A 55,579-nucleotide genomic window follows, 5' to 3' on the forward strand; every position below is an offset into this window, starting at 1 on the left:
AGACGCGCCAGGCACTCGGCGGCCCCACCCTCGCGACCACCCGAGAGGAGTCCCTCGATGGATGATGACCTGCGATCGCTGCGCGAGTGGCGCGCCGAGATCCCCGAGCCGGGCCAGGAATGGGTCATCCCGCAGCGCCGGCGGATGCTGACGCGGATCCGGGGGCGCGGGCGGACACTGGGGCGCCGCCTGCTCCTGGTCGGAGCGCTGGGCGCCGCCGCCGCACTCGCCGTGACCACCCTGCGGCCCGAACCGCCCGCCCCGAACCCGGCGAACACGCCGCCGCTCGTCCAGCTCGACGCCGGCGTGGTCCTGGCCCATGCCGCCGAAGTGGCGGGCAGGCGCAAAAGCGCCCAGGTGCCCCTGCCGACGCAGTGGCACTACACCAAGACCCTGGACAAACAACCGAACTCGGACGCGGCCATAACCCATGAGGTATGGATGCGCTACGACGGCAAACAGAGCGCCCACCTGGGTAGCGCCCGCCTCGGTCAGAAGGAGGGAGAGCTGGTCATCAGAGACGTTCGCCTAGATCCGGGTGATGACGACCTGTCATCGCAGCAGTACGACGTCAAGCTCCGCGCGCTGCCGACCGACCCGAGGAAACTGCTGGCCAAGGTCACCGCCGATCGTCACTGGATCGAGGGGGCACATGAGGAGGGCGTCCCCAAGAGCGCTGAGCCCGACGACGCCCGCGCCTACCGGGTGATCATGCTCTACCTGAGCCGGTACGGCTCGATGCCACCACGCCTGGAGGCGGCCATGTACCGCGCGCTGGCGCTCATTCCCGGCGTCCGGATCGAGCAGGGCGTGAGCGACGCCGCAGGCCGCAGCGGCCTGGGCATCTGGCGAGAAGAAGCCTTTGACGTGCCCTACCGCCGCTACTACATCCTCGAAACGGGCACCTACCGCTACCTGGGCAGCCGGATGCTCTGGCTGAGCGACGAGTCCTGGGACGGGCGCGTCGTCGTCCCCAAGGGCGCGGTGTGGAGCAGGGCCCTGCTGTCATCGGTGATCGTCGACCGCCCCGGCCGGCGGAGCTGACGCTCACCGCACCGACGGGAAACCGGCGAAACCAGGGTTGAGCAGGTAATAGGGGTTCCGGTGGGAATCACCGAGGATCCAACCGCGGGGCGTCCTCCTGCCGGAACCGCTACCGGCAAGCCCTGGGATCGTCGCAACACATTCCGTGTTGCGACGATCCCTGGAAACCGCCCGGGGACCTTAGGCGGTTTAGTTGTATATTTCGGTTTTCTACCCGGTCAACGCGATCGACACATGCAGGAGCTGGGTCTCCAGGGCGTGGCGGAAGTCGTCGGGCAGCGTACCCTCCCGGTTGCGTTCGGCGATCTTTCCTCGGATCGGGGTGAGGTCGCGGGAGTCCCAGACGCTGTTGGCAAACACCTGCCGCAGGTCCAGGGCCACGTCGGACCGGATCCTGCCCTCGTCCTCCCCTTTCGCGAGTACGGCGTTGAAGCGCCGCACACTCTGGTTGAGATTCGGGTCGTACGAACGGATCGCCTCCACCCCGGGCGCCGGTTCCGCCGCGTGCTTACCCTGCTTGCGGGTGACGGTGACGGTGACGGAAGGGGAAGGTTCGGGGTGGGCGGTGGTGGGATCGAGGACCGTGGGCGGCACCGTCCCGCGACCCTGCGGACCGGCCATCTGACCGCCGGAAGAGCCGGGGAAACCGGGGAAGCCGGGGGAGCCGGAGAGCTGGTTCCACACCAGCAGCCCCGCGAACAGCGCCACCACCGTCGCGACCACCGTCCAGCGCACCAGCTCGTTCCCGCCGATCGAGCGGGCCGGGACCGTGGCCGAGGCCGGAGCCACGGTCGGAGCCGGGGGATTGAGGGCCGCCGCCAGGCCGTCGGCCACCTCCTGCGCCTTGGGCCTGGCCTCGGGCCGGTGCGACAGGCACACCTGGCAGAGCGCGCTGATCCGCGCGGGCATCCCCGGCACCTCCGCCACCGGCGGTGGTCCCTCCCTGCGGACGTTCTCGATCTCCTCCCAGGTCCGTTCCGGGTACGGGTGGTCACCGGTGAGCATCTCGAACAGCAGCACGCCCAGCGCGTAGACATCGTTCGCCGGGTCCGCGACCGCGCCGGTCAGCCGCTCCGGAGCCACGTAGGGAGGGGTCCCGTAGTCGGAGGCCCTGTCGTCGTCGTCCTCCCCGATGAAGGCCGCAATGCCGAAGTCGAGCAGCTTGGCGCCGGCCGAGGTCAGCAGCACGTTCTCGGCGGTGACGTCCCGGTGCACGATGCCCCGCTCGTGGGCGGCGGCCAGCACGGTGGCCAGCCTGGCGGCGATCGTCGCCGCCTCCGCCCACGGCAGCGGGCCCTCGGTGATCCGGTCCGCCAGCGGGCGCCCCTCCAGCAGACGCATCACCACGTACGCGGCGAGGCGACCATGGGAGGTCACGCTCTCCCCGTAGTCGTAGACCTCGATCGCGTCGGGGTGGATGAGGCGCGCGGTGGCACGCGCCTCCCTGCGGATCAGCTCGCGCTCCCCCCGGTCGACGCCCAGCTCGCCGTCCAGCATCTTGACGGCGACCATCCGCTGGAGCGACTGGTCGAAGGCGCGCCAGATGACGCTCATGCCACCCCACGCGATCCGCTCCAGCAACAGGTACCTGCGGGTGAGCACGTCCCCCGCGCGAAGCCCGACGTGGTCAGGCGGACTCACGGACCACCAGCTCAGTGGGGAGTACGGGATTGTCGCGGGGAGCACCGGCCGAGCTCATGGAGAGCAGCAGCAGCCGGGTGGCGAGCGCGGCGAACTCCTCCACCGGCTGGCGGACGGTGGTGAGCGTGGGTGAGGTCCGCCGGGAGGCGGGGGCGTCGTCGAACCCGATGACGGCCACGTCCTCCGGCACCCGGCGGCCGGCCCGGCGCAGGGTCTGCAGCGCGGCGGCGGCCATCACGTCGGAGGCGGCGAAGACCGCGTCGACGTGTGGCATCCTGCGCAGCAGCCACTGCATGCCGTGCACGCCCGACGCGTGGCTGAAGTCGCCGTACGCGACCGGCACGCCCGTCATCCCGGCCAGGGCGAGGGTCTGCAGGAACCCGTCGAGCCGGTCGCGAGCGGCCGGAAGGGCGGGTGGGCCCGCGATGACGCCGATGGACCTCCGGCCGCCGAGCAGCAGGTGTTCCGCCGCCTGCCGACCGCCGTCGCGGTTGTCCATGTCGACGTGGGGGAGGTCGATGCCGTCCGGGGGACGGCCCGCACTCCGTACGGGAATGCCCGAGGCGGCCAGGGTCACCACGAGCGGATGCCGGTCGCGCGCCGCGATCAGCAGGACGCCGTCGACGCCTCCGGCGACGAGCGGTGGCGTGGCGATGGTGGAGGTGGCCGCCGTGGCGGTCATCACGGCGAGGGGGACGCCGTGCCCGGTGAGGACCTCCTCCGCAGCCGTGATCATCCGCGCGTAGAACGGCTCGGTGAACAGCCGGTGCGCGGGTTCGCAGACCACGATGGCCACGACCTGGTCGGATCGGCGGCCGGAGCCGCCACGGGGAGCGCGATGCCTTACGTAACCGAGACGCGATATTGCGTCATGCACCTGCCTACGAGTCGATGTGCTGACTCTGACTGAACCGGTGAGTACCCGGGACGCGGTGGCAGGGGATACCCCTGCCTCTGCTGCGACCTGGGCAAGTGTGGGTAGATCGGCCATAACTTCCTCCACACCAAGATGCCGCACAGGTGGGAGCGCTCCCACTGAACCTAGCATTGTTTCGGGAGTGTCAAAAGATGTTTCCGAAAAATCACCATATGTATGTCAAATTTCCCTGACAACCCAGTCAGGGGCAAGTATCGACATGATTACGGAGTCATACCATTCCCCGTTTACCCGCAGGGCGTCACGGCGGACGCCCTCCTGGACGAAGCCGACCTTGCGGTAGACGTGCGCGGCCCGCTCGTTGAAGGTGTAGACCTCCAGGCCCACCCGGTGCAGCGGCGTGGTGCGGAAGACGTGGTCGAGGGTGAGCCGGATCGCCTCGGTGCCGTAGCCCCTGCCGTACGCCCGGGGGCCGATCAGCGCGATGCGCAGGTTGCAGGAGAGGTTGTCGGCGTCGAGATCGTTGAGCACGATCTCGCCCACGTAGGCGTCGTCATCGGCGGTGCAGATCGCCAGGTCCAGCCGGTCGCAGAGGTCACCCCGCGAGCCGTACCAGACCTTGAGCGCCTCGTAGTCGGGCTTGCCGCGCGAGCCGGTCAGCCGGACCGTCTCGGGGTCGTTGACCAGTTCCCAGAGGCCGTCCACGTGCTCGGGGCCGACCGGCCGGAGCGTCACGTGCTCTCCGGAGAGCGTGGGCTTGCGCGCGAACATCATCCGGCGTGTCTACCGGCCGGAACCCCGCCAGGCAAGCCGATCGCTTCGGGGCCGCGCGAACCCCGCCCCGGAGGACGGGTCACCAGGGTCCGTACGGTCCCCGGTCGCCCGAGCGGATCGCCGCCCGCCGGGCCGCCCTCGCCGGTCACCGGGGTCCGTACGGTCCCCGGTCGCGGTCGGTGTCACCGCCTTCGGTGACGTGACCAAGGCGTCACCAGGGTCCGTACGGCCCCTGGTTGCCGCCGCCCTTGCCGATCTCCCGAACGGCGGGACGCACGTCGGCGAGGTAGATGCCCGAGGCGATGACGGACGCGATCGTGAAGATGCTCAGCACGCTGAGATACTGCACCGCGGCGGCGAAGCCGAACAGCGCCGCCAGCCCGAGGATGACCAGCCACAGATTCTTGGTCTGCTTGCCGGTGACCGCGAACGCCCGCGCCGGGGTCTTCACCGCGTGGACGAGCGCCCAGCCCGACAGCGCGAACACTCCGACGGCCAGGATCCAGAAGACCAGGTCCAGGGCACCGTGGATTTCGATCATCGTCTCTCCAGAACGTTCGCCTCGCCGGTCTCCCTCAGCCTAATGCCGAAAGCCCCGTTCGCGTCGTCCTCGGCCCGTACCGGCCGGGGTTGGCGACTCGTCCTCGCGCCCGAACGGTGGTCTTCTCCCGCGGCCGGTCGGCGATGTGGATCCGATCGTCCTCGCGCGGGCACCTGGACGGACCGGAAGGCGGCAGCACCGCGTTGATCGGTGGTGCCGCCTTCTGCCTGCGGTCGGCGCCGCGGCCGTTACGCCGTCGCCGGCCGGTTCGCGTGAGGTCCGCCGGATCCGGTTTCCGCGAGGGGCCGCTCAGCTCTTGGACGTGGTGGACCTGCCGGACGTGGTGGACCTGCCGGACGTGCCGGTCTTCGCGGTGCGGGTGCCCTTCCTGGGCGTCCGGGCGGCGGCGATCGCGGGCTCGGCGGCCTCGGAGACCTCCTCCAGCTCCAGGGCGATCTCGCCGCTGGTCTTGGAGACGACCTTGCGGCCGCGGTTGGCGAACTCCTCGTACAGGTCGTTGGCCCGGCCCGCGATCTGGTCGGCGTAGTCGCGCGCCTTCACGGGGAAGTCCTTGGCGTAGCCCTCGGCCTTCCCGGCGAGCTGCCTGGCCCTCCCCGGGAGGTCCTTCGCGGCCTCGCGGATCTCCTCGCGGCGGCCCTGCAGCTTGTGGAGCTGCTCGGGAAGCTCGAGGAGCTTCTCGACGGCGAAGTCGCCGGCTCCGGCGACGGCGTAGAACGGCTTGGACTCGGCCAGCCTCTTGACTTCGGCGGTGATGGGCATGGGTTAACCTTCCTTGGTTTCCTTGGTGATGTGGCCGTTGCTCTGGGGGGCCGCGTAGGGCTTCAACGCGGTGAGGTATTCCCCGGGGAGCGGCACCTCGCCGTCAGGCGAGGGACCCGCTTCACCCCGCCGGGGCTCCGGTGCGAGAGGCGCTTTCTGGGAGGTCTGCGCTTCGTCGTCCGGGGCCTCGGCCTGATGGTTCTCCTTGCGGAACGACTCGTAGATGTCGATCAGCACCTGGCGCTGGCGCTCGGTGATGAGGTGGTCGGCCCTGATCGCGGTCAGCACGTCGCTGTCCGGGTCGCGCTCCTCGATCAGGCCCGCCTGGACGTACAGCGCCTGCGACGAGATGTGCAGGCCCTTGGCGATCTGGTTCAGGATCTCGGCGCTGGGCTTGCGCAGCCCGCGCTCGATCTGGCTCAGGTAGGGGTTGGAGACCCCCGCCGCCGCGGCGAGCTGTCGCAGGGAGATCTTCGCGTGCGTGCGTTGCTCGCGGATGTACTCACCGATCGAGCCGACCTTGGGTAGTGCCATGTTTCGAGTCTGCCGGACCGTGCTTGCAATTGCAAACGGGTTGGCTAACACTTGCAAGCACTTTGGGGTGAGTTTGGCTAAAGCTGGACGAAACCGGCTAGACCTCCAGGGCGAGACCCGGATTCGGTATGTGGACGGACCGCATCTTCAAAACAAATCAACGCGGGACCGTCCTCAGTACGGGACCAGCCAGAGCAGCGGCGCCGACGACGTCAGGACGACGGAGAAGGTGACGATGGCGTAGCGGACCCCGCGCGGCAGGACCGGGACCGGGTTCACCAGGCGCTCGACCCTGGCCATCACGGCGGCGGCGGAGTTCGCGGCGCCCAGCGCGCCGTGCGGGGCCGGAACGGCGCCCGCCGTGCCGAAACGCAGCAGGGCGGTCGCCAGGCGGCGCGCGGAGCAGCCGCGGCGGGCGACGTCGTCGGCGGCCATCTCCACGAGCAGCCCGACCTCGCCCTGCGCGTCCCTGACCACGCGAGACCAGGGCAGCGCCCTGCGCAGCGCGGCGAAGGGCAGCAGCACCAGGTCGTGCCGCTCGCGCACGTGGGCGGCCTCGTGGGCGAGCACCGCGCTCAGCTCGTCGGCGGAGAGCAGCTTCAGCGCCCCCTCGCTGACCACCACCTGGGAGCGCAGGCCGGGCACGCAGTAGGCGGTGGCGCCCGGGTGGTCGAGCACCCGCACGCCGGGGACCACCGGGTCCTCCCTGGCGACCAGGGCGAGCAGGGTGCGGTGGCGGTGGCGGGCGCGGAACGTCTGCGCGCCCGCGGCGAGGAGCACCAGGATCAGCACGGCCAGCGCGGTCAGCCCCGCGACGAGCGCGATGAGCCTCGGCATGTCGTACGGCGTGGGGAGCCCCCGCCCGACGCCGAACGCGGAGATCGCGAACTCGTGCAGGCCGTGCAGCACGCCCTTGCCGTAGGGCTCCAGCGCGTAACCCAGCAGGGCGCCGGTCCCGGCCAGGCCCCAGGTGACCCCGAGCGCCTGCCACAGGACGATGGCCACGTGCGGGGCGCGGTAGGTCCATCGCGCCCGGGTGAACCGCCAGGCGCCGACCGCGCAGACCAGGGCGAGCGTCGCCAGGGCTGCCGCGGTCATCTACTCGTCCTCCAGCTCCCCCTCAAGGTCCGTCAGGGCCCTGCGCAGGATGTCGGCTTCGGTGCCGGTGACGGCTTGGGCGAACCGGGTGAGGGCCGCCGACCGGTCACCGGTCAAATCCAGCGCTTCCAGCATAAGCTCCGCGATGTAGGCGTCGCGGCTCTCCGCCGGTGCGTACCGCCACGCGCGCCCGTCGCGGGTGCGGAGCAGGAAGCCCTTGCGGGTGAGCCGGTCGAGCACGGTCATCACGGTGGTGGGCGCGAGGTCGCGGTCGGAGATCAGACGCCCGACCTCCCGCGCCGTCACAGAGGATGGCTGTGCCCAGATGATGTCCATGATGCTGCGTTCAAGCTCGCCGAGACCCTTCACGCATCCAAGCCTAACTCCCGCACCACGAGGGGTAGTACTACGGGTTGTCGAGTGACGTGTGTCACAGGTTTTTGACCATGTAGATCTCGTCCCGGTCGTCGCCGGGGGCGAGGCGGATCGCCCGCGGGATCCGGCCGACCTCTATGTACCCCAGACGGCTGTAGAAGCCCTCGGTCCCGGTGCCGCCGCGGACCGTCAGGTGCAGCGCCTCCACGCCCAGGGCGCTGGCGGCGTCGGCGGCGGCGCGCATGAGCCGCGTCCCGTAGCCCCTGCCCTGGTGCTTGGGGTCGACCATCACGCGCCACACCCAGCGCCAGTGGGCCCGCAGCCACGACTTGCCGTCGCCCAGGATCAGCCAGCAGGCCACCCGGTCCTCCGCGTCGAACCCGACGAGCAGGTGGTCGGGGCCGCCGAGGGTGGCGTCACAGGCGGCGAAGGCGGCGGTCGCCGTCTCGATGATGTCGTCGGAGGTGACCGGGGGGACGAAGCCGACAGACCCTCCGGAGTTCACCACTTCGGTCCAGCACTCGATGAGCTCGCCGGTGAGCTCGGAGGTGAGTTCGGGATCCACCACGAACCGCAGTTCTGACATACATGGACTTTACCAAATATATACGGCTAACTTAGGGTTGCCTTACCAGGGCTGGAAGGTCACTCCGGGGCGACCGCGGCCCAGGGAAGGGTGATCTCGCCCAGCCGCCAGCGCGACCGGCCGCCCAGCGGGGGGTGCTCGGCCAGCGGCCAGGTCCCGGCGAGCGTCTCGGCGGCGGCGATCCAGCGCTGCCGGGAGCCGTACGGGCTCAGCGGGGCGTTGACCGCCCAGGCGCGGTCGAAGTCGCGCAGGAAGGCGTGGATGGGCTCGCCGGGGACGTTGCGGTGGATGAGCGTCTTGGGCAGCCGGTCGGCCAGGTCCGAGGGGCGTTCGAAGGAGTCGAAGCGGGCCGAGAGGGTGAGCGTCCGGGGCCCCGAGCGGTCGAGCCCGGCCCAGACCGCGCGGTGACCCACCTCCGAACAGGTGCCCTCGACGATCATCCCGCCCGGCGCGAGCCGTTCGGAGAGCATCGCCCAGTATCCCCACGCCTGCGCCTCCCCGTACTGCCGCAGCACGTTGAACGCCCTGACCAGCAGGGGTGGCCGCGCCACCGGCAGCTCGAAACCGCCCAGGGTGAAGGACAGGCCCGGCCGCTCGTACGGTTTGGCCGCCGCCACCCTGGCCGGGTCGATCTCGACGCCGACGACCTCGACCGAGGGGCAGATCGCGCGCAGGCGGAGGAACATCTCCAGGGTCGTGGTGTGCGAGGCCCCGTACCCGAGGTCGACCACCAGCGGACGGGCGGCGGAGCGCAGCGAGCGGCCGTGCGCGGCGACCACCCAGCGGTCGGCCCGGCGCAGGCGGTTGTGCCCCGTGGTCCCCCTGGTGACCTCTCCTATCGGCTTCCCCGTCGGTTTCCGCACGATCAGACGCGGTGGACCTTGTGCTGGGCGGCCTGGGCCCGGGGGCGGATGACGAGGCGGTCGATGTTCACGTGGGCCGGGCGGGTCACGCACCAGGCGATGGCGTCGGCCACGTCGTCGGCGGAGAGCGGGTCGGGCACGCCCTCGTAGACCCGTCCCGCCGCGGCGGAGTCACCGCGGAAGCGGTTCAGCGAGAACTCCTCGGTGTGGACCATCCCGGGGGCGACCTCGACGATCCTGACCGGCTCGCCGACCAGCTCCAGCCTGAGCACCTCGGTCATCGAGGTCTGCGCGTGCTTGGCCGCGTTGTAGCCGCCGCCGCCCTCGTACGAGACGAGCCCGGCCACCGAGGTGAGCATCAGCAGCACGCCGTCGCCCGACTCGACCAGTTTGGGCAGCAGCGCCTGGGTGACGCGGAGCGTGCCGAGCACGTTGACGTCGTACATCCGCTGCCAGTCGGCCACCTTCCCGCTCGCCACGGGTTCCAGGCCGATCGCGCCACCGGCGTTGTTGACCAGCACGTCGCAGCGGTCGAGCGAGGCGGCCAGCTCGTCCACCGACTCCTGCGACGTCACGTCCAGGGTGACCGGGCGGATGCCGGGCACCTCGGCGGCCAGCGCGTCGAGCCGCTCCCTGCGCCGCGCACCGGCCACCACGTCGAAGCCCTCGGCGGCGAGCCTGCGGGCCGTCGCCTCGCCGATCCCGCTACTGGCCCCTGTCACCACAGCTGTCCTCTTCATGACCCCCCATCCTGCCAGGAGCCGCCGGGATCGCCTTGCATGGACTCAATGTGGCTATCTGACGGGAATGTTGCGGATTGCCCGATGGTTGAGGCCTCTCGGAGGTGGTGTCGGTGAGGCGACGGCGGGTCAACCGGGTCGCGACGATCAGCATGCACACGTCCCCCCTGGACCAGCCGGGGACCGGGGACGCGGGCGGGATGAACGTCTATATCGTCGAGGTGGCGAAACGCCTGGCCGAACTCGGGGTGGAGGTGGAGATCTTCACCCGGCAGACATCCCGGGATCTGCCACCGGTCGCCGAAATCGTCCCGGGCGTCTCGGTTCGCCACATCACCGCCGGGCCGTACGAGGAGCTCGACAAGGGCGACCTGCCCAGCCAGCTCTGCGCCTTCCTGTCGGGCGTGCTGCGCACCGAGGCCATGTACGAGCCGGGCCGCTACGACGTCATCCACTCCCACTACTGGCTCTCCGGCCAGGTGGGCTGGCTGGCCAAGGAGCGCTGGGGCCTGCCGCTGGTGCACACCATGCACACCATGGCCAAGGTCAAGAACCTCCTGCTCGCCGAGGACGACAGGCCCGAGCCGGCCGCCCGCGTGCTGGGTGAGCAGCAGGTGGTGGACGTCGCCGACCGCCTGGTGGCCAACACCCCGACCGAGGCGAGGGAGCTCGTCGAGCTGTACGGGGCCGCCCCGGCCCGCGTCGAGGTCGTCAACCCCGGCGTGAGTCTCAGGGTCTTCCAGCCCGCCTCCCAGGGCGCGGCCCGCCGCAGGCTCGGGCTGCCGCAGGACGCCCACGTGCTGCTGTTCGTGGGCCGGGTGCAGCCGCTGAAGGCCCCGGACGTGCTGCTGCGCGCCGCGGCCAGGATGCTCATCGACGACCCCTCGCTCAGGTCGAGGCTGGTCGTCGCCTGCGTCGGCGGCCCCAGCGGCAACGGCCTGGCCAGGCCCTCCTACCTCACCGACGTGGCCGCCTCGCTGGGGATCTCCGACGTGGTCAGGATCGTTCCCCCCGCGCCCCAGCACGAGCTGGCCGACTGGTACCGCGCGTCCGACGTGACCGTCGTCCCCTCGCACAGCGAGTCGTTCGGCCTGGTGGCCCTGGAGTCCCAGGCCTGCGGCACCCCGGTCGCCGCCGCGTCCGTGGGCGGGCTGCGCACAGCCGTGCGCGACGGCGTCTCCGGGGTGCTCGTCGAGGGGCACGACGCCCACGACTGGGCGCGAGTGCTCCGCCGGTTCGTCTACGAGCCCGCCTGGCGGGAGTCGCTGTCGTCGGGAGCGGTGGCCCACGCGGCGGCCTTCGGCTGGTCGGCCACCGCGGCCCGGCTGGCGGACGTCTACGTCGGGGCGATGGCGAACCTGCACCGGCTCCCGATCGCGGTCAACTCGTGAGGCCCGCTCGCGGCGGGCCCCGCCGGCTTCGGGGCCGCTCGCGGGGTGGGCGGGGCCGGTCGGTGGAGTCCGCCCGTGGGGCGCTCGTGAAGCGGGGGCGGTCTGTTCGTGAGGCCCGCTCGTAGGCTGGGCCCATGCGCGAAGTGATCGAGGCGGCGCTGAAGAGCGCGGACGCCTCCTACGAGCAGCCCCGGCCGGGGGCCTTCCTGGTGCGGCTCCCCGGCCAGCACAAGCTCGCCACCATGACCTGGCTGATCGTCGGCGACCAGGCCCTGCACGTGGAGGCGTTCTTCTGCCGACAGCCCGACGAGAACCACGCCGAGTTCTACCGCTGGCTCCTCACCAAGAACGGCTCCATGTACGGGGTGCACTTCGCCCTCGACCCGATCGGCGACGTCTACCTCGTGGGCCGCGTCCCGCTGGGCGCGGTCACCAACGAGGAGATCGACCGCCTCCTCGGGTGCGTGCTCACCTACTCGGACGAGGGCTTCGACCGCGCCCTGGAGCTGGGCTTCGCCTCCTCGATCCGGCGCGAGTGGGAGTGGCGCGCCAAGCGCGGCGAGTCACTCGCCAACCTCCAGGCCTTCGCCCGCTTCGCCGACCCCGAGCGCTGAGGGCGCCGTGCCGGGCACCGGGCGGTCTCAAGGTGGGCAAGCGTAGGAGACGCCAAGCAAGCGCCCACTAAGCTTGTCGGCATGTCGACTTTGGTGCTGCTTCGGCACGGTGAGAGTGAGTGGAACGCGAAGGGTCTGTTCACCGGATGGGTGGACGCGGGGCTCTCGGCCAAGGGCGAGGAGGAGGCACGACGCGGCGGGAGGCTGCTGCTCGACGCGGGGGTGCGCCCCGACGTGGTGCACACCTCCCTGCTGACCAGGGCGATCCAGACGGCCAACCTCGCGCTGGGCGCGGCGGACCTGCTCTGGCTCCCGGTCTCCCGGTCCTGGCGGCTGAACGAGCGTCACTACGGCGCCCTGCAGGGCAAGGACAAGGCGCAGACGCGGACCGAGTTCGGCGACGAGCAGTTCATGCTCTGGCGCCGCTCCTACGACGTCCCGCCGCCCCCGATCGCCGACGACGACGAGTTCTCCCAGGCCGGCGACGCCCGCTACGCGCTCCTGCCGGGTGAGCTGATGCCGAGGACCGAGTGCCTCAAGGACGTCGTCGAGCGCATGCTGCCGTACTGGTACGACCAGATCGTGCCCGACCTCGCGGCGGGGAGGAGCGTGCTGGTCGTCGCGCACGGCAACTCGCTCCGGGCGCTGGTCAAGCACCTGGACGGGATCGGCGACGACGAGATCGCCGGGCTCAACATCCCCACCGGCATCCCGCTCCGGTACGAGCTGGACGCCGACTTCCACCCGGTCACCAAGGGGGGCCGGTATCTCGACCCCGCCGCCGCCGAGGTCGCCATCGAGGCCGTGGCCAACCAGGGCAGTTGACGTGCTCCTCGGCATGAATGCCGAGGATTCAGCCCGTGTCACTCGCGCGACACCTCTGTGGCTTCCTGCTTCATCGACCTGAGCCATCGAGATGGTCTTATCGGGTCTCCACAGGCTTTCGAGTCCTCACGAACTCCGTTCCCGCACGCCCGGCGGTACCTGACCCGAGCAAGGCACCAGGCACCAATCCGCCGTGGCGGCGAATCGGCGCCTGTCCCGCCATGCGAGAGGATTCGCTTCACCTCCGGCGTGAACATCGGAGCACTGCGGACGAATCCGGTAGCCCGGACATCTCAGAACGTATGAGAAAAGAGGGAGGGCCCGCCGGATGCGGCGGGCCTTCCCTCTTTCCGTGGAGATGTTCGTGGAGATGTTCGTGAGGATCTTCGTGAGGGTCAGAGCGAGGAGGCGTCCTGGGGCCGGGAGCCCGTCACCAGGTAGACCACGTCGTGCGCGACGCGCACGGCGTGGTCGGCGTAGCGCTCGTAGTAGCGGCCGATCAGCGTCACGTCGATGGCCGGCTCGACGCCGTACTTCCAGTCGGGGACCATCAGGATCTTGAACAGCTTCCGGTGCAGCTTGTCCATGGCGTCGTCGTCGGACTCCAGCTCCAGGGCCGACTCCACGTCGCGCGAGGCGATGCAGCTGCCGGTCTTGGTGATGAGGCGCTCGGCGATCTGGCCCATCTCCAGGATGGTGGAGCGGACCTCCGGCGGGATCGCGGAGTCGGGGTGGCGCAGCCTGGCGATCTTGGCCACGTGCTCGGCGAGGTCGCCCATGCGCTCCAGGTCGGTGCCCATCCGCAGCGCCGCGATGATCATTCGGAGGTCCACGGCCACGGGCTGCTGCCTGGCCATCAGGTCGAAGATCGTGGCCTCGATCTCCGCGAAGATCCGGTTGACCTCCTCGTCCTGGGAGATGACGCTCTCGGCGAGGTGGAGGTCGGCGTCAAGGAGGGCGGTGGTGGCCCGCGATATCGCCGACCTCACGAGTCGGGTCATCTCGACCAGCCGCTCGGTGAGGGCGTCGAGTTCTTCGTGATAGGCGTCGCGCATGAGACTCACCGTAGGGCGGTAACGGTGAACGAACCTCGACCGTAAAGTGAACTTTATGGGAAAGGCCTTGGTCATGCGCCCTTGGCCGTCCCCAACGTGAAAACCCCCACCTACCATCGAGGACGTGAAGCCTACGGGAGGACCACGTGAGTGAGCTGATGGCGAGCCTGGCCGCACTGGCCGGTTTCGTCGTGGGAGCGCTGGCCGTGATGGTCGTCCGCCAGAACCAGGGACAGCGGAGAGCGATGACACCGGTGGACGGCGTCGAGCCAGGCGCACTGCCGCAGGGGGTCGCGTCGGTGCTGGCCGTGCTGCCGTCCTCGGCGGTCGTGCTCGACAAGGAGGATCGCGTGCTGCGGGCCAGCTCGGCGGCACGCGCCTTCGGCCTGGTCAAGGGAGATCACCTGATGGCGGCCGAGTTGCTCGCGCTGGCCAGGAAGGTGCGCAGGGACGGCGAGATCCGCGAGAGCGAGATCGAGGTGGCCGGCCACAAGTTCGGCCAGGAGTCGACCAACTTCGCGGTGCGGGTCGCCCCGCTCGGCTCCTACGGCCAGGTGCTCGTCCTCGCCGAGGACCAGACCGAGCACCGCCGCGTCGAGGCGGTGCGCCGTGACTTCGTGGCCAACGTGAGCCACGAGCTCAAGACGCCGGTGGGCGCGCTGTCGCTGCTGGCCGAGACCATCCAGGACGCCGCCGACGACCCCGAGGCGGTCACCCGCTTCGCCGGGCGCATGCAGCACGAGGCGGCCCGGCTCACCTATCTCGTCCAGGACCTCATCACCCTCTCCCGCATCCAGGGCGCCGAGCCCATTCCCACCCCGGGCCCGGTCCTGATCGACGAGGCGGTTCACGAGGCCATCGACCGCTGCAACACCACCGCGGCGGCCAAGGACATCACCCTCGTCGCCGGCGGGGTCGAGGGCCTGCGGATATGGGGCGACGACGAGCTCCTCGTCACCGCCCTGCGCAACCTCATCGACAACGCGGTCGCCTACAGCCCCGAGCACACCCGGGTCGTGGTCAGCGCACGCGCGGCGGGTCCCAACACCGAATCCGTCGAGATCAGCGTGAGCGACCAGGGGATCGGCATCCCCGAGAGCGCACAGGAGCGGATCTTCGAGCGGTTCTTCCGCGTCGACGCCGCCCGCTCGCGGGCGACCGGTGGCACGGGCCTCGGCCTGGCCATCGTCAAGCACGTGGCCGCCTCCCACAACGGGGCGGTCACGGTGTGGAGCAAGGAAGGTTCCGGTTCCACATTCACCCTCCGCCTGCCCGCCTTCGGCGGCATGGCGGTCACGGAACCAGTCACAACCACGATCCCCCTGGAGGCCGCGCAGTGACTCGCGTGCTCGTTGTCGAGGACGAGGAATCGTTCTCCGACGCTCTGTCATACATGCTGCGCAAGGAAGGCTTCGAGGTGGCCGTGGCCGCCACCGGGCCGGAGGCGCTGGAAACGTTCGACCGCAACGGCGCCGACCTGGTGTTGCTCGACCTGATGCTTCCCGGCCTGCCGGGTACCGAGGTCTGCCGCTCACTCCGCCAGCGCTCCAACGTGCCCGTCATCATGCTCACCGCCAAGGACAGCGAGATCGACAAGGTCGTCGGGCTCGAGCTCGGCGCCGACGACTACGTCACCAAGCCCTTCTCCTCCAGGGAGCTGGTGGCCCGCATCCGCGCGGTGCTGCGCCGCCAGGGCGACGTGGAGGAGCTGGAGTCGGCGGTGCTGGCCGCCGGTCCCGTCCGGATGGACGTCGACCGCCACATCGTCGCCGTACGCGGTGAGGCGGTGCAGCTGCCCCTGAAGGAGTTCGAGCTGCTGGAGGTGCTGCTGCGCAACGCCGGGCGGGTGCTCACCCGGGGCCAGCTGATCGACCGGGTCTGGGGCGCCGACTACGTGGGCGACACCAAGACCCTGGACGTGCACGTCAAGCGGCTGCGGGCCAAGGTCGAGTCCGACCCGTCCAACCCGCGCTGCATCCTCACGGTCCGGGGCCTGGGCTACAAGTTCGACCCCGCGGAGATCTGAGCCTCCCCGTCCGTCTCCAGGCGATCGCCCGCTCCCAGGGGCGACGTCCACTTCGACGACGCCCGCCTCCAGGTGATCACTCACCTCCGGGGCGACGTTCCCTCTCCGACGACGCCCGCCTCCGGGGATCGCCCGCCTTCGGGGATCGCTCGCCTTCGGACGATCCGAGGGGCCGTACGGCGTGCCCGCGCCGTACGGCCCCTCGGCGTGTCCGGAGGCCGTCACCGGGTCCGGGGCGGTGGCCTCAGTGGCCGGCGGAGTGCTCGTCCCCGGTGGTGGCCGAGGGGGTGGGCGACGGCGTGGGGGCCGCGGAGGCGCCGGGAGCCTGCGGATAGGCGGTGAACTCGCGGCTGCGGGTGATCACCGGGATCGTGAGCTGCACGATCCCGGCGTTGGCGAACTGCAGCTGCACCTTGACGCCCTCGCCGCCCCTGAGCGGCTTCTTCAGCCCCTCGATCAGGACGGTGGGGGTCGGCTTGCCGACGCTCACCCGCTGGTTCTGGGGGAGCGTCACGGGCGCGCTCACCTTCGCCGTACCGAGGGCGGGGTCGACGCCGAGACCGACGAGCTGGTCGGAGCCCGCGTTGGTGTTGATCAGCGACAGGTAGAGCGGGGTGGTCGCCCCCGTCGGCAGCGTGGCGCCGGAGTCGGGACCCAGGAAGAAGGCCTGGGAGATGTCGATGCCCTTCGCCTTGACCGTGAGGGCCTCGGTCGGCGAGTAGGGCTTGTTGGTGATCGCGTCGGATCCGGCACCGCAGCCGGCCAGGGCCGGAGCGGCTGCGAGGAACGCCGCGGCGACGATCGCCCGGTGGCGGATGTTGCGGGTCACGGTGCGAGTTCTCCTTGTCACGCGTGAGATAGGGCAAGGGCAACCCTATCGGCGACGTTTACCGGGTTTCCCGCCGACCCGCCCCGTCCTTTCCCGCCGACCCGCCTCATCATCCGAAGGCGAGGAACGCAGGTCATAAGTGCTTTTTGCCCCTCTGATTCACACACTTGGGCACTTGTCAAGCCATAAGATGCGGCTTTGACCTGCAGTTATGGTGATTTCACTGTTCCGGGAGGCTGTGGATACGTGGTACTCTTGAGTACAGCGGAAGGGGTACTTGTCACATGACTTTCCAGGTCGGCGACACTGTCGTCTACCCCCACCACGGGGCTGCTCGGATCGAGGCGATCACGACCCGAACCATCAAGGGTGAGGAAAGGACCTACCTGGTTCTTAAGGTCGACAAGGGCGACCTTACCGTCCAGGTGCCGGCAGACAACGCAGAACTCGTGGGTGTTCGCGATGTCGTCGGACAAGAGGGCCTTGAGCGCGTTTTCGACGTGCTTCGAATGCCTCACACCGAAGAGCCCACGAACTGGTCCCGACGCTACAAGGCGAACCTTGAGAAGCTGGCGTCCGGCGACGTCAACAAGGTTGCCGAGGTCGTTCGCGACCTGTGGCGGCGAGACAGGGAGCGCGGACTCTCCGCAGGAGAGAAGCGAATGCTGGCGAAGGCCAGGCAGATCCTCGTCAGCGAGCTCGCGCTCGCGGAGAAGACCAACGAGGACAAGGCCGAGGCCCTGCTGGACGAGGTTCTCAACTCCTGAACAAGACATTTCCACGGGTGGGCGTCGGAGTCGACGTCCACCCGTTCGCTTCTGGTCGCGAGCTTCACCTCGCGGGCCTGCACTGGCCAGGCGAGACCGGTCTGGCCGGTCACTCCGACGGTGACGCCGCGGCCCACGCCGCCTGTGACGCGCTGCTGTCCGCGGCGGGTCTCGGTGACCTCGGCGGCCTGTTCGGCACGGCCGACCCCCGGTGGGCCGGCGCCTCGGGTGCCGCCCTGCTGGAGGAGACCGCCCGCAAGGTGCGCGCCGCGGGCTTCGAGATCGGCAACGTGGCCGTCCAGGTGATCGGTAACCACCCCAAGCTCGCCCCCCGGCGCGTCGAGGCCGAGAAGGTTCTCAGTGCCGCCGTGGGCGCTCCCGTGAGCGTCAGCGCCACCACGACCGACGGGCTGGGCCTCACCGGCCGCGGCGAAGGTGTCGCCGCCGTCGCGACCGCGATCGTGGTGAACCTGTAGAGGGTGTCGGACGTCTTCTATACGGAACGTGGAAAACGTTCCGGCGGGCGGCGCGGAATGCTCGTCGATCCCTATCGAGGCGGTGGCCCGTTTCCTGGCGCGGTACGGGCCACCCCTTTTTAGCGTGATCAGTGAATGCGCTGGGTAACCCCTTGGTGACCGTGTCTCGTAACAGGGGGAGCCGGACATGATCGTCTCGATTGTCTCCGCAATCATCATCGGCGCCATCATCGGTGCCCTGGCGCGTCTCATCCTTCCGGGGCGCCAGAACATCAGCATCGGCCTGACGCTCATTGTCGGCATCGTCGCCGCGCTCATCGGCACCGCCATCGCCGGAGCGCTCGGTCTGACCCACCCGCGAGGGGTCAACTGGTGGGAGCACATCATCCAGCTGGCGCTCGCGGTGCTGGGGGTGCTCCTCGTCGTCCAGATGCAGGCGAGAAAGACGCACTGACGGATTTTTTACCGCCCGTAGGAATATCCGTGACCTAGGGGGTAGCCACCTCCTTGTGAGAGTGAAGGTCTCACGCTCACTGGGAGGTTGAAATGACTATCGCGTCCATTCTTGGGGCAATCGTCATCGGCGCGGTCATCGGCGCCCTCGGCCGTCTCCTGCTTCCCGGTAAGCAGGCGATCGGACTGATCCTGACCGTCGTCGTCGGCATCGTCGCCGCGCTTATCGGTACCGCCATCGCGCAGGTCCTCGGCGTCGCCACCACGGACGGCATCGACTGGATCGAGCTCGTCATGCAGGTGGGCCTGGCCATCGTCGGTGTCGGCCTGGTCGCCGGTCTCAAGCGTTCCAGGGTCTAGCGAGCACCCGGGTGAACCACCCCGGTGACCTCGTCGAAGGCTCGACTGGACCCCCTCCGGTCCGGAGGTGCTCGCGGTGACGCGCACGATGTCACCGTGCTCCAGGAGAAGACCCGCTCGGTTCCATCTGGCATGCCGAGCGGGTCTCGGCCGTTCCGGGCCGGTTCGGCAGCGCGCCGAACCGGCTTCCGGCCACTCCTGTACCCGGGCCCGGAGGTGAGCAAATCGCCGGTCCGCAGCGGGGCGCCGCTCACACATGTGTGAGCGAATAGCTGCGGGCCGGTCCAACACCGGGTGGCGAACGGCGGTTCCGGCGAAAGACCGTCGTTCGGTCCCGCCCGGGTTCCACCAGAAAGGTGAGGTTCAGGCCCCGTCGCCCGGAGACCGGAGAGGGCAGCCGGGCGGCGGGACCTGAACACGGCGGTAGCACCCGGACCGATTCCGGCGCCGCGAGCGGAGCCACCCCGAAGAAGTGGCGCACCGCCCGGTTTCGGGCCTCCGCTCGCTCGTTTCTCTCACCCGTCAGGTTCCTGGCTTTCGCTCGCTCGCTTCTTTCACCCGTCAGGTTCCCGGCTTTCGCTCGCCTTCGCCCCTCACACGCCCGGTTCCCGGCTCAGGCTCACCACCGTCTCTCACTCGCCCGGCGGTACGGGCGTGCTGCGCATCCGCCCGGAGGGCGGTGCCGCGGTGCCGTCCTCGTCGTCGTACGACCGCGCCGTGGCCTCCTCCCCGGTCTCCGCGGCCTCGGCGCCGTGCGCGGGGTCGGGGGACCCTCCGGCCTTCCTGCCCGCTGTACGCGTCCCTCGTGCCGCCACAGGCGCCTCCACGGCCGTTTCCGCGGTTGTCTCCGGGTTCGTCCCCTTGGTCGTCCTCGCGGCCCTCTCCGTGGATTTCCTCGCGGTCCTCTCCTTGGCGGTCCCGGGCGGGGCACTCGCCGGGCGGTCCTTCACGGCGAGGATCGGCTGGGTGTCGGCGTCGCGCTCGCTCACCTCGTCCACGTCGCCTCCACCCGCCGCCGCGCTCCCGGCCTCCCTCGTGTTCCTGGCCTTCGCGGTGCTCCTGGCCGTGCCGCGCCGGGCCGTGGTGCGCGGGCCCTCCCCGGTCGTACCGGACTCATCCGCCTTGCCCGTCTCGGCCGTCCGCTCCCGCGGAAGGCCGGCGTCGCTGTCCCAGGTCTCCACCCGCTCGCTGACCCTGCCCCCGCCGTCCCCGCCGCTCCCGCTCTCCGGATCGGGCTCCTCACGCGGTGCCCGTACGGCGGGACGGGGCGGGTGGACGAGCAGATCGCCCTGGCGGGGTCTGACCAGGTCGCCCCAGCGCATCGGCTTGCCGGGCCGGGGAGTGGCCGGTCCCCGCGGGGGCGGCGGCGGGTCCTGCGGGATGTCGGTGACCTCCGGCGTCTCCGGTGCCGCGGTGGGACCGATCACCGGCTCGCCCACCGGGAGGTCGTGGTGCGGGACGGCCTCCAGGGGAGGCGCGGCATGCGGGTCGAGCATGATCTCGGCCGCCGGGTGGTGCACCAGCTGCCCCGGGTGGCCCGAGTGGTCTCCGTGACCGGGACGGGCGGGTTCGGGGTGGGCCGGCGGGGCCTGTCCCTGCCACCGCTCTCCGGGGTCGGGCGCGCCGGGACGCTCCGTGGCCGCCAGGCTCGCCTCGGGGAACGGCACGATGTCGCGCTCGGACGACGGGCCGGACAGGGCCGCGTCGGTCGCGGACCTCCGGGCGGCGGCGTGTTTGATCAACAGGAGCCAGAGCCACAGGGCCAGGACCAGCATCACCCAGGGGGCGACGGCGACCACGACGGCCGCGCGTCCCTCGTCCACCGTCATCCGCATGGCGGTGGACACCTCGGCGGTGGCCGCGCCGGCGAACAGCAGCGTCAGGACCACGCCCGCCTGCAGCCGTACCGGCCACCATCCGCCCCGCAGCAGCAGGACGCCGATCATCGCGATGACGAGCAGGGCGTCGAAGGCGGCGGGGTAGAGGTACGCGAGGCCGGCGGGCGCCCTGCCCGCGATGGCGAGGGCGCGCAGGTCCTCGAAGGAGAGCACGCAGGCCGCGGCGGTGAGGGCGGCCACGCCGACTCCGGTGACGGCGATCCCGGCGCGGCGCAGGGCGACGGCCACCCGGCTCGGCTCGGTGGCGGCGATGGTCAGGGGCGGGGGCGGGGACGGGCGGGAGATCGAGCCTGCCGCCCCGGGGGATTTGACGTCCATGGCCCTTTGAGCCTACAGAATCGGCATCTAGCATGATCGGGGAAGTTTTCCGAGAGCGACAGAGATCGATCGAGGCGAAGAGATGGCAAAACTGTCCGATCCCGTACGCGAGATGTTCGACGCCGCGAACTTCGCCACCGTGACGAGTCTCAACGACGACGGGAGCCCGCAGGCGAGCGTCGTCTGGGCGAAGACGGACGGGGACGACATCGTGTTCTCGACCGTCAAGGGCAGGCGCAAGAGTGTCAACTTCGCGCGAGACCCGCGTACGACCATCGTGGTGTTCGACCCCGCCGACCCGTACCGCTACGCCGAGGTGCGGGGGACGGTCACCCTGACCGACGATCCCGACGGGGCGCTCATTCAGGAGATGTCGTACAAATACCGAGGGGAGGGCTGGGTCGAGGAGAATCCCCAGGTGGAGAGGATGATCGTCAGGATCGCCCCCGGCCGCGTGGTCTATCACGGCGTCGTTTCGTCGGACTAGTTGGGCGACATTCGCCGCTAATGGTCATAAAACACTCTGCTGAGTGTCTTCAACGTCCCGCAACTCGGTTTGTGAGGCGAGGTGAGGCATTAGCCTTGCCTTCGTGAGCCTGCAGCTATACGACACCAGCGTACGCACCGTCCGCGAATTCGTCCCGGTCGAACCCGGCCGGGCCTCGATCTACCTGTGTGGTGCCACCGTGCAGGCTCCCCCGCACATCGGGCACATCCGCTCGGGCGTCAACTTCGACGTGCTCCGCCGCTGGATGATCAGGTCTGGCTACGAGGTGACCTTCTGCCGCAACGTCACCGACATCGACGACAAGATCATTAGGGTCGCCGCAGCCGAGAGTGTGCCGTGGTTCGCCGTCGCCGAGCGCAACCAGAGGGCCTTCACCTGGGCCTACGAGGTGCTGGGCTGCCTGCCCCCGACCGTCGAGCCCCGGGCCACCGGCCACGTGCCCGAGATGATCGAGCTGATGGACCGGCTGATCGCCGCCGGTCACGCCTACGCCTCCGGCGGCGACGTCTACTTCGACGTCATGTCCTACGCCGACCGGTACGGCTCGCTGTCCAACCAGAAGCTCCAGAACATGCGGGCCGCGGGCGACACCGAGACCGACTCCTGCAAGCGCGACCCGCGCGACTTCGCGCTCTGGAAGGGTGAGAAGCCCGGCGAGCCGACCTGGCCGACCCCGTGGGGCCGGGGCCGCCCCGGCTGGCACCTGGAGTGCTCCGCCATGGCGACCAAGTATCTCGGGGCCACCTTCGACATCCACGGCGGCGGCGTCGACCTGATCTTCCCGCACCACGAGAACGAGCTGACCCAGTCCCAGGCGGCGGGCGACGGCTTCGCCCGCTACTGGATGCACAACGGCATGCTCAAGATCGGCGCGGAGAAGATGAGCAAGTCGCTCGGCAACTCCCTGCTGGTCCCCGAGGTGACCAAGAAGGTCCGCCCGGTCGAGCTCCGCTACTACCTGGCGGCCCCGCACTACCGCTCCGCGATCGAATACTCGGAGGAGGCGCTGTTCGAGGCCGCCGTGGCCTATCAGCGCATCGAGGGCTTCGTCACCCGTGCGGCCGAGGTCATCCACGACGTCGACGCGCACGCGCCGCTTCCCCAGGCGTTCTCCGACGCCCTCGACGACGACCTGGGCACCCCCCAGGCGCTCGCCGTGGTGCACGAGGTGGTCCGCGAGGGCAACGTCGCGCTGGCCCAGGGCAACAAGGAGCAGGTCGCCAGGCTGCTCGCCGAGACGCAGAACATGCTCGACGTCCTCGGCCTCGACCCGCGCTCGGAGCAGTGGCGCTCCTCCGGCGGCGAGACCGGCATGCGGGCGACCGTCGACGCGCTGGTCGCCGTCGCGCTGGAGCAGCGGCAGGCGGCGCGGGCGCGCAAGGACTTCTCGGCGGCCGACGGCATCCGTGACCAGCTTTCCCACGCGGGCATCCACGTCGAGGACACCCCCCAGGGACCACGCTGGGAACTCTCGCGGTGAAACCAGGCCGTACTCTATAAACCATGGCTGGTGGGGGTAAGGGGTCCGGGCGACCCGCGAAGAAGAAGAGTCCGACCAAGGGCACGGGCGGCAACGTCCGTCGTGGCCTGGAGGGCAGGGGGGCCACCCCGCCGGCGCATCTGCGGCACTGGCACAAGGACAAGTCGCGCACCGAGCGGATCGACCGCGAGGAGAAGACCGGCAGGTCTCCCTCCCCGCGCACCCCGGTCCGCACCCGGCGGAGCGACGACGCGCCCGAGCACATCGGCGGGCGCAACCCCGTCGTCGAGGCGCTGCGGGCCGGGGTTCCGGCCAGCACGCTCTATGTGGCCCTGCGCATCGACAACGACGACCGGGTCAAGGAGTCGGTCCGCATGGCCGCCGACCGCGGCATCGCGATGCTGGAGGTCGGCAGGGACAAGCTTGACCGCCTCACCGAGGGCGGGATCCACCAGGGCATCGCCCTGCAGATCCCGGCGTACGACTACGCCCACCCCGAGGACCTGGTCCGCATCGCCCAGGAGGCTGCGGAGGTCCCGCTGATCGTCGCTCTCGACAGCGTCACCGATCCCCGCAACCTGGGTGCCATCGCCCGCTCGGCCACCGCCTTCGGCGCCCACGGCCTGGTCATCCCCTCCCGCCGCTCGGCGGGGGTCACGGGCGGGGCTTGGAAGACCTCGGCGGGCACGCTGGCCACCCTGCCGGTCGCCCGCGCCGCCAACCTCACCGCCACCCTGCGGGAGTACCGCGAGGCGGGCCTGTTCGTGATCGGCCTGGACGGTGAGGGCACGGTCGACATCGGAGAGGCGAACCTCCTCGACGGCCCGCTGGTCGTCATCGTGGGTTCCGAGGGCAAGGGCCTGTCCCGCCTGGTCCGCGAGTCGTGTGACCTGGTCGTCCGCATCCCGATGCACGCCGCGGCCGAGTCCCTCAACGCCGGGGTCGCCGCGGGCATCGCCCTCTACGAGGTCGCCCGCCACCGCCGTTCCTAACAGTTCGCAATCGGCGGGGCATACCTCGGTGACGTACAGGGAGTAAGCCGACTACACTCGTCTGGCGACCGTGCCGACGTAGCTCAATCGGCAGAGCAACAGTCTTGTAAACTGTAGGTCAGGGGTTCGATTCCCCTCGTCGGCTCGCATGTGAAAGGCCAGGTCAACCGATATCGGTTGACCTGGCCTTTCGTCGTTCAGGGGAACTTTATGATCTTCCGTGCCCGTTGCGTGCCCGATGGCTTCTCGCGCCCGCCTGCCCGTGCCCGCTTGAACGCCTGCCCGAGTGCCTTGGTGATGACCTTGTCCCGGTCCTGGCTGGCGTGCTGGTAGAGATGACTTCCGACTTGCAAAGCGAGCACTCTCTTGCAGGTGAGGAGTGTGGCGGTGCGAGACCTCCGGTGCCCTCCGCAACCAGTCACCGCACCACCACACTCGTCTATCGAGCCCGCCCGGCCAGCAACGCCGACCAGACGGCCCGAGCTTCGGTGATCCTCCACGGACGGGTGTCATCGATCTGGTGATCACCATCGCGTCGAACGGTTCGCCTGATGAACCCCTGCCCAGCGCCGACGCGGAGTTCGTAGATCGTGGCTCGACACCCACACGTCCAAGACTCTGGTTGCGCCCGCCCCAAAACCCCGTTTGGCTTCCGCTACTCAAGGCGCACATGATCACGTTGAGCCAGAAGCACATGCGGACTGATTCCGAGGCACTCGTCAGACAGGGTCAGCATGATGAGCCCCCGCCCTCGTGGTGGGCAGCGGATGAGTTTTTTGTAGGTCGGCGTAGCGGAGCGCCACCCGCCGCGCGACGCGTTCGAGTTCCTCCGCCGCATGCCAGGCATACACCGCCCGTCCGCGCCTGGCATCCCAGCCTCCCGTACGCCACCAGAAGGTCAGGCCATCGGACCAGACGGTCAATCCCGTCCAGATCGACACCACGGCCAGCCCGTAACCATCGTTGACATCGGCGTCAATGCCGCAGTGCTTCAACTCCGCTTTCAAGGACTCCGCTGCCCTCGCCGGGGAACAGATGTCGCCGAGGATCAGCCGTCCCGCAGGTAGTGAGGGGCTCATGCGCCGGCCCGCATCAGCGACGCCGGATTGACCTTCTGTCCCTGACACAGTGAACAGTCATCCCGGACGCGGATGAAAGCCAGCGCCGCCCCTGGTAGGCCGCCGATCAGGCCGCGTCGCTGGCTGACGTACTTCCACCCTTTGCCGCCGCATGAGATGCATGGTTGCTCCGTCACGCCGTGCGACCTCCTCAGCTCAATGCCTCACGCTTAATCGACCAGCCTCCAATAGACGTCTGCTCGACTAGAGGAGTAGTGCGTAAGACATTTATGACTCCTCTAGAGGAGTACGTCAAGTCCTACCGCGCAGGCAACTCGTACGAGAGCACATAGGCATCGCTGGACATCACCGTGTCGCACACCTCCACAGCGCGACCATCGATGGCATAAGCCACACGGACCAGGTGAAACACCGGAACACCAGGCGCCAGCTTGAGCGCCCGTACCTCATCACGCAGCGGCATCCGCGAACGGATCTCCTCCACGAAGCGATCCAGCCGGAACCCCAACTCCTCCAGCCGGGCGTAGATCCCTCCCGGACCACTGTCCGGCTGCGCGATCTGCGTATCCCGCGCGATCTCCGCCGGGATGTACGACACAGCCGTCTCCACCGGCTGACCGTTGATCAAATACCGGCGCGAGCGCCGAATCACGTGATCCTCCGAAGAGATCCCAAGCTTCTCGGCCACCTCCGCCGACGCCCGCTCTTCGGTGATCTCGATCGAGTCGACGGACGGTTTGCCGCCGGCCCCTTCCGTCTCCGCGATGAACGCCGCTTTGCCCCGCTCTCGATGACGACGGGCGAACCGATCGGAGGCCAGCCGCCGCACCGGAGGATGCGAGCGAACGAAGACACCACGTCCGTGCTCGGCCACGGTCAGGCCCTCACTCTGGAGGACCTGGAGCGCGTTGCGGATGGTCATCCGCGCGACGCCGTAATGTTGCATGAGCTGAGCTTCCGAGGGCACCTTGTCACCTTCGGCAAGAACGCCCTGCTCAATCGCGTGCCTGATGTGGTCGGCGATCTGCCGAAAGACAGCCCGATCGCTGGTCGGATCCAGATCCGGCAACGGCAGCTCGGCCACGACCAACTCCTCAACTCGTACATACGTGTACCGCAGCTTGAGAATAGCGATCAGCAGCCCCGGAGGACATCCGATGGATCACCACCACCCGCAGCACTCCGTCAGCGTGGCAGGCGTGATCATCGACGACCAAGGCCGCGCACTCCTCACCCAGCGCAGGGACAACAACCACTGGGAAGCACCCGGCGGAGTCCTCGAACGCGACGAGGACATCACCACCGGCCTACTCCGAGAGATCCACGAAGAGACCGGCCTGCACGTCGAGCCCGTCACCCTCACCGGCGTCTACAAGAACATGACACGCGGCATCGTCGCCCTGGTCTTCCGCTGCAAGGTCATCAGCGGCCACCTCACCGAAACCGACGAAGCCCGCGCCTTCCGCTGGGTCACCGCGGACGAGGTCTCATCACTCGCATCCGAGGCATTCGCGATCCGCGTCCTCGACGCCATGCGTCAGGATCATCCACCAGCCATACGCCAGCACGACGGGTTTCACCTGATCAAAACCCGAGAACATGTCGTCGAATCACTGCGAAAGCATGCATGATCGCTGGTCATACTGACAGGCATCCCGATCCGGGTGACTTACACGGCAAGCATCCTGGGCATGATCCTGTCCACCGAGCTAGGGTCCTTCGCATGGCCACCCCCTCAGCCGTGGATCTCCAGCATCAGGTACTCCGCAGAAGCCAATGGTGGCGATTGGTCCTTATCCTTGGCCCCGTTACCGTGAGCGCCGTCCTGACGCTCTTCGCTGCGGCTTACCCCGGCGGTAACTATCTCCTGGCTCTCTTCGTCATCCCCGCATGGCTCTTGTCCAGCCTCATATGGATCTCGCTCCTCATGACACGGGGCAGCAGCTACAGGCGCAGCCCATGGATTGTTGCGACGCCACTCATCGGGGTCCTCACACTCACCCTGGCGAACTCCATGCTTCCGATGCGGGCAGCTTTCCTAATCTCCGAATCCGCTCTCAACAGCTACGCGCAGTCGCTACCTGAACAGGAGTGTTCGTCATTCGGGCAGGAGCGTGTCGGCCTGTTCACCATCGATACGGCACAGCGCTGGAAGGGGATCACGCAGCTTGGTGTCGCCAATGCGGGTGGAATGCTCATCAAATGCGGATTCGCTCATGTGCCGAATGGGCGCATGGAGGAGCTCGGTGCGTCCTCATTCGATCATGTGACTGGCGACTGGTATGCGACCTGCTCCGACTACGACTGAAGTACTAGCGCGGAGTCGCATCACAATGTCTAGTCCCAATCACTGCCGAATTGTTCTTATGGGTATCAAGCGGCGGCGCGCCGCGCCGCCGTACGCCCCGCGCCAGCGTCCCCGCCCCGCGCTGCGGCCTGGGGGCCGGTCGCGGCGCGGGCGCCGCGCGGGGCATCGCCGTAGGCCCGCCCCGCCGTACACCGCGAAGCCGCCGACCCAGCGCCGCACCGCCGCCGCCCAAGGCCAGTCGCTCCAACTGCCCAGTGTCGCTGGGATGGGCGCTAAGGTGACGCCGTGATCAGCAAGCCGCCCGGGTTGCCCTTCATGGTCGTTTTTTCAGCTGCGACAGCCGTCGTCTTGATATGGGCCAGCTACCCGTACTGGTACGGGATCGAGATGTTCTTGTTCACGATCCCCGTTGGTGGGTTGCTGCTCGCTTACTGGGCCGTTCGAATGGTGTGGGCCGAGCGCAAGGGAACCTTGGAAGGCTCACGCAGCCGCCGCTGGATCATCCCGTGGTTCATCGCGGGCGGCGTCATGCTCGCCCTCATAACCGACGCGCCGTTCTGGATACGCTTCACGATCTCCGCACCCAGCATGGAGGCTTACGCCAAAGCCGTGGCTGAAAATCCTGACCGCGAAGAGCCCTGCCAATGGGTGGGCCTGTACTACGTGTGCGACGGAGGGCAGCACTTGGATATCGATACTAGAGAAATGGTGCCCGGCAGCGCGGAGTTCAGCGCCCAGGACTGGTTCCTGCACGACAACAAGGGCTTCCTCTGGCTGCCCTCCGGCGAGCCAGTCGAGACCATCGACGACCGCTACCGCTATTTGAAGGACCGTTGGTACGGCTACGAAGGCTGGGACAACTGGTAACCGGCCGACCGTGCCAACGAGACCCCGCTCAAAGCCCTGTACGCCGTGGCGGGGCATGAACACTCGGCGGCAATATTGCTCTCCCACGCCGCTCCCCTCCTGAGCAGAGTTCTGTTTAAGCAGCCTCCGGCAGGGGCCTCAAGCTCCGGGATGATCGCCAGGAGCAGGGTTGAGGCTGTAGTTGGCTAGGGGCCGGATCTTCCCGTCGCCGTCGCCGTCGCCGTCGCCGTCGCCCCAGGACAAGTCGAGCAGACCGGGGCCGGGGCGCCAAGGTCGTTCGTCCGGTGGGGCGCTCCACCTTGGCGCCCCGGCCCCGGCCCGTTCCCCGGATGGTCGGACGACGGCGACGGGAAGATCCAGCGGGCGGGGTGCGTGCGTATGCGTCACGCGGTCCCTGAGAGCGACAGGGATTGGTGAGCTCGTCATAGCCTGGTCACCATTCACCGCAATTCGGTAAGGGAGTCGCTGTGCGTATCGTCATACCACTGTTCGACCGGTTCACCGCCCTTGACGCGGTTGGCCCGTATGAGGTGCTCAAGTTCTTGCCGGGTGCCGAGGTCGTGTTCGCGGCCACCGAGTCCGGACCGGTGCGGGACGTCCCCAAGTCGCTGGCCATCACCGCCGATGCGACGTTCGATGACATCGATTCCTGTGACGTATTGCTGGTTCCCGGGGGTCCGGGAACGCGGGGACTGTTGCAGGATGACAAACTTCTCGATTGGATCCGGCGAATGCACCGGGGAAGCGTCTGGACGACTTCTGTATGCACGGGGTCGTTGCTGCTGGGAGCCGCCGGACTGTTGACAGGACTCTCAGCGACGACCCATTGGGCGGCGATCGATGTGTTGGAGTCGTTCGGGGTCACCTATACGGCCGAGCGTGTGGTGTTTCAGGGAAAGATCGTGACCGCTGCCGGAGTTTCTTCCGGCATAGACATGGCGCTCGCACTGACAGCACACATCACCGATCAGACCACCGCCGAGGCGATCCAGCTTGCGATTGAGTACGACCCGCAACCGCCGTTCGACGCCGGATCCCCCGCAAAGGCATCTCAGGCTGTGAAGGACCTTCTCGCCCGAGGGATTCGCTGACAGCACAAGCCCTTGAGCAGGGCTACGGGGTCAGCCTCGCTGGGGCAGCAGAGAAGATCGCTCGGCTCGATGCCCGCCAGGGGCGCAGGTCACCGAAGGTGTTCCTCGGAGTCCACTCGTTCGACCAGATCGGAGCTCGAACGGGCGGTGAGCCCTGATCACGAGTCGACGCCCGGACGGCTCCCCGTGCGGCAGGTTGGACGCGGTCGTGTGTTCGGTCAGGCAGCCCCTGCCCAGGCTTTGCGGGCGAGCAGTTGAACCTCCTGGAACTGCCGCCGGTCGGTGGGCTGAGGCTCGCGAACCATCCGGGCCACCTCGACCAACCCGGACTTGCGCAGCATCGCGGCGAGGTGATCAGGCCACCACCGATAGGCCGGCGCGACTGCGTGATCGAAGACCTGCGTCGGGTGAGACGGATCAGCGCTTGCCGAAAAGCCGACCAGAAGGTGGCCGCCGGGTGCCAGCACACGATGGAACTCCGCCAGGATGACGGGGAGTTCCTGCGGCGGAGTGTGGATGATGGACCAACGTGAGAGTACGCCGCCCAGCACGCCGTCAGCGATGTTCAGCGCGGCCATCGAGCCCACGTCGAACCGCAGGCCCGGATAGGCCTGTCGAGCAAACTCGATCATCGCGGGAGAGGCATCGACACCGAACGCCGCCAGCCCCAGCTCGTCCAGATGAGCGGTGATATGGCCAGGCCCACACCCCAGGTCCGCGACCTGACCGTCCCCACTCGCACTTACGACCTCGGCGAAGGCACCCAAGATCGCGCGGTCCAGGGGCCTGTCACGCAGCTCGCCGCGGAACAGCTGCGCATAGGTGGAGGCGGCAGCGTCGTAAGCCTCGAGGGTGGCGCTGAGGGCATCGTGTTCGACCATGTTCGCGACAGTAGTTCCTGGTTCCGAGACGAGCCGAGAGAATCACGATCTTCCCTCCCGCCCGTTCGTCCGGGCTATCGCCAGTTCAGAGAAGTGAGGTGAGGGCGTACTTGCCTCACCGGTGTTCGGGGGCTTCAGGCGTGTCAGTGCGGCGGCTGACAGTCTGGGAAACGCCCGAGACCCTGGGCCTCCTGACCTGAGGGCACCCCGGCTCAAAGCATCCACGAAGAAGATCAACAGCTGGTGCGGAGAATTCGCCGGGGCGCAGTCAGATGGCGTCATCCAACTGTTCGGTCAGCCGCTCCAGGCCACCCTTGATGAGCCGCCCGTACTCGTCGTCGCCAAGTGCGCCGATCTCGGCTCGCGCCTGCTGGAGGTGCTCACGGGCGCGGCCGAGATCGCCCAGCTTGCGATAGCAATCGCTCACATTGAGGTGCAACGACGGATACAAGCCGGCCACTGAAAGTGGCACCCCGGCTTGGCCCACCCGCTCATCGGTGACCAGATCGGCGGCGGCGAGCGCTCGCAGATCCCACATGAGCTCCTGGTGCACGTCGTCCTGCACGTCGGCCATCGAATGGGCAAGGACACAAACATGCAACGGGTCGCCTTGCTCGCCGCCGATGTCGTCCCAGATCTGCGCGAACAAGTCGCGAGCGGCTTCACGCTGACCTCGGTGGTGATGCAACTCCACCCCCTGACCGATCCGGGTCATCGTCGGGTCGGTGGTCATTGGCGGCTCCTTCACCGTCGAGGGCGATCGCGGTCAGCGTACTTGCCTGACGTGGCTTTGAGGTTCCCCCCCATAGCCCGGACACCAGTGGTGTGCCATCAGGCTCCCGGGTCCGCCTCCACCCTGCCTGGTATCGATACGTCACCCTGGCCATGCTCGCCCTGGCCTTCCTCGCCGTCACCCAAGCCGTACTCGCCGACGAACCAGGCTCTTCTTCCCAACAAACAAAGCTCAGCGGTTACCCACGACGCCTGACGCGTCGGCGATCCCGCAGAGGTGGGGGCCGCCGGTCCGAGTGGATTCGCTTTTCGGACTCACGGTCGCTAGCGTGGCCGACGTCAAGTGAGTTCGATTTTCGTACTGACAGGAGCACTCCATGACGTCCGTACTGATCACCGGGGCCTCCAAGGGCATCGGCCGGGCCACCGCCGCCGAGTTCGCTGCCCGCGGTTACCGCGTCATCGCCACCGCCCGCGATCCCCGCACGCTCGAAGACCTCGATGTGGCGCAGCGGCTACGCCTCGACGTCACCGACCAGGCCGCCGTCGACGATGCGGTCGCGGCCGCCGGCGAGGTCGACGTGCTGGTGTCCAATGCGGGCGTGATCTTCCTGGGCGCGGTCGAGGCGAGTCCGGTGGCCGAGATCGAGCGGCTGTTCGCGCAGAACACCTCCGGCGCGATCCGGGTCGCGCAAGCCCTGCTGCCGCAGATGCGCGAGCGCCGGGCCGGGCGGTTACTGTTCGTGTCCAGCGTGGTGGGCCGCGTCGTCTTTTCTGGGAACGCCGCCTACTCGGCCAGCAAGTGGGCCCTTGAGGCGCTGGTCGAGGCGCTGACCATCGAGACCAGCCCGTTCGGGATCCACGCCACCCTGCTGGAGCCGGGCACGGTGAGCTCGGGTGCGCTCGACGCCCCGCTGATCTACCGGCTGCCCGACGACCCCTACACCGCGCTGGCCACCGACAGCATGAACGGCAGCCGCTCCCTCACCCCGGAGCAGGTCGCCCGCGCCATCGCCGACGCCGCGGAACTCGACGCGCCGCCGCTGCGCCTGCCGGTCGGCGACATGGCCGCCGCGATCCTCGCGGCCCGCAAGGCCGCACCCGAGAACGTCCCCTTCGTCCCTGGTTCCTGAGCGTGCCGACTCGACGGCCGGGCGCCGCCTATGCCGGTGAGTACGACGATGAGCAGGACGTCGTTGTCTCCCGTCGGTCCTGGTCTCAGGTGGATCCCGGCGGCCGTGTGGGCGGGGCCGGGGGGAGGCGCCGTTTCAGGACGTTCGGAGCAACAGGGGCGCGTGGCGTTCGCCCCAGTGTCGCAGGGAGCGGAGGACGGGTGCGATGTCCTTGCCGGCGGGGGTGAGCAGGTACTCGTCGCGGGGCGGGTGCTCTGAGTATCGACGGCGCTCGATGAGCCCGGCGTCTTCGAGCTTGCGCAGACGCAGCGTGAGGGTCTCGCGGGGTGCGCCGGTGTTGGTCTGGATGTCTTTGAACCGGTGGACGCCGAAGCCCAGCTCGCGAAGCACGAGCAGGGTCCAGCGTTCGCCCACGACCTCGAGCGCGTTGGCGATGGGGCAGTCCCGGGGCGCTCCCAGATTTGTTGGTTCGTTATCCAGACTCACCCTGCCACAGTAGCGCAGAGCATGAGTCTGTAAATCGAACCGATGGAGGAAGGTCATGCCTGAGCGCCACCTCTCATCCCGTCGCGCTTCGTCGTCACACCGGATCGCCGCTCGTTCGGAGAGGTCGTCCACTACGGTCGTCGGTGAGGGACAGGGGGAGTATGACAACGCTGGACAAGTTCGCCGCGCTGGCGGCGAAGGAACGCGGCCTGGTCGTCGTCTCGACACTGCGGGCGGACGGCACGATCCAGGCGTCGCTGGTCAACGCGGGCCTGTTGCCCCACCCGCTCACCGGCGTTCCGGTGCTCGGGTTCGTCACCTACGGGAGGGTGAAGCTGACCAACCTGCGGGCGCGCCCCCGGGCGACCGTAACGGTTCGGTCCGGCTGGGACTGGGCCACCATCGAGGGCACGATCAGGCTTGTAGGGCCGGACGATCCGGTCTCCGACATCGATGGTGAGCGCCTGCGACTGCTGCTGCGTGAGGTGTTCACCGCGGCCGGAGGTAGCCACGATGACTGGGACGAGTACGACCGGACCATGGCCGAGCAACGTCGCACGGTCGTCCTGCTTGACCCGACCCGGATCTACAGCAACTGACCGTCCACCTTCCAGGGGAACGCGGTCCGCGAAGCCGAGGAAGGCCATGAAGACGGCATACTCACCACACTGACCGCGCTCAACATCAGCATGCCGAACCGTCTCAAGGCGAAACTCCCCCGGAGGCGGCCGGGCTTCTTGAACCGCGCGTCTATGGCGAGACGATGTGGACGGAATCACGTGCGTGGTGTGGCCGTACCTCCCACAGGGCCGTACCTCCCACAGGGCCGTACCTCCCACAGGGCCGTACCTCCCACAGGGCAGGGGAGCCGGCTCCCCTGCCCTATTGTCCGTGACCGTACGTCCGAGGGGGAGCCACCACGTTCGCTCATGCCGATGAGCGTGCGCTGGGGCAACCCGTGCTCGTCGTTGTTGTCTCGTCAGGTGTCGAGGCTAGGCCGGACCGGCGAGGCCGATCAGGTTGCCCTCGGGGTCGGTGAAGTGGCCGACCGCGAGATCCCTGCCCGGGGCCCGCTCGGGGCCCATCCGGCGGATCCCCCCGAGGCTCTCCGCCTTCCTTAGCGCGGCCTCGACGTCGGGGACGCCGACGTAGAAGATGACGTGGCTGTCGTGGCCCGGTCCTCCGCCGACGCCGCCCGGGATCCCGGCCCCGTCGCCGGTCGCGCCGGTGTCGGTGAAGCCGTAGTCGCCCTGCCGGGACACCGCCGGCGCGACCGGTCCGCCGGTGTCGAACTCCCACCCGAACAGCTCGCCGTAGTAGCCGCGGAGCCTCGCCGGGTCGGTCCCGATGACCTCGAAGTGCACAACTGGCTGTCCCATGGTGTTCCCTCTCCGATCTGGCCGGACATCCGGGACCGTACACAATCGAGTTGTTTAAAACAACCATAGAGTTGTATTTTCGAACCAGAATGTGGAGGGAGCCCGCCATGCCGACGAGCCGTAGCTACGGGGACGCCTGCGGGATCGCCCGCGCCCTCGATGTCGTGGGGGAACGATGGGCGCTGCTGGTCGTGCGCGAGCTGCTCCTCGGGCCGGAGCGGTTCTCCGACCTGCGCCGCGCCCTGTCCGGAGCGAGCTCGAACCTGGTCGCCGACAGGCTCCGCGAGCTCGAAGGCCGTGGAGTGCTCCGCCGCCGCAGGCTCGCGGCCCCGGCCGGTTCCTGGGTGTACGAGCTGACCGACTGGGGGCGGGAGCTGGAGCCGATCGTGCTCGCCCTGGGCGGCTGGGGCATCCGCGTCCCGCTGCCGCCCGAGCCGACCACACTCGGCGCCACCTCGGTCCTGCTCTTCCTGCGCGCCTCCGCGCGCCCCGACCCAGCCGCGCCGGCGACCACCTACCGCCTCGAACTCGACGACCGTGTGTGGACCATCCGGTCGGCGTCCGGCCGGATCGACATCCGGCCCGGCGAGCCGGCCGCGGCGGACGCCTCCCTTCGCACGGACCCCAGGACGCTGAACGCCCTGCTCGGTGACCCGGCCACCCTCGACGCCTTCGTGTCCGACGGGAGCGTCGTCACCGCAGGCGACCCGGCGGCTCTTCGCAGGCTCCTGTGGGCGGTCACCAGCCCATTTCCCGCCGGGTAGCCCCACCACGCCAAGGCCGTGAAGCGCGAGGCGCGGTACGAGCATGATCGGACCATCAGGCCCTTGTGCCTGGCCGGCACATCCTCATCGACCCTGACGGCCGCGTCGTCGACCTGCACATCACCCGGGGGAGGGCGACGCCCTCGCCCGACGGGCAACACCTGTAGCGATCGCGCGGCGCCCCTGGCCCCCTCCCGGGGTGGGGGCGTCGCTGCTTCAACGACTTTGCCGCATGCAGTAGCGGACGACGAGGCCTGCGACGGCGACGAGCAGGAAGACCAGCGCGATGTCCAAGGGGTTCACCATGCGCGCCTCTCTGCCCTACAGCCGTGGAGTTATCCGCCCCGGCCCGCGGGTATCCGTCCACGGCGAGGGGAGCCGGAACCCTGACCGGCCGTCCCGTTTTGCCGGATCTTCACCTTTCAAGACGCTGATCTCATGCGCGGGCTCCCCTCCGCGGTGCTCTCCGGCGTGCCGACGAGCCTCAGCGGTGCAGGTGCAGGTGCAGGTGCAGGAGGACGGAGTCGAACCGCCACAGCCGAAGCGTCCGGGTTACAACCGAGTGAGCTCACCACATGCTCAGCCCCTGCGTGTTGGGGTGAGACTACCGGGCGGGCCCCGACGATCTCACCTCGTTTTCGCGCGCGGGCCCGGTGACGGAAGGCGGCGGGAGCAGAGGAGATTCCCGTTACCCCTGAAGGTCGCGGGGCTCTCCTCGACCAAGGTCAAGGTACGGTTGTTCGGGTTCCCGCTCAGGAACCGCGTAGCCCGGGACCGATGGCCAGCGGACCGTGAGCACCACCGATTCCTCCTCGGCGTACCAGGAGTGATCGACGCCGTGACCCCACACGACGTACTCGCCTCGCTTGGCCAGCAGCACGCTACGTCCTGGCAGTTCCACCCGAAAACGGCCACTGATCAACATGAGCAGCGCCGTACGTTTCTCACCGGTGACCCATTGCGCGCGCTCGTCGCGCTGCGGGTGCACGCCCCACTTGATCTCGACGCCGTCGCTGTGCCGGACATCGCCGGCCGGCTTGAAGTGCCCGAGCAGCCAACCACGGTCACAGGCCGCGTCCACGTCCGCGCTACCCACATATACGTTCTCCAGCACGAGCCGCGACGCTAGCACGGCACCCGGCCGACCTCGACGCCTTCACCGAGGACACGCCTCCGGCGGGGCATCCGGTTCTAGGATGATCGCCTTGGGCGAGCCGGGGGCTCGTAGGTGGTGCCGATCCTTCTCGAAGGTCCTCCTCGGAGGCCGGTAGGAGCGCGAGAGGGCGGGGCGATGACCGCGTTCATCCCCGTTCCCTCGTCGGCCCTTTGAGCGCTGCCGCGCTGGGGGAAGAGCCCTGGTGGCCGGTCAGGGGGCGAGGTTTCCGGTGCTCGTGAATCAGCCGTTGGCGGCCGGTTTGAGCAGGCCGGTCTCGTAGGCCGCCGCGACCGCGGCTGCCCGGTCGTTGACGCCGAGTTTGGCGAAGACGTGCAGCAGATGCGTCTTCACCGTCGCCTCGGTGATGAACAGTTTCGCGGCCACCTCGCGATTGGTCGCGCCACGGGCGATGAGGCCGAGCACCTCGATCTCCCGGCGGCTCAGCGTCCGCTGCTCCGGCGTGCGCACCCGGTGCGCCAGCACGCCGGCCACGGAGGGGGACAGGACCGTCTCACCGCGGGCCGCCGCCTGTACGGCGCGGCGCAGGTCGGCGCGCGGAGTGTCCTTGAGCAGGTAGCCGGTGGCGCCCTGCTCGATCGCGGGCAGGACATCGGCGTCGTTGTCGAAGGTGGTCAGGACCAGCACGTGGATGCCGGGCGTCTGCTCGCGTAGCCGGCGGATGACCTCCGCGCCGCTCATCTTCGGCATGCGCAGGTCCATGAGCACGACATCGGGGCTGGTCCGCAGCGCGACGGCGAGCGCCTCCGGCCCGTCGGCCGCCTCACCGACGACCTCGAAGGCATCGTCGCCGGTGAAGATGCCGCGCAGTCCGTCACGGACGACGGGGTGGTCGTCGACGATGATCATACGAATCGGCATGTCTCACCCCGCGCTTTCGCGGTGGCCGGACGATCCAGGATCCGCGTCGGCGGGGATGGCGGAAACGGTGGCGGAGATCCCCGTTCCCTGGCCGGGGGCCGTCTCGATCACGAACTCACCGGCCAGCCGGGTGACCCGCTGACGCATCGCGATGAGGCCGAAGCCGCTCGCGTCCGAGGAGTCCGCCGCCCCGAGGGTGAAGCCACATCCGTCGTCGCGCACGTCCAGCACCACGACATCATCCATGTACGACAGGGTAAGACCGACCCGGGTGGCCGAGGCGGCGTGTTTGGAAACGTTGGCCAGCGCCTCCTGCGCCACCCGCAGCAAGGTGGTCTCCACCTCCGCGTGCAGCGGCCGGGGGTCGCCGGTGACCGACACGGAGACGGGTTTGCCGGTGGTCCGCGACCATTTCGCCGCGACGTCGTGCAGGGCGGTGGCGAGCTGGGCCTCGTCCAGCGGCGCCGGACGCAACCCCTGAACCGATCGCCGGGCCTCGTTCAGGCTCTCCCTGGCCAGGGTGCGCACCGTGTTCAGTCGCGAGCGGACGGCGGGTATGTCGTCGATCGCGTCGTCGGCCGCCTCCAACTGGGTGAGGATGCCGGTCAGGCCCTGCGCGATGGTGTCGTGGATCTCCCTGGCCATCCGCTGCCGCTCCCCGAGCACACCGGCCTCACGGGCGCTGGCCAGGAGCCGGGCCTGCAGGTTCGCGTTCTCCTCCGCGAGCGCGGCCAGCTCGGCGCCGGTCTTCCGCAACTGAACGATCATCGCCCTGCGCTGGTCGTTCTGGTCGGAGACGGTCCGGGTCAGCAGGCCGATCGCGGAGGCGATCAACGTCGCGGCGAGGAAGGCGTAGAGCGTCTCGCCCGGGGTCCGGCCAGGCCGAGGGGGAACGGCGACCAGCACGCCGGCCGTCGCGGCCACACCCGCGTACGCCCACCACCCGGGCAGCAGGGTGAAGGCCTGGACGAACGCTCCCACGCCGGTCACCGTGAACAGCGCGTCGATTCCGGCCAGCGTCCCGATGACGGCGAGCATCACGACGAAGTAGACGACCATCGCCACCGGCCGCTCGATCCAGGTGGGGTGCGAGGTCACCATGAACCAGTGCCAGGCTCCGGCGAGCACCGCCAGGGCCAGCACCTCCGGCCTCCAGTCCCGCAGCAGGGCGAAGACCGCCGGAAGCAGGATGAAAAGGTAAGGAAGGGCGGGCCGGGCACGATCCCAGCGTGAGGTGTCGAGGTCGGCGGCGGTCACCATCGGAACGCCCTGACGGCGACGCCGCTGATGACGACGGAGATCGCCACCATGACTCCCAGGGTGACCGGGGAGATCGCGTTGCCCTCCCAGGCGTCGCGGATCGCCTCGACCACGGGGGCCATCGGGGTCAGGTCGCCGATGGCGCGCATCGAGCCGGACATGGTCTCGCGGGGGATCATGGCACCGGAGAGGAAGACCATCGGGAAGAACACGCTCAGCCCGATCACGGTCGCGGTGCGGCCGCTGGGGACGAGCGCGCCGATGAGGAGGCCGATGGCGCCAAGGCTCAGCGCGCCGAGTGCCCACGCCAGGAGAAAGCCCGCGACGTCGGCCGGCACCGACAGCCCGAGGGCGGCCAGCCCGATGGCGATCAGCAGCACCGTACCGATCGCGGCCAGCAGCGTGTGAGCGGCCCACTGGGCCCCGAACAGCATCGCGGGCGAGGCGGGAGTGGCGCGCAGCCGCTTGAGGATCCGGCGTTCCCGGTACTGGGCCAGCGTGGCCGGGAGGACGACCAGCCCGGCCAGGCCGATGACGAAGACGCTCAGCATCGGCACCGTGGCGTCGATGACCGGCAGTCCGCCGGGAAGGGTTTTGCCGGTACGCGTCTTGACCCACAGCATGATCGCCGGGAAGGCCAGGGCGAAGAACCCCGACATCGGATCGCGCACGATCAGTTTGAGCTCGACCGCGATGACGCGCGTGATGCCTTTCATGCCGTTTCCCTTCCGGTCAGTGCGAAGTACGCGTTCTCCAGAGAATCGGCCCGCCCCTTCGCGATCAGCTCGCGCGGGCTGCCCTCGGCGACGACACGGCCCCGGTCGATGATCGCGATGCGGTCGCACAACGCCTCGGCCTCGTCCATGAAATGGGTGACCAGCACGACGGTGATTCCGCGCTCGCGCATGTCGCGGATCAGGCCCCAGGTCATCCGGCGGGCAGCGGGGTCCAGGCCCGTGGTCAGCTCGTCGAGGAAGACGACCTCCGGGTTGCCGACCAGGGCCAGCGCGATGAACAGCCGCTGTTTCCAGCCGCCGGACAGGCTCGCGAATCCGGCGCTCCTCTTGTCCGCCAGCCCCCACTCGTCCATGAGCCTCCGCCAGTCGGCGGGCCTGTCGTAGAAGGAGGCGTACATCCGCAGCGCCTCACCGACCTTGATCGCATCGGGCAGGGCGGCCTCCTGCAGCTGGACACCGATGCGCTGCAGCAGCTCGCGCCGATCGTCCCACGGGTCCAGGCCCAGCACCCGCAGGGTGCCGCCGTCTCGCCGCCGCGACCCCGACGCGCACTCCACGATCGTGGTCTTCCCCGCTCCGTTGGGACCGGCGATGCCGAAGATCTCGCCTTGCTCCACCCTCAGGGAGACGCCGTCCACCGCCTTGCCGCCCCCGTAGCTCTTACTCAGGCCGTCGATCTCGATGACTGTCATGTCTTGAGGATCATCGGCGGGCGGCGTTTTCGGAATCCACCGGACGGTTGATGGGGATCGGCTCTTTGACTCCGGGGTGGCAAGCGGTGAGGGACGGGCCCGATGCCGTGATCGGCCCGGGGAGAGTGTGATCACTCCGGCCGGTTGGGGGTTTTGCGGCCGATCTCATAGGGGGTGGAGACCCCCTCGTAGGTCAGGTGCGTCACCATGCCGTCGGCCGCGTGGCCGAGGTCGTGGCAGTGGTCCATCCAGACACCCGGATTGTCCGCGAGGAATCCGACCTCGTAGGTTTCGCCAGGCTGGACGGCCAGGGTGTCGATCCACCACGGGCTCCCGCCGGCCGGGCGGCCGTTCCGGGAAAGCACGAGAGCGTGGTGTCCGTGCAGGTGCATCGGGTGGACCTGGTGGCTGCGGTTCACGAACGTCATACGGACGACGTCACCCCGCCGGACCACCTGGACGGGAGTGTCGGGAAAGCTGTGCCCGTTGATGGTGGGCAGGAAATGGACGGCGCCGTCGTAGAAGCCGATCCCATCGTCGATGACCACCGTGAAGTCGCGGTCGAAGCGGGTGAAGGGGACCGGCGCCGGCGTGCCGTACGTCGCGGGGTCGAAGAGCGGCGCGTCCCGCGGAACCGGGGGTGCGGTCATCCGGCCGTCCGAGCCGGGGGTCAGGAGCAGGCCGGCCCGGGGGTTGGCGAGGTCGGCCAGCAGAACCGGCCGGTCCGGCATGACGAAGGTCAGGTCATACCGGCCGCCCTCGGCCACCGAGAGCCGCACCCCGTCGAGCTCGGAGGGGCCGTCGAGGTCGACGCCGTCGATGGCGGCGACCCGGAAGCGCGTGCCCACCAGTACGAGGTTCCTGGACTCGACATCCGACCAGGCGTTCCTGTCGGTGTTGACCACGCGTAGCCGTACCGGGGTGCCGGGTTTCACCGGCCGGCGCCCGAGCGTGTCCGACGTGCCGAACGCCGCGACCGGCCCGTCGGGACGCTCCCAGTTGTGGGCCATCACGGTGATGTCCTCACCCGTCGCGCCTTCCGGGGGGAGTACCACGAGCGAGCCGAACAGCCCGCGCCGCACGCCGACGAGCGGGCGCTGGTGGGTGTGGTACCAGAACGTGCCCACCTGGTCGGCGCGGAACCGGTAGACGTGGCTCCCGCCCGGCTGGACGGCGTCCTGGGTCACGCCCGCGACGCCGTCCTCGGCGTTGGGTACGTCCAGGCCGTGCCAGTGGATGGTGACCCCCTCGCGGGGAAGCCTGTTGACGAGCGTCACCTCGACGAGGTCGCCCTTGCGCACCGTCAGCGAGGGCCCTGGCGCCTGGCCGTTGTAGGTCCAGGCGTCGATCACGGCGCCGGAGCCAAGCCGGATTCTTGTTTCCTGGGCCGTCAGGGTGAACGCGCGGTCGGGGGTGCCCGTGCGCGGACCGGTGAGGTCGGCGACGCCGGCGGCGGGGGTGCCCGGTGCCCGCCTTCCGTGGTGGGAACCGCCGGGACCTCCTCCGTAGTCCACATCGCCGTGGCCCATCATGGACATCCGGTCGGGCAGGCGGCTCGTCCGCATCTCGTAGAGGCCCGCGCCGGTGACGGCCGTCGCCACCAGGGCGGTGACGGCCAGGACCCGCCTGGCCCCACCGGGGCGCGGGCTTCGCGCCCGGGACGCCCCCGCCGCCACGAGGAGGACGCCCGCGTAGATCGCCATGTCCGCGCCGTACGGAGGGAGCGGGCGGGAGAGGTACTCCATGTAGGCGCCGAGCAGGGCGGCAGCCGCGGTCGTCCGCACCGGTACCCGGACGGACACCGGGAAGGGCACTCGGACGGACACCGGGAAGGGCACCGGCGCCCCCGCCGCTCCTTCCATCGTTTGGGGCCGCCCGGCGATGTCCGTCGTGTGGGGCCGTCCGGCGATCCGCCGCAGTGCCGGGACGGCCAGCGCGAACGTCGCCACCATCGGGACGGCGAGCAGGGGGAGCGCCACCAGTACCCGGTCCGCGGCGAAGACCCAGCCGGTCGACCACAGCAGGCCGGTGTCGATCCCCCGAGCCGCCGCGACGCCTGTTCCCACGCCGATCAGCACGAGCAGGGCCCGTGTCCGGCGACGCGTGGAGAGGCCACCCGCGAGGAGCCCGGCGACGCCCCAGACGATGAGGAGCAGGGCCACCAGGATGCTGTCGGCGTTCGCCGCGAACTCGTACATGGGCGCCGACGCTAGGTTCCCGGCACCGGCTCACGCATCCGCCCTGTGCCGACACCGGCTACGCAGATCACCGTATGGATGACCGGGCGGGAGCCGTACGGTGCCGGATGCGCCCTGGTCGTCGGGTGTGTTCCGGTTGCCGGGTGCGTCTTGGCCGTCGGGTGTGTCCCGGTCGTCAGGCGTGCCCGGGATGGACCAGGCCGGTTTCGTAGGCGATCACCACGAGTTGGGCCCGGTCGCGCGCGCCCAGTTTCAGCATGGCCCGGTGGACGTGGGTGCGTGCGGTCGCCGGGCTCATGGACAGACGCTCGCCGATCCGCTCGTTGCTCAGCCCGGCCGCCACGAGTGCCATGACCTCGCGCTCCCTGCCCGTGAGCCTGTCGAGCACACCCGCGTCCCGCCGGGACGGCTCCTGAGCGAGGAAGCGGGTGATCAACCGGCGGGTCGCCCCGGGGGACAGCAGCGCCTCGCCCTGGGCGACCACGCGTACCGCCTGCCGGAGGTCGGCGGGTTCGACGTCCTTGGTGAGGAAGCCACTCGCACCCGCGCGAAGGCCGTCCATGACGTACTCGTCGAGATCGAAGGTCGTGAGCACGATCACGCGAACCGCGGACAGCGTGTCGTCCCCGGCGATCCGCCTGGTCGCCTCCAGCCCGTCCATGACCGGCATCCTGATGTCCATGAGCACGACGTCGGGGTGCAGCTCGCGCGCGAGCCGGACCACGTCCTCCCCCGTCGTCGCCTCCGCGACGACCCTGATGTCGTCGCCGTTCTCCAGAAGCCCGCGCAGGCCCACCCGGACCACCGTCTGATCGTCGGCGATCAGTACCCGGATCACGCGGCGTCTCCGGTCGGCATCCGGACGAGGACGGAGAATCCGCCGCCGGGAAGGGGGGCCGCCGCGAGCGTTCCGCCGAGGGACGACGCGCGCTCTTCCATCCCGCTGAGCCCGTAGCCCGGAGACACCCCGGTTTCCGTGCGCTCGTCGTTTTCCCGGTCCCGGTCCTCACGGGGGCGTCCGTCGTCGACGATCTCGACCTCAAGCGCGTCCGGCTCGTAGGCCAGGGTGATCCGTACCGTCTTGGCGTTCGCGTGCCGGATCGTGTTCGTCACCGACTCCTGCACGACGCGGAACGCGGCGAGGTCCACCGCAGGAGGCAGCCGCCGCGCCTCACCCCTCACCACGACCGTCGCCTCCAGTCCGGCGCTCCGCGCCCGTCCGGTCAGCTCGCCGACCTGGCCCAGGCCGGGAGCCGGTACGTGCGGCGGGGGCTCGCCGTCGTCCGTCCGGAGGAGTCCCAGGGCCGACCTGAGCTCGATCGTGGCCTCTCTGGCGGACGTCCGGATGGCGCGCAGGGCCGTCCGCGCGTCGGCCGGCCGATCGTCGAGCACGTCGTCGGCCAGCGCCGCCTGGATGGTTATCCCGGTGATCGTGTGGCTCAGCACGTCGTGTATCTCCCCGGCGATCCGCAGCCGCTCCTCCGCCGTCCGCCGGGCCGCCTCGCGCTCCTGTCCGGCCTCCACCAGGGCCAGCCTCTCCCGGGCCTCCGCGAGCCGTGCTCTCCGGCTGCGCAGGGTCTCGCCCAGCAGGACGACGGCGAGGAGCAGTCCCGCCTGGGCCGTCATGTCCGTGAGCACCTGCAGGATCGGCTCACCGAGATGCAGGGGGCGGATCGTCAGCCCCAGCACGACGAAGAGCGCGGCGACACCGAGCGACCACGCCAGCAGTCCTCCCGACGCTGCGGTGTAGAGCGCGACGGCCAGGGGGACGGCCGGGGTGATGCCCGGATATTCCAGCCTGTAGTACAGCAGGAGGCATGCGGTCGTGACGAGGAGCACGCCCAGCGGTGAGCGCCTGCGGACGAGGAGAACCCCGCCGATGATCGCGGCGAGACCGTAGGCGATCACGTCGGGAGGTCGCGACCCGGGAGCGGGCTCGATCGCCACGCTCATCGCGATGCCCACCAGGACCCCGACGAGCGTCGCCAGGCCGGCGTCGGCAGCGGGCTGCGTCCATCGGCTCATGGCCTCACCCTAAACGCGACCTCGGAAAGCGACTTCGGAAAGCGACTTCGGAAAGCGTCGCGCGCCGGGGGCGCGGCCGACATGTCCCTCCGGAGCTTGCGCCCTGTGTGATCAAATGACTACTATGGGTAAAAAAGATCTTGAGGGGATCTTTGGGGAAGGGCCCCGTTGGTGCTCAGGGGCGCGGTGATGGCGAGCGCGATGGTCGCGGAGTGTGTGACCGCCGAGGCGGACTCCGGCGGCGTTCCACGACGGCAGGGGGATGTGCGGTGGCCGGAGGGCTCCAGCGCGTGATCGTCGCGTTTCTCGTGGCGGGCGGCATGGCCTCGGTGACGGGTTCCGGGGTTTTGGGGGCTTCCGGCCCGGCCCCGAATCCGGACTTCTCGCTCACGGTGAGCCCGGCACGCCTGGCGGTCGGGCCGGAGGGGATCGACGACCCCCAGTCGTTCCGTGTGGCCAACAGGGGCCGGTCGCCGCTCGACGTTGCCGTCGGCAGGGCGAACTTCACGGTGGACGGAACCGGCCGGACGGCCTTCGAGCGTGCCGCCCCCGGCTCCGCCGCCGGCTGGCTCAGGGTCACGCCGGCGGGCTTCCGCCTCGCCCCCGGCGCGGAGCGGGGCGTCACCGTACGGATCGATCCCCCGCCCAGGCCCGAGCCCGGCGGGTACCAGGTGGCCCTGCTCTTCGCCGTGCCCGCCGATTCCGGCGAAGGCAACCTCAGGGTCAACCGGGTGATCGGAACGCCCATCTATCTCACGCTTCCGGGGGCGATCGACACGTCCTTGCGCGTCGACGACCTCACCACCTCCAGCGGCTTCGCGACGGGCGGGCCCATCGACTTCACCGCCACCGTCGACAACACCGGGACCGTCCACCGCGACTTCCTCGCCCCTCGGGGCCTGAAGGTCGTCGTGAACGGGTACGACGTGCCGTTCCCCGACTTCACCCTGCCCCGCAGGGTCGGCAGGACCGTCACCGCCAGGTGGGAGAATCCGCCGTTCATGTGCGTCTGCCGCGCGACGGTGTCGGTCTCGGGTACCGGCGGGACCTCCACGCGGAGCGCCACGCTGGTCATCCTTCCGCTCCACTTCCTCGGGGCGCTGCTCGCGGTGGCGGTGGCCCTGTACGTCCTCGCCTGGCTGCTGCGCCGCCGGTTCCGGACACGGGTGCCCGGGGCGCACCGGGCTTCGCGCGGTCGTGACGACCCCGCCCGGCAGGGTGGCGAGGGCGATGGCGACCCCGTCGGGGACGGCCGTGAGGACTCCGCCCGGGTCGCGGCGGCGAGGCCCGACGAGGTCTGACGAGGTCCGGGGGTATCGCGCAAGACGTACGAAACGGTTGTTTCACTCCCCATGCGTCTCCCGCACCGGTGGATCGGGGAGGCAACCCTGTGGATTCGCCCCGTACGGACGCCCCTTCGTCACATACTGAGACGCTAGATAAGCGGAAAGTGACCGACGAGGGGCGCGGCGGTGACAGTAACGATCCTCCAGCGAGTCCGCACAGGGCGGGGCGGCTGCGATATCACGAGCATGGAGCGGGGCGGCCGCGACATCACGAGCGAGGAGGCGATCCGGTCCGACGTCGACGTCACCGTGATCGTCCCGCTTCACAACTGCGGGCCCTATCTCGACAGATGCCTGACCTCGCTGCTGATCCAGCGGGTCGCCCTGGAGGTGGTGGTCGTCGACGACGGTTCCACCGACGGCGGTGCCGCGCTGCTCGACCTGTACGCCTCCTGCCACCGCGGCGTGATCCGCGTCGTCAGGCAGGCGGCGTCCGGCGGCGCGGGACGCCCGCGCAACGTCGGGCTCTCCCACGCGCGCGGCAGGTACGTCTTCTTCTGCGACGCGGACGACTACCTCGGCCCCCAGGCGCTGGAGCGGATGCTCGCGATGGCCGACCGCAACGGCTCGGACATCGTGCTCGGGAAGATCGTCGGGCATGACCGCAAGGTGCCGATCTCGATGTTCAAGGAGAACGCCGAGCGGGTGCCGCTCGGCGACAGCGCGGTCTACAACAGCCTGAGCTGCTTCAAGCTGTTCCGCAGGGAGATGCTGGAGCGGCACGCCATCCGCTTCGACGAGACGCTCCTGGTGGGGGAGGACGTGGTCTTCACCACCCACGCCTACTGTCACGCGGAGGTGATCTCGGTGGTCGCCGACTACGACTGCTACCACCTGGTCGCCCGGCCGGACGGCACCAGCATCATGCAGCGGCAGGGCAGCCGCGACCCGGTCTCCTGGCTGCGGATGATCAAGCGGCCGATCGAGCTGATGCTCGCCCACGTGCGCCCGGGAGACCTCCGCGACCACCTCCTGCGGCGCCACTTCCGGATGGACGCCTTCGGCAACCTCGGCAGGCCCTTCCTGGACGCCGGGGAGGTCCAGCGCAAGGAGATCGCCGCCGAGGTGGCCGACATGTGCGAGCGGTGGCTGACCGACGGGGTCCGCGAGCGGCTCCCCGCGATCGACCGGAGCCGGATCGCCGCGCTGCAGGACATCGACCGCCTGGTGCGGCTGGCGCACATCGAGTCGGCCTCGGTCCGCCGGGAGCTCACCGCGCTCCGCTGGGAGCGGGAACGCGAGGGGAGGCTGGCGATCTCGGGCAAGGTGGCGCTGAGCACGCTGGAGCGCTACGACCGCCCGGAGATCACCGGTGGGGACCTCGCCCTGGTGCTGCGACGCCGGCACGCCGACCCCGGTCCCTCCGACGAGGTCGTGGTCCCGGTGACCGGCGACTGCGCGGGGTTCACCGGCACCGTCGACGTCACCACCCTGTCCTCCGGCATCTGGGACGTCCACGTGAGCGTCGCCTTCGAGGGCGTCCCCCGGCTCGCGCGCCTGGGCGCCGACGGGGAGGGGCTGATCGCGCCGCCCGCGCCGCGCGTGGTCGGCGACGTCGTCGCCCTCCCGTACTTCACCCACCCGTACGGCAACCTCAGCCTCGACATCGGCGGGCACGTGGTCGCGGTGCCGGGCGGCGCGAGGCTGGTGCGCGCCCGCTGGGCGGCCGGGCACCGGCTGGTGCTCGACGGCGAGGTCAGCGTGGGCACGGAGGCCCCGGCGGCGGAGGCTGTGCGCTACCTGGTCTGGCGGGAGCGAGAGTCGAGCCGGGAGCGGCGCGAGCCGGTCACGGTCGGCGAGGGCGGCACGTTCACGGCGTCCCAGGCGATGGGGCGGCTGGGCCCCGGCACCTGGGACGCCTACCTGGAGCTCGACCTGGGCGGGCCACCCGCGCGCTTCAGGATCGAGGCGGTGCCCGAGGTGATCGAGCATCCGCGCACGTGGTGGCGCGGCGCGATCCGGTGGAGTGTCAGGCCCTACGCCACGGCGGGGAAGGGCCGGCTCAGCACGGTGGTCCGAACTCTCGGCCCCAGAACTTTCATTAGACGTATCGTGCGTTAATGCCACCTTCTTGCAACTACAAGCCCATGGCCTAAAGTTAGGGGCAAATCCGCATTTCGGAGGCTTGTAGTGCACGTACCCGATGGCTTTTTCAACGCCGCCGTCTCGGTGTCGGCGGGAGTGGTGGCCGCCGCCGGGGTGGCCGTCTGCCTGCGCGGCGCCCGCCGCGAGCTCGACGACCGCACCGCTCCCATGGCCGGCCTGGTCGCCGCCTTCATATTCGCGGTCCAGATGCTCAACTTCCCGGTCGCCGCGGGCACCAGCGGTCACCTCCTCGGGGGCGCGCTCGCCGCGATACTCGTCGGCCCGTACACGGCGGTGTTGTGCGTGGCCGTGGTCCTCCTGGTGCAGGCGTTCTTCTTCGCCGACGGCGGGCTGACCGCGCTGGGCGTCAACATCACGCTGATGGGCCTCGTCGCCGTGCTGGTCGGGTGGGGTGTCTTCCGCCTGATCACCCGGAGCGTGCGGAACAGGGGCGCCGTGGTGGCGGCCTCGTTCGTCGCGGCGCTGGTCTCGGTGCCCGCCTCGGCGCTGGCGTTCACCCTGCTGTTCTGGGCCGGCGGTACCGCGCCCATCGAGATCGGCACGGTCGCCGCGGCGATGGGCGGCGTGCACCTGCTCATCGGCGTGGGAGAGGGCCTGATCACCGCGGTCACCGTCAGCACCGTGCTGGCGATCCGGCCCGACCTGGTCTACGGCGCCCGCGAGCTCGTCGCGCCGCTGATCCTGCGCGGGGCGGACGGCGACGTGACCGTCACCCCCGAGACCCCGAGGTCCGCCGCGTCTTCGGCGCCGGTCGCCGCCCGCCGTCCGGGCTGGTTCCTGCCCGCCGGGATCGCGGTGGCGGCGCTGCTGGCGGGCGTCGTCAGTTTCTACGCCTCCTCCTCGCCCGACGGACTGGAGTCGGTCGCCGAGGACAAGGGCTTCATCGGCCAGGCGACCGACCACTCGCTGGGCGAGCAGCCGCTCGCCGACTACGGGGACGTGGGCGGCATCCCGGTGGGCGTGGCCGGGGTGATCGGCGTCGGGGTGACCCTCGCCGTCGGCGGCGGGGTGTTCTACGCCGTGCGCCGCCGCGAGGACGGCGGCACCGGCAGGGACGACAGCGACAAGAAGGTCTCCGTCTAGTGGGATCGGGCCACCATCACCAACTCCACCGGCCGGGCGACACGCTCGTGCACCGGCTGCCGCCCCAGTGCAAGCTGGTGGCGGTGGCCGGGTTCGCCCTGGTGGTGGTCGCCACCCCGCGCGAGTGGTTCTGGGCCTTCGGGCTGTACGCCGTGCTCCTGGCCTCCGTGGCGGCACTCGCCCGCGTCCCGGCGGGATTCGTGCTGCGGCGGATGGCGGTCGAGGTCCCGTTCGTGGTGTTCGCGCTGGCCATCCCGTTCATCGGGTTCGGCGAGCGGGTGACCTTCATGGGGCTCTCGCTCAGCGTCGCGGGCCTGTGGGCCGCCTGGAACATCCTGGCCAAGGCGACCCTGGGCGTGGTCGCGAGCGTGCTGCTGGCGGCCACCACCGAGCCGCGGCTGATACTGCTGGGCGCCCAGCGCCTGAGGCTGCCGCCGCTGCTGGTGCAGATCGCCATGTTCATGCTCCGCTACATGGACGTGATCCTGGACGAGATGCGCCGGATGCGGGTGGCGAGGGAGTCGCGCGGGTTCGTGGCCAGGGACGTGCGGCACATCCCGGTGGTCGCCAGGTCGGCGGGGGCGCTGTTCATCCGCTCGTACGAGCGGGGCGAGCGGGTGCACCTGGCGATGCTCAGCCGGGGCTACACCGGCTCGATGCCGGTCATCCAGGACCTCTCCGCCGCTTCGCGGCAGTGGCTCGTCGCCGGTATGTTGCCGGGTGCGGCACTCGCCGTGCTACTCGGGAGCTGGGGGTTCGCGTGACAGTGCCGTCCTCACCGCCGGTGCCGGCCCGGCCCCCGCTTCCGCCGCCCTCGCTCGAGGTGAGCCGCCTGGCGTATGCGTACCCGGACGGCACGCAGGCGCTGTTCGGCGTGGACCTCCGGGTGGAGCGCGGTGAGCGGGTCGCGCTGCTCGGGCCGAACGGCGCGGGCAAGACCACGCTGGTGATGCACCTCAACGGCATCCTGACCGCCGGGCACGGCACGGTGGCCGTGGCGGGGCTGCCGGTCGGCAAGGGCTCGCTCAAGGAGATCCGCAGGCGGGTGGGGCTCGTCTTCCAGGACCCCGACGACCAGCTCTTCATGCCGACCGTCCGCGAGGACGTGGCCTTCGGCCCGGCCAACATGGGGGTCGCGGGCGAGGAGCTGGAGCGGCGGGTCAAGGACGCGCTGGAGCGCGTGGGCATGCTGGAGACGATCGACCGGCCGCCGCACCACCTGTCCTTCGGCCAGCGTCGCAGGGTCGCGGTGGCGACGGTGCTGGCCATGGAGCCGGAGATCCTGGTGCTCGACGAGCCCTCCTCCAATCTGGATCCGGCCTCCCGGCGCGAGCTCGCCGAGATCCTCAGGGGGCTCGACGTGACCGTCCTGATGGTCACCCACGACCTGCCGTACGCGCTGGAGCTGTGCGAACGCTCGCTCATCCTCTCCGGGGGCGTCATCGCCGCCGACGGGCCGACCCGCGAGATCCTCGCCGACGCGAGCCTTCTCGCCGCCCACCGGCTCGAACTGCCGTACGGTTTCGCCGCCCCCTGACGCCCGGCTTCCGGCTCCGGGGCCTCCGCTCCGGGACGCCCTGTTCCGGGGGTTCCGCTCCCGGCTCCGAGGCGCGCTTGGCGCGAACTTCCTGTGAACAATCGCGCATGACCTCACATGGAGTGGCAGCAAAGTAAAGTGGGTCTGCCCTTCGGGCGCGAGGAGGACTGATGAAGCTACGGCTGGCTCGCCGCGCCGTCGGGGACGCCGTGGTGGTGGCTGTCGAGGGCGAGCTCGACCTGTTCACCGCTCCCTTTCTGCGAGACGAGGTCCGCGACGCGATCAAGCTGGACGGCGCGCGGCTGGTCCTCGACCTCACCGCCCTGTCCTTCATGGACTCCAGCGGCCTTTCCGTGCTGATCGAGGCGTGGCGGCTGGCCACGGGCGAGGGCGGCGGGGTCTCCCTGGCGGCGCCCCAGGCGCCGGTGGCCCGGATCCTCCGCACGACGGGGCTCGACCGGCGGATCAAGGTCTATCCCGACGTGAGCAGTGCCGTCGGGGAGATCTAGCATCGGCGATTTTTACCCCACCCCGAGTAGAACTTCATTCGGTCCGCGCGTTAAAGTCCGCTCATGGACCTGAACGGAGCAGCAGCAATCATCTCGGGCGGTGCCAGCGGCCTCGGCGAGGCCACGGCCCGCGACCTCGCCGCGCACGGCGCCACCGTCGTCATCGCCGACCTCAACGAGGAGCGTGGCAAGTCACTGGCCGACGAGCTCGGCGGCGTCTTCGCCAAGGCCGACGTGTCGGACGAGGAGCAGGTGCAGGCGGCCGTGGACGCGGCCGTGGCGACCGGCAGGCCGCTGCGCGTCGTGGTGAACAGCGCGGGCATCGGCTGGGCCAGCCGGACCGTGGGCCGTGACGGCTCGCCCCACGACCTGGCCTCGTACCGCAAGGTCATCGAGGTCAACCTGATCGGCACCTTCAACCTCATGCGCATCGGCGCCGCGGCGATCGCGAAGACGGAGCCGGTCGACGAGGACGGCCAGCGTGGCGTGGTGATCAACACCGCCTCGGTGGCGGCGCTGGAGGGGCAGACCGGCCAGGTCGCCTACTCGGCGTCCAAGGGCGGCATCGTCGGCATGACCGTCCCGGCCGCGCGCGATCTCGCCGCCATCGGCGTGCGCGTCAACACCGTCTGCCCCGGCATCATCGACACCCCGATCTACGGTTTCGCGGCCAACGCCGAGGAGTTCAAGGCCAAGCTCGTGGCCCCGGTGGTCTTCCCCAAGCGCATGGGGCTGGCCTCCGAGTTCGCCCACCTGGTCCGCTCGCTGATCGAGAACGACTACATGAACGCCGAGACGGTCCGTTTCGACGGCGGCATCCGCTTCCAGCCCAAGTAGGAGTCACCCGGTGTCTGACGAGGTTCTGGTCGAAGTCGACGGCGGCGTGGCCGTCATCACGATCAACCGCCCCAGGGCCAGGAACGCCGTGAACGGCGCGGTCGCCCGGGGCGTCGCCGCCGCGCTGGACGAGCTGGAGGAGCGCAGGGACGTGGCGGCCTACGTCCTCACCGGCGCCGGCGGCACGTTCTGCTCGGGCATGGACCTGAAGGGGTTTTTGACCGGGGACTTCCCGGTTGTGGAGGGCCGGGGGTTCGGCGGCATCGCCGAGGCGCCGCCGAAGAAGCCCCTCATCGCCGCCGTCGAGGGCTACGCCCTGGCCGGAGGCTGTGAGCTGGCGCTGGCCTGCGACATCATCATCGCCTCCGAGGACGCCAAGTTCGGGCTTCCCGAGCCCAAGCGGGGGCTGGTCGCGGGGGCGGGCGGTGTGATGCGGCTGCCGCGGCGCATCCCGTACCACATCGCCATGGAGATCGCCCTGACCGGCGACCACTTCCCTGCCTCCCGGCTGTACGAGCTCGGCCTGGTCAACCACGTCACGCCCGCGGGCGAGGCGCTGGCCACGGCCGTCGAGCTCGCGAAGAGGATCGCCGCCAACGCCCCGCTGGCGCTCGCCGCGACCAAGCGTGTGATCGTCGAGTCGGCGGACTGGAGCCGCGACGAGATGTTCACGAAGCAGGGGGAGATCATCAGCCCGGTGTTCGGTTCCAAGGACGCGATGGAGGGGGCGGCGGCCTTCGCCGAGAAGCGCGCCCCCCGGTGGAAGGGCGAGTAGCCCCCGGGGCCGGAAGGAGTTTGCGCGCCGGGCGTGATTCCAGGGATCACGCCCGGCGCGTTCACGGCCAGGAGTACGTACGGTAAAGGTGTGGGCAAGTGCGACGAGGGCACTTGATATTCACGCCGCCGCTCCAAGGCCAGGAGAGTGCATGAACGACCACGCGACCGGGATGACCCCCACCGGCCGATCCTCCAGTGCCCTTCTGAAGCGCAGGGCGGGAAATCTGGCCGCGGGCGCGCTGGGCGCCGCGATCATCAACGTTCTCATGGTCGGCGCCATGTGGGTGATCGAGGTCGCCGACTACGTCATGCCGGGGGAGTTCGACGTCTACGGCATCCGGGCCTGGGATCCCGAGGGCCTGGGCGGCATCTTCCTCGCGCCCTTCCTGCACGCCGGTTTCGGTCACCTGATGGCCAACTCGCTGCCGCTGCTGATCCTCGGCTTCCTCGCCGCGCTGCGCGGGATCGGCCGGTTCCTGGCAGCCAGCCTGATCATCGTCCTGGTCAGCGGTCTGGGCGTCTGGTTCACCAGCTCGCCGACGGCCATCACGGTCGGCGCCAGCGGCCTGGTCTTCGGTTACTTCGGCTTCGTCGTCGCCCGCGGCCTGTTCGACCGTCGCGCCCTCGACATCGTGATCGGTGTCGGCGTGGCGATCGCCTACTACTCGATCATCTGGGGCGTGCTTCCCGGTGAGGCGGGCATCTCCTGGCAGGGTCACCTGTTCGGTCTGGTCGGCGGTGTCATCGCGGCCTGGGTGGTGCGCCGCAGGCGCCGCCGGGCCGTCGCCTCCGCCTACTGATCCCCGGACATTAGGGTCCGCCTACTGATCCCCGGACATTAGGGCCCGTCCGTTCGCCGGGCCCCGTGCGCCGAATTTCGTTTGTCGCACCGCCGGACCCGCCCGCTGAATTCCGCGGGTTGAGACGGACCCGCTGGGTTCCGCCCGCACGGCTCTCGCCCGTCGAGACTCCGTCGTTCGCCGACGCGGGGCCTTTCCCGCTCCGAAGAGCTGGTCGTCGTCCGACTTTCGGGGGGCTTAACCCAGGAAAGGGTGCTGTACGGGGCTGTGGGCGCTATATGGGGCTTCGCAGCGCCTCGGGAATCCCAAGAGGCCAGATCGGACGGCTCGCGGTCTCCAGGGCGACAGGGCCGATCCGGGGGGGTCCTTCGTCGGCGGGGCCGGCGGATGTCCGGATGACACGATCGGCGTCCCGGACGGCCGAATCCGGTGTCGGCGAGTTCGCGTCGGCCGCATTCCGGGGGAGTTTCTCCCATGACCGCGCAGCAGAAGATTCTGCCGGAATCAATTAGCTATGGATGCATCGATTGATTTAAGTGACAATGTGACAAAATTTCATGTGTGAACCTGCCTGGCCGCGTGCCCGTACATGTTCCAGGGCCATTACAGCCGGGCGCGACCCTCGAAAGGTGGCCGCGGGTGAACCTGGGATCCCTGGAACGCGCGATCATGGACGTGCTGTGGGGCTGCAAGCAGCCACTGCTGGTTCGCCAGGTGCAGGACATGCTGAATCAGGACGCCGAACGGAGCCTGGCCTACACCACGGTGCAGACCGTCGCCGAGCGCCTCGTCAGGAAGGGTCTGCTGGAGAGGGCGCCCGCGCGCAACGCCTTTCGCTACACCGCCAGCCGCTCACGGGACGAACACGTGGCCGGGCTGATGCTCGCGGCCCTGGCCGGCAGTCCCGACCGGGCCCCCGTACTCTCGCGGTTCGCGGAGGGGGTGGATCCGGACGACGCCCTGCGCCTGCTGCACGAGCTGGCGCGGCGCGCGGGGGAGCAGGCGCACACCCCGGGAACGGGCGGGACCCCGAGCACGCTGCCCTAGGCTCCCGCCCCGGGAGCCGGGAGTCCGGCTTCCGGGACGGGACCGGGGCCGTCGTCGCCGGCCCGGCGGGGACGGATTCCGGCTCCCGGGGAGCGGGGAACTACAGGCGCTCGACGACGTAGTCGACGCAGGTGGTCAGGGCCTCGACGTCGTCGGGGTCGATGGAGGGGAACATCGCGACGCGCAGCTGGTTGCGGCCGAGCTTGCGGTAGGGCTCGGTGTCGACGATGCCGTTGGCCCGCAGGACCTTGGCGATCGCGGAGGCGTCGACGTCGTCGGAGAAGTCGATCGTGCCGACCACGTTGGAGCGGAACTCCGGGGCCGCGAACGGGCTGGTGTAGGAGGTCTTCTCCGCCCAGGTGTAGAGGCGCTGGGCCGAGTCGGCCGTGCGGGCGGTCGTCCAGGCCAGGCCGCCGTTGCCGTTCATCCACTCGATCTGCTCGGCGAGCAGGAAGAGCGTGGCGACCGACGGGGTGTTGTACGTCTGGTCCTTGGAGGAGTTGTCGATCGCCACCGGGAGGCTGAAGAACTCGGGGACGTAGCGCCCGCTGGAGGCGATCTCGTCGACCCTGGCCAGCGCCGCCGGGGACATCAGGGAGACCCAGAGGCCGCCGTCGGAGGCGAAGCTCTTCTGCGGCGCGAAGTAGTAGACGTCGAACTCGCTCGCCTCGACGGGCAGGCCGCCGGCGCCGGAGGTGGCGTCGACCAGCACGAGCGAGCCCTCCTCGCCCACGCGCCTGATCGGCATCGCGACGCCGGTCGAGGTCTCGTTGTGGGTGAGCGCGTAGACGTCGACGCCCTCCTCCAGCCGGGCCTCGGGGTGGCTGCCGACCTCCGACTTGATCACGGTCGGGTCGCCCAGCCACGGGGCCTTGGCCGCCACGGAGGCGAACTTGGAGGAGAACTCACCGAAGTGCAGGTGCTGGGACCTGTCGCGGATCAGCCCGAAGGCGGCGATGTCCCAGAACGCGGTGGTGCCGCCGTTGCCCAGGACGACCTCGTACCCCTCCGGGAGGGAGAACAGCTCGGAAAGCCCCGCGCGGACGCGCCCGACCAGCGACTTGACCGGCTTCTGGCGGTGAGAGGTGCCCAGGACACTGGACCCGGAGGCCGCGAGAGCCGAGAGCTGCTCGGGGCGCACCTTCGAGGGCCCGCAGCCGAAACGGCCGTCGGCGGGCTTGATGTCAGAGGGAATCACGATGTCAGCCACCTGACCAGCCTACTGAGCCCGGGGATCGATCCAGGACGGGGTCCGGATTTTGAGACGAGCCGTGGCGGGGTTTTGGGCAGGGCGGGGTGGTCGCGTGGGCCGGGCGGGGTGCTCCGGGACGTGGAGGGCCCGGAATGGGCCCGGAACGGGCATGGTGCGGGGTGATCTCGGGAACCGGGTGGGGTGATCCGGGACGTGGGGGATCCGGAATGGGCCCGGAACCGGCAACGGCTGCCGCGCGAGACGCCGCGCGACAGCCGTACAGGAGGGGGAATTCAGAAGGGGTGGACGACCTCGGTGGCTCCGGGGACGTCCTGGACCGAGCGCTGGGACGGACCCACGTAGTCGGCGCTGGGGCGGACGAGCCTGCCCGTGCGCTTCTGCTCCAGGATGTGGGCGGCCCAGCCCGCGGTGCGGGCGCAGGTGAACATCGAGGTGAACATGGAGGAGGGAACCTTGGCGAAGTCCAGGATGACCGCCGCCCAGTACTCGACGTTGGTGGCGAGCACCCGGTCGGGCTTGCGGGCGTGCAGTTCTTCCAGCGCGGCCTTCTCCAGCGCCGCGGCGACCTCGTAACGCGGTGCGTCGAGCTCCTTGGCGGTGCGGCGGAGCACACGCGCCCGGGGGTCCTCGGCACGGTAGACGCGGTGACCGAAGCCCATGAGGCGCTGCCCCTTGTCGAGCTCCGACCGGACGTACTTCCTGGCGTCGCCGAGCTGCTCGACGCCCTCGATCATGTGCAGCACGCGCGCGGGCGCACCGCCGTGGAGCGGCCCGGACATGGCGCCGACCGCACCGCTCAGCGCCGCGGCGAC

The 55,579-nt window shown here is 69.6% G+C and carries 61 protein-coding genes and 2 tRNA genes (2 of these 63 cut by a window edge); 32 read left to right on the forward strand and 31 right to left on the reverse strand.

All coding sequences use genetic code 11. The features are described 5' to 3' along the window. Both OG587_RS12035 and OG587_RS12040 read left to right on the forward strand, forming a co-directional pair. Positions 1–65 carry the final stretch of an RNA polymerase sigma factor gene (locus tag OG587_RS12035; protein ID WP_329089722.1) on the forward strand. It extends 526 nt beyond the left edge of the window, so 65 of the gene's 591 nt are visible here — the last part of the coding sequence; its start codon lies off the left edge, out of view; the stop codon is at positions 63–65. Further along, the gene (locus OG587_RS12040; RefSeq protein WP_329089724.1) at positions 58–1,044 is read left to right on the forward strand and encodes a CU044_5270 family protein; all 987 of its coding nucleotides are present in this window, start codon (positions 58–60) and stop codon (positions 1,042–1,044) included. Before OG587_RS12035 ends, OG587_RS12040 begins: the two co-directional genes overlap by 8 nt. Positions 1,045–1,254: 210 nt before the next feature. On the opposite strand, the gene OG587_RS12045 is transcribed toward OG587_RS12040, so the two are convergent. From OG587_RS12045 to OG587_RS12095, 11 genes are all read right to left on the reverse strand, one after another. After that, entirely contained in the window at positions 1,255–2,685 is a 1,431-nt protein-coding gene (locus tag OG587_RS12045; protein ID WP_329089726.1) for a serine/threonine-protein kinase, read from the reverse strand. Continuing rightward, positions 2,672–3,733, reverse strand: coding sequence for a LacI family DNA-binding transcriptional regulator (locus OG587_RS12050; RefSeq protein ID WP_329089728.1), 1,062 nt, complete (start codon positions 3,731–3,733; stop codon positions 2,672–2,674). Before OG587_RS12050 ends, OG587_RS12045 begins: the two co-directional genes overlap by 14 nt. Before the next feature lie 48 nt (positions 3,734–3,781). Beyond that, positions 3,782–4,336, reverse strand: coding sequence for a GNAT family N-acetyltransferase (locus OG587_RS12055; protein ID WP_329089731.1), 555 nt, complete (start codon positions 4,334–4,336; stop codon positions 3,782–3,784). A 211-nt stretch (positions 4,337–4,547) separates the two neighbouring features. Then, positions 4,548–4,877 carry a DUF2516 family protein gene (locus OG587_RS12060; RefSeq protein WP_329089733.1) on the reverse strand — a complete coding sequence of 110 codons (330 nt, stop codon included), beginning with the start codon at positions 4,875–4,877 and terminating at the stop codon, positions 4,548–4,550. Between the two features lie 309 nt (positions 4,878–5,186). Then, positions 5,187–5,657, reverse strand: coding sequence for a hypothetical protein (locus tag OG587_RS12065; protein ID WP_329089735.1), 471 nt, complete (start codon positions 5,655–5,657; stop codon positions 5,187–5,189). A gap of 3 nt (positions 5,658–5,660) precedes the next feature. Next, complete coding sequence (locus tag OG587_RS12070; protein WP_329089737.1) at positions 5,661–6,191, reverse strand: helix-turn-helix domain-containing protein; 531 nt, start codon at positions 6,189–6,191, stop codon at positions 5,661–5,663. Between the two features lie 174 nt (positions 6,192–6,365). Continuing rightward, positions 6,366–7,289: a M56 family metallopeptidase gene (locus tag OG587_RS12075; RefSeq protein ID WP_329089739.1), complete on the reverse strand. Its 924-nt coding sequence runs from the start codon at positions 7,287–7,289 to the stop codon at positions 6,366–6,368. Next, on the reverse strand, positions 7,290–7,658 hold the full coding sequence (locus OG587_RS12080) for a BlaI/MecI/CopY family transcriptional regulator (RefSeq protein ID WP_329089741.1): 369 nt from the start codon (positions 7,656–7,658) through the stop codon (positions 7,290–7,292). Positions 7,659–7,719: 61 nt separating this feature from the next. Next, the gene (locus OG587_RS12085) at positions 7,720–8,250 is read right to left on the reverse strand and encodes a GNAT family N-acetyltransferase (protein ID WP_329089743.1); all 531 of its coding nucleotides are present in this window, start codon (positions 8,248–8,250) and stop codon (positions 7,720–7,722) included. Positions 8,251–8,309: 59 nt separating this feature from the next. Then, entirely contained in the window at positions 8,310–9,113 is an 804-nt protein-coding gene (locus OG587_RS12090; protein ID WP_329089745.1) for a class I SAM-dependent methyltransferase, read from the reverse strand. A gap of 2 nt (positions 9,114–9,115) precedes the next feature. Continuing rightward, positions 9,116–9,853: an SDR family oxidoreductase gene (locus OG587_RS12095; RefSeq protein WP_329089747.1), complete on the reverse strand. Its 738-nt coding sequence runs from the start codon at positions 9,851–9,853 to the stop codon at positions 9,116–9,118. Between the two features lie 107 nt (positions 9,854–9,960). Between OG587_RS12095 and mshA the strand changes: the two genes are divergently transcribed. The 3 genes from mshA to OG587_RS12110 all read left to right on the forward strand — a co-directional run bounded on the left by mshA (position 9,961) and on the right by OG587_RS12110 (position 12,683). Next, positions 9,961–11,244 (forward strand): D-inositol-3-phosphate glycosyltransferase, encoded by a 1,284-nt coding sequence (gene mshA / locus OG587_RS12100; protein WP_329089749.1) that lies wholly within the window; start codon positions 9,961–9,963, stop codon positions 11,242–11,244. Between the two features lie 134 nt (positions 11,245–11,378). Then, positions 11,379–11,858, forward strand: a complete 480-nt coding sequence (locus OG587_RS12105) for a YbjN domain-containing protein (RefSeq protein WP_329089751.1) — start codon at positions 11,379–11,381, stop codon at positions 11,856–11,858. An 81-nt stretch (positions 11,859–11,939) separates the two neighbouring features. Further along, positions 11,940–12,683 (forward strand): phosphoglyceromutase, encoded by a 744-nt coding sequence (locus OG587_RS12110; RefSeq protein ID WP_329089753.1) that lies wholly within the window; start codon positions 11,940–11,942, stop codon positions 12,681–12,683. Positions 12,684–13,078: 395 nt separating this feature from the next. On the opposite strand, the gene phoU is transcribed toward OG587_RS12110, so the two are convergent. Next, on the reverse strand, positions 13,079–13,738 hold the full coding sequence (phoU, locus tag OG587_RS12115; RefSeq protein WP_329089755.1) for a phosphate signaling complex protein PhoU: 660 nt from the start codon (positions 13,736–13,738) through the stop codon (positions 13,079–13,081). 158 nt (positions 13,739–13,896) lie between these two features. On the opposite strand from phoU, the gene OG587_RS12120 reads away from it, so the two are divergent. Together OG587_RS12120 and OG587_RS12125 are read left to right on the forward strand one after the other, a co-directional pair. Next, positions 13,897–15,078 carry a sensor histidine kinase gene (locus tag OG587_RS12120; RefSeq protein ID WP_329093824.1) on the forward strand — a complete coding sequence of 394 codons (1,182 nt, stop codon included), beginning with the start codon at positions 13,897–13,899 and terminating at the stop codon, positions 15,076–15,078. Then, positions 15,075–15,764, forward strand: coding sequence for a response regulator transcription factor (locus OG587_RS12125; protein ID WP_329089757.1), 690 nt, complete (start codon positions 15,075–15,077; stop codon positions 15,762–15,764). The genes OG587_RS12120 and OG587_RS12125 overlap by 4 nt, the downstream gene beginning before the upstream one ends. Before the next feature lie 244 nt (positions 15,765–16,008). Here the strand turns inward: OG587_RS12125 and OG587_RS12130 are convergent, their stop codons facing one another. After that, positions 16,009–16,593, reverse strand: coding sequence for a copper chaperone PCu(A)C (locus OG587_RS12130; RefSeq protein ID WP_329089759.1), 585 nt, complete (start codon positions 16,591–16,593; stop codon positions 16,009–16,011). A gap of 284 nt (positions 16,594–16,877) precedes the next feature. On the opposite strand from OG587_RS12130, the gene OG587_RS12135 reads away from it, so the two are divergent. From OG587_RS12135 to OG587_RS12150, 4 genes are all read left to right on the forward strand, one after another. Next, positions 16,878–17,360 carry a CarD family transcriptional regulator gene (locus OG587_RS12135; protein WP_030924410.1) on the forward strand — a complete coding sequence of 161 codons (483 nt, stop codon included), beginning with the start codon at positions 16,878–16,880 and terminating at the stop codon, positions 17,358–17,360. A gap of 17 nt (positions 17,361–17,377) precedes the next feature. Next, positions 17,378–17,836 (forward strand): 2-C-methyl-D-erythritol 2,4-cyclodiphosphate synthase, encoded by a 459-nt coding sequence (gene ispF / locus OG587_RS12140; RefSeq protein WP_329089764.1) that lies wholly within the window; start codon positions 17,378–17,380, stop codon positions 17,834–17,836. Between the two features lie 187 nt (positions 17,837–18,023). After that, positions 18,024–18,290, forward strand: a complete 267-nt coding sequence (locus OG587_RS12145; RefSeq protein ID WP_329089766.1) for a GlsB/YeaQ/YmgE family stress response membrane protein — start codon at positions 18,024–18,026, stop codon at positions 18,288–18,290. A gap of 92 nt (positions 18,291–18,382) precedes the next feature. Further along, a complete protein-coding gene (locus OG587_RS12150; RefSeq protein WP_329089768.1) occupies positions 18,383–18,649 on the forward strand; it encodes a GlsB/YeaQ/YmgE family stress response membrane protein in 267 nt (88 codons plus the stop codon). 632 nt (positions 18,650–19,281) lie between these two features. Here OG587_RS12150 and OG587_RS12155 read toward each other — a convergent pair. Next, positions 19,282–20,865 (reverse strand): hypothetical protein, encoded by a 1,584-nt coding sequence (locus tag OG587_RS12155; RefSeq protein ID WP_329089770.1) that lies wholly within the window; start codon positions 20,863–20,865, stop codon positions 19,282–19,284. An 82-nt stretch (positions 20,866–20,947) separates the two neighbouring features. Here OG587_RS12155 and OG587_RS12160 point away from each other — a divergent pair, with 82 nt between their 5' ends. The 4 genes from OG587_RS12160 (at position 20,948) to OG587_RS12175 (ending at position 23,990) form a co-directional block, all read left to right on the forward strand. Beyond that, entirely contained in the window at positions 20,948–21,352 is a 405-nt protein-coding gene (locus OG587_RS12160; RefSeq protein WP_329089772.1) for a PPOX class F420-dependent oxidoreductase, read from the forward strand. Positions 21,353–21,455: 103 nt separating this feature from the next. Beyond that, positions 21,456–22,853 (forward strand): cysteine--tRNA ligase, encoded by a 1,398-nt coding sequence (gene cysS, locus OG587_RS12165; protein ID WP_329089774.1) that lies wholly within the window; start codon positions 21,456–21,458, stop codon positions 22,851–22,853. A 23-nt stretch (positions 22,854–22,876) separates the two neighbouring features. Continuing rightward, a complete protein-coding gene (gene rlmB, locus OG587_RS12170; RefSeq protein ID WP_329089776.1) occupies positions 22,877–23,845 on the forward strand; it encodes a 23S rRNA (guanosine(2251)-2'-O)-methyltransferase RlmB in 969 nt (322 codons plus the stop codon). 72 nt (positions 23,846–23,917) lie between these two features. Further along, positions 23,918–23,990: transfer RNA gene (locus OG587_RS12175), tRNA-Thr, on the forward strand. 574 nt (positions 23,991–24,564) lie between these two features. Here the strand turns inward: OG587_RS12175 and OG587_RS12180 are convergent. Both OG587_RS12180 and OG587_RS12185 read right to left on the reverse strand, forming a co-directional pair. Continuing rightward, positions 24,565–24,852, reverse strand: coding sequence for a hypothetical protein (locus OG587_RS12180; RefSeq protein WP_329089779.1), 288 nt, complete (start codon positions 24,850–24,852; stop codon positions 24,565–24,567). Positions 24,853–25,222: 370 nt separating this feature from the next. Next, positions 25,223–26,008 carry a GntR family transcriptional regulator gene (locus OG587_RS12185; protein WP_329089781.1) on the reverse strand — a complete coding sequence of 262 codons (786 nt, stop codon included), beginning with the start codon at positions 26,006–26,008 and terminating at the stop codon, positions 25,223–25,225. A 73-nt stretch (positions 26,009–26,081) separates the two neighbouring features. Here OG587_RS12185 and OG587_RS12190 point away from each other — a divergent pair, with 73 nt between their 5' ends. From OG587_RS12190 to OG587_RS12205, 4 genes are all read left to right on the forward strand, one after another. Then, complete coding sequence (locus OG587_RS12190; RefSeq protein ID WP_329089783.1) at positions 26,082–26,555, forward strand: NUDIX hydrolase; 474 nt, start codon at positions 26,082–26,084, stop codon at positions 26,553–26,555. Positions 26,556–26,737: 182 nt separating this feature from the next. Continuing rightward, positions 26,738–27,232, forward strand: coding sequence for a hypothetical protein (locus OG587_RS12195; protein ID WP_329089784.1), 495 nt, complete (start codon positions 26,738–26,740; stop codon positions 27,230–27,232). 285 nt (positions 27,233–27,517) lie between these two features. Then, the gene (locus OG587_RS12200; RefSeq protein WP_329089786.1) at positions 27,518–28,099 is read left to right on the forward strand and encodes a hypothetical protein; all 582 of its coding nucleotides are present in this window, start codon (positions 27,518–27,520) and stop codon (positions 28,097–28,099) included. Between the two features lie 467 nt (positions 28,100–28,566). Beyond that, positions 28,567–29,190 (forward strand): DJ-1/PfpI family protein, encoded by a 624-nt coding sequence (locus OG587_RS12205; RefSeq protein WP_329089787.1) that lies wholly within the window; start codon positions 28,567–28,569, stop codon positions 29,188–29,190. Between the two features lie 218 nt (positions 29,191–29,408). Here OG587_RS12205 and OG587_RS12210 read toward each other — a convergent pair whose 3' ends face one another. Next, positions 29,409–30,071, reverse strand: coding sequence for a class I SAM-dependent methyltransferase (locus tag OG587_RS12210; protein ID WP_329089789.1), 663 nt, complete (start codon positions 30,069–30,071; stop codon positions 29,409–29,411). Between the two features lie 268 nt (positions 30,072–30,339). Next, on the reverse strand, positions 30,340–30,804 hold the full coding sequence (locus OG587_RS12215) for a hypothetical protein (RefSeq protein WP_329089790.1): 465 nt from the start codon (positions 30,802–30,804) through the stop codon (positions 30,340–30,342). 376 nt (positions 30,805–31,180) lie between these two features. Between OG587_RS12215 and OG587_RS12220 the strand changes: the two genes are divergently transcribed. Beyond that, complete coding sequence (locus OG587_RS12220) at positions 31,181–31,936, forward strand: SDR family oxidoreductase (protein ID WP_329089792.1); 756 nt, start codon at positions 31,181–31,183, stop codon at positions 31,934–31,936. A gap of 135 nt (positions 31,937–32,071) precedes the next feature. Here OG587_RS12220 and OG587_RS12225 read toward each other — a convergent pair whose 3' ends face one another. Then, positions 32,072–32,422, reverse strand: a complete 351-nt coding sequence (locus tag OG587_RS12225; RefSeq protein WP_329089794.1) for a winged helix-turn-helix transcriptional regulator — start codon at positions 32,420–32,422, stop codon at positions 32,072–32,074. A gap of 161 nt (positions 32,423–32,583) precedes the next feature. On the opposite strand from OG587_RS12225, the gene OG587_RS12230 reads away from it, so the two are divergent. Then, complete coding sequence (locus tag OG587_RS12230; RefSeq protein ID WP_329089795.1) at positions 32,584–33,021, forward strand: TIGR03618 family F420-dependent PPOX class oxidoreductase; 438 nt, start codon at positions 32,584–32,586, stop codon at positions 33,019–33,021. Positions 33,022–33,414: 393 nt separating this feature from the next. Here the strand turns inward: OG587_RS12230 and OG587_RS12235 are convergent, their stop codons facing one another. Beyond that, positions 33,415–33,801 carry a VOC family protein gene (locus OG587_RS12235; RefSeq protein WP_329089797.1) on the reverse strand — a complete coding sequence of 129 codons (387 nt, stop codon included), beginning with the start codon at positions 33,799–33,801 and terminating at the stop codon, positions 33,415–33,417. Positions 33,802–33,908: 107 nt separating this feature from the next. Here OG587_RS12235 and OG587_RS12240 point away from each other — a divergent pair, with 107 nt between their 5' ends. Further along, complete coding sequence (locus OG587_RS12240) at positions 33,909–34,565, forward strand: winged helix-turn-helix transcriptional regulator (protein ID WP_329089799.1); 657 nt, start codon at positions 33,909–33,911, stop codon at positions 34,563–34,565. Between the two features lie 509 nt (positions 34,566–35,074). On the opposite strand, the gene OG587_RS12245 is transcribed toward OG587_RS12240, so the two are convergent. The 9 genes from OG587_RS12245 to OG587_RS12285 form a co-directional block, all read right to left on the reverse strand. Continuing rightward, positions 35,075–35,155: transfer RNA gene (locus OG587_RS12245), tRNA-Tyr, on the reverse strand. 98 nt (positions 35,156–35,253) lie between these two features. Then, positions 35,254–35,679, reverse strand: a complete 426-nt coding sequence (locus OG587_RS12250) for a signal peptidase I (protein WP_329089801.1) — start codon at positions 35,677–35,679, stop codon at positions 35,254–35,256. Positions 35,680–35,961: 282 nt separating this feature from the next. Further along, complete coding sequence (locus tag OG587_RS12255) at positions 35,962–36,600, reverse strand: response regulator transcription factor (protein ID WP_329089803.1); 639 nt, start codon at positions 36,598–36,600, stop codon at positions 35,962–35,964. Positions 36,601–36,603: 3 nt separating this feature from the next. After that, entirely contained in the window at positions 36,604–37,860 is a 1,257-nt protein-coding gene (locus tag OG587_RS12260) for a sensor histidine kinase (protein ID WP_329089806.1), read from the reverse strand. After that, on the reverse strand, positions 37,854–38,576 hold the full coding sequence (locus OG587_RS12265) for an ABC transporter permease (protein WP_329089807.1): 723 nt from the start codon (positions 38,574–38,576) through the stop codon (positions 37,854–37,856). Before OG587_RS12265 ends, OG587_RS12260 begins: the two co-directional genes overlap by 7 nt. After that, a complete protein-coding gene (locus OG587_RS12270) occupies positions 38,573–39,289 on the reverse strand; it encodes an ABC transporter ATP-binding protein (protein WP_329089809.1) in 717 nt (238 codons plus the stop codon). Before OG587_RS12270 ends, OG587_RS12265 begins: the two co-directional genes overlap by 4 nt. 131 nt (positions 39,290–39,420) lie before the next feature. Beyond that, positions 39,421–41,487, reverse strand: coding sequence for a multicopper oxidase family protein (locus tag OG587_RS12275; RefSeq protein ID WP_329089812.1), 2,067 nt, complete (start codon positions 41,485–41,487; stop codon positions 39,421–39,423). 175 nt (positions 41,488–41,662) lie between these two features. Beyond that, positions 41,663–42,325 (reverse strand): response regulator transcription factor, encoded by a 663-nt coding sequence (locus tag OG587_RS12280; protein WP_329089814.1) that lies wholly within the window; start codon positions 42,323–42,325, stop codon positions 41,663–41,665. After that, a complete protein-coding gene (locus OG587_RS12285) occupies positions 42,322–43,512 on the reverse strand; it encodes a sensor histidine kinase (RefSeq protein ID WP_329089816.1) in 1,191 nt (396 codons plus the stop codon). The genes OG587_RS12280 and OG587_RS12285 overlap by 4 nt, the downstream gene beginning before the upstream one ends. A gap of 269 nt (positions 43,513–43,781) precedes the next feature. Here OG587_RS12285 and OG587_RS12290 point away from each other — a divergent pair, with 269 nt between their 5' ends. The 10 genes from OG587_RS12290 to OG587_RS12335 all read left to right on the forward strand — a co-directional run bounded on the left by OG587_RS12290 (position 43,782) and on the right by OG587_RS12335 (position 53,554). After that, the gene (locus OG587_RS12290) at positions 43,782–44,813 is read left to right on the forward strand and encodes a hypothetical protein (protein WP_329089818.1); all 1,032 of its coding nucleotides are present in this window, start codon (positions 43,782–43,784) and stop codon (positions 44,811–44,813) included. A gap of 171 nt (positions 44,814–44,984) precedes the next feature. Beyond that, a complete protein-coding gene (locus OG587_RS12295) occupies positions 44,985–46,919 on the forward strand; it encodes a glycosyltransferase family 2 protein (protein WP_329089820.1) in 1,935 nt (644 codons plus the stop codon). Between the two features lie 69 nt (positions 46,920–46,988). Beyond that, positions 46,989–48,047 (forward strand): energy-coupling factor ABC transporter permease, encoded by a 1,059-nt coding sequence (locus tag OG587_RS12300; protein WP_329089821.1) that lies wholly within the window; start codon positions 46,989–46,991, stop codon positions 48,045–48,047. After that, entirely contained in the window at positions 48,047–48,811 is a 765-nt protein-coding gene (cbiQ, locus tag OG587_RS12305) for a cobalt ECF transporter T component CbiQ (RefSeq protein WP_329089822.1), read from the forward strand. Before OG587_RS12300 ends, cbiQ begins: the two co-directional genes overlap by 1 nt. Before the next feature lie 59 nt (positions 48,812–48,870). Further along, positions 48,871–49,584 carry an energy-coupling factor ABC transporter ATP-binding protein gene (locus OG587_RS12310; protein WP_329089823.1) on the forward strand — a complete coding sequence of 238 codons (714 nt, stop codon included), beginning with the start codon at positions 48,871–48,873 and terminating at the stop codon, positions 49,582–49,584. A gap of 170 nt (positions 49,585–49,754) precedes the next feature. After that, entirely contained in the window at positions 49,755–50,093 is a 339-nt protein-coding gene (locus tag OG587_RS12315) for an STAS domain-containing protein (RefSeq protein ID WP_329089824.1), read from the forward strand. A gap of 63 nt (positions 50,094–50,156) precedes the next feature. Beyond that, entirely contained in the window at positions 50,157–50,930 is a 774-nt protein-coding gene (locus OG587_RS12320) for an SDR family NAD(P)-dependent oxidoreductase (RefSeq protein WP_329089826.1), read from the forward strand. Positions 50,931–50,940: 10 nt separating this feature from the next. Beyond that, complete coding sequence (locus OG587_RS12325) at positions 50,941–51,705, forward strand: crotonase/enoyl-CoA hydratase family protein (RefSeq protein ID WP_329089828.1); 765 nt, start codon at positions 50,941–50,943, stop codon at positions 51,703–51,705. A gap of 151 nt (positions 51,706–51,856) precedes the next feature. After that, the gene (locus OG587_RS12330) at positions 51,857–52,507 is read left to right on the forward strand and encodes a rhomboid family intramembrane serine protease (protein WP_329089830.1); all 651 of its coding nucleotides are present in this window, start codon (positions 51,857–51,859) and stop codon (positions 52,505–52,507) included. A gap of 639 nt (positions 52,508–53,146) precedes the next feature. Next, a complete protein-coding gene (locus tag OG587_RS12335) occupies positions 53,147–53,554 on the forward strand; it encodes a BlaI/MecI/CopY family transcriptional regulator (protein ID WP_329089832.1) in 408 nt (135 codons plus the stop codon). A gap of 100 nt (positions 53,555–53,654) precedes the next feature. Here OG587_RS12335 and serC read toward each other — a convergent pair whose 3' ends face one another. Together serC and OG587_RS12345 are read right to left on the reverse strand one after the other, a co-directional pair. Then, positions 53,655–54,764: a phosphoserine transaminase gene (gene serC, locus OG587_RS12340; protein WP_329089834.1), complete on the reverse strand. Its 1,110-nt coding sequence runs from the start codon at positions 54,762–54,764 to the stop codon at positions 53,655–53,657. Positions 54,765–55,039: 275 nt separating this feature from the next. Further along, positions 55,040–55,579, reverse strand: the end of a protein-coding gene (locus OG587_RS12345) for a citrate synthase 2 (RefSeq protein WP_329089836.1). It continues 567 nt past the right edge of the window; the window shows 540 of its 1,107 coding nt (coding positions 568–1,107); the start codon falls outside the window, past its right edge — the gene reads right to left on this strand; its stop codon occupies positions 55,040–55,042.

The sequence above is a fragment of the Streptosporangium sp. NBC_01469 genome (assembly GCF_036227305.1).
GTDB lineage: Bacteria > Actinomycetota > Actinomycetes > Streptosporangiales > Streptosporangiaceae > Streptosporangium.

Coding starts and splice junctions, on each gene's coding strand:
- OG587_RS12270 (WP_329089809.1), bottom strand. CDS start 39,289: ATGACAGTCATCGAGATCGACGGCCTGAGTAAGAGCTACGGGGGCGGC.
- OG587_RS12075 (WP_329089739.1), bottom strand. CDS start 7,289: ATGACCGCGGCAGCCCTGGCGACGCTCGCCCTGGTCTGCGCGGTCGGC.
- OG587_RS12315 (WP_329089824.1), top strand. CDS start 49,755: ATGAAGCTACGGCTGGCTCGCCGCGCCGTCGGGGACGCCGTGGTGGTG.
- OG587_RS12070 (WP_329089737.1), bottom strand. CDS start 6,191: ATGGCACTACCCAAGGTCGGCTCGATCGGTGAGTACATCCGCGAGCAA.
- OG587_RS12190 (WP_329089783.1), top strand. CDS start 26,082: ATGGATCACCACCACCCGCAGCACTCCGTCAGCGTGGCAGGCGTGATC.
- OG587_RS12055 (WP_329089731.1), bottom strand. CDS start 4,336: ATGATGTTCGCGCGCAAGCCCACGCTCTCCGGAGAGCACGTGACGCTC.
- OG587_RS12065 (WP_329089735.1), bottom strand. CDS start 5,657: ATGCCCATCACCGCCGAAGTCAAGAGGCTGGCCGAGTCCAAGCCGTTC.
- OG587_RS12095 (WP_329089747.1), bottom strand. CDS start 9,853: ATGAAGAGGACAGCTGTGGTGACAGGGGCCAGTAGCGGGATCGGCGAG.
- OG587_RS12255 (WP_329089803.1), bottom strand. CDS start 36,600: ATGCCGATTCGTATGATCATCGTCGACGACCACCCCGTCGTCCGTGAC.
- OG587_RS12240 (WP_329089799.1), top strand. CDS start 33,909: ATGCCGACGAGCCGTAGCTACGGGGACGCCTGCGGGATCGCCCGCGCC.
- OG587_RS12160 (WP_329089772.1), top strand. CDS start 20,948: ATGGCAAAACTGTCCGATCCCGTACGCGAGATGTTCGACGCCGCGAAC.
- OG587_RS12220 (WP_329089792.1), top strand. CDS start 31,181: ATGACGTCCGTACTGATCACCGGGGCCTCCAAGGGCATCGGCCGGGCC.
- OG587_RS12050 (WP_329089728.1), bottom strand. CDS start 3,733: ATGCTAGGTTCAGTGGGAGCGCTCCCACCTGTGCGGCATCTTGGTGTG.
- OG587_RS12110 (WP_329089753.1), top strand. CDS start 11,940: ATGTCGACTTTGGTGCTGCTTCGGCACGGTGAGAGTGAGTGGAACGCG.
- phoU (WP_329089755.1), bottom strand. CDS start 13,738: ATGCGCGACGCCTATCACGAAGAACTCGACGCCCTCACCGAGCGGCTG.
- OG587_RS12230 (WP_329089795.1), top strand. CDS start 32,584: ATGACAACGCTGGACAAGTTCGCCGCGCTGGCGGCGAAGGAACGCGGC.
- OG587_RS12155 (WP_329089770.1), bottom strand. CDS start 20,865: ATGGACGTCAAATCCCCCGGGGCGGCAGGCTCGATCTCCCGCCCGTCC.
- OG587_RS12060 (WP_329089733.1), bottom strand. CDS start 4,877: ATGATCGAAATCCACGGTGCCCTGGACCTGGTCTTCTGGATCCTGGCC.
- OG587_RS12145 (WP_329089766.1), top strand. CDS start 18,024: ATGATCGTCTCGATTGTCTCCGCAATCATCATCGGCGCCATCATCGGT.
- OG587_RS12040 (WP_329089724.1), top strand. CDS start 58: ATGGATGATGACCTGCGATCGCTGCGCGAGTGGCGCGCCGAGATCCCC.
- OG587_RS12085 (WP_329089743.1), bottom strand. CDS start 8,250: ATGTCAGAACTGCGGTTCGTGGTGGATCCCGAACTCACCTCCGAGCTC.
- OG587_RS12135 (WP_030924410.1), top strand. CDS start 16,878: ATGACTTTCCAGGTCGGCGACACTGTCGTCTACCCCCACCACGGGGCT.
- OG587_RS12275 (WP_329089812.1), bottom strand. CDS start 41,487: ATGTACGAGTTCGCGGCGAACGCCGACAGCATCCTGGTGGCCCTGCTC.
- OG587_RS12265 (WP_329089807.1), bottom strand. CDS start 38,576: ATGAAAGGCATCACGCGCGTCATCGCGGTCGAGCTCAAACTGATCGTG.
- OG587_RS12210 (WP_329089789.1), bottom strand. CDS start 30,071: ATGGTCGAACACGATGCCCTCAGCGCCACCCTCGAGGCTTACGACGCT.
- rlmB (WP_329089776.1), top strand. CDS start 22,877: ATGGCTGGTGGGGGTAAGGGGTCCGGGCGACCCGCGAAGAAGAAGAGT.
- OG587_RS12120 (WP_329093824.1), top strand. CDS start 13,897: ATGGCGAGCCTGGCCGCACTGGCCGGTTTCGTCGTGGGAGCGCTGGCC.
- OG587_RS12150 (WP_329089768.1), top strand. CDS start 18,383: ATGACTATCGCGTCCATTCTTGGGGCAATCGTCATCGGCGCGGTCATC.
- OG587_RS12330 (WP_329089830.1), top strand. CDS start 51,857: ATGAACGACCACGCGACCGGGATGACCCCCACCGGCCGATCCTCCAGT.
- OG587_RS12235 (WP_329089797.1), bottom strand. CDS start 33,801: ATGGGACAGCCAGTTGTGCACTTCGAGGTCATCGGGACCGACCCGGCG.
- OG587_RS12320 (WP_329089826.1), top strand. CDS start 50,157: ATGGACCTGAACGGAGCAGCAGCAATCATCTCGGGCGGTGCCAGCGGC.
- OG587_RS12285 (WP_329089816.1), bottom strand. CDS start 43,512: ATGAGCCGATGGACGCAGCCCGCTGCCGACGCCGGCCTGGCGACGCTC.
- OG587_RS12260 (WP_329089806.1), bottom strand. CDS start 37,860: ATGGTGACCGCCGCCGACCTCGACACCTCACGCTGGGATCGTGCCCGG.
- OG587_RS12105 (WP_329089751.1), top strand. CDS start 11,379: ATGCGCGAAGTGATCGAGGCGGCGCTGAAGAGCGCGGACGCCTCCTAC.
- OG587_RS12215 (WP_329089790.1), bottom strand. CDS start 30,804: ATGACCACCGACCCGACGATGACCCGGATCGGTCAGGGGGTGGAGTTG.